Source organism: Amnibacterium flavum (genome assembly GCF_003097495.1).
GTDB lineage: Bacteria > Actinomycetota > Actinomycetes > Actinomycetales > Microbacteriaceae > Naasia > Naasia flava.
Map to the genome: position 1 here is coordinate 1,021,975 of NZ_QEOP01000001.1, position 56,342 is coordinate 1,078,316.

Below are 56,342 nucleotides of genomic sequence, written 5' to 3' on the forward strand. Positions count from 1 at the left end.
GGGCGACGATCGGGTCGTCGGAGTCAGCGTCTCCCGCGAGGGTGTGGATCGATCCGGGGTCCATCTGTCAACCTTAGTTGACAGAAACAAATCGTCAACCATCGTTGACGCTCGGGATCATCGGCGATGCGGTCCTGGGCAGTCCAGTCGGCCCGCGACAACTGTACGCCGATGCTCGAGTGTCCTGCTCCGGGGGCTAGATCACGCCCTTCTTGAACGAGAAACAGGAGTACGGGCGGGGGTCGAGGGTCAGGATCACCGCGTAGGCGGCACGCGCGCGAGCGTAGAAGTCGAACCGCGGCACGACCTCGAATTCGAGATGACTCTCGAAGTCCGCCTGCGCGACGGCCAGGACCTCGTCGTGCGAGTCGAGCACGATCGACGCGTCGTCGCGGACCTCCATGCGCCCGACGGGCTGCTCGACGAAGGTGTCGAGAGGGAACACGGAGAGCACCGCCTGGGCGGCACGCGTCGTGCTGATATCGCCGAGGTTGACGACCGGGTTGCCGCCGCTGTGGGCCGGGAAGTTGCGGTCGACGAGCACGATGTCGTCGCCGTGTCCCATCTCATCGAGGATCTTGAGCAGCTCCCCGTTCAGGATCGGATCGATTCCCTTGAGCATTCCTTCTCCTTCGATAGGCCTGCCTCGATGCTATCGACAGGCCCGGACACAGCAGTGGCCCGCTCCGTCCAGGGGGACGCAGCGGGCCACAGTGCTGGAGAGGGTCAGCTCACGTTGTTCTCGTACGCGACGTCCTTCGTCTCCTTCGTGACGAGCAGGGCGATGAGGGTCAGCACCGCCATCGCACTGAGGTAGACGCCGACCAGCACGGTGCTGCCGCCCGCCGCCTTCCAGAGCGCGACCGCGATGAACGGCGCGACGGCCGCACCCAGGATGCTCGACACGTTGTAGCTGATCGCCGAGCCCGTGTAGCGCACGTTCGTCGGGAACAGCTCGGGTAGCACCGCCGCCATCGGGCCGAAGGTGAGGCCCATGAGCGAGAAGCCGACGATGAGCAGGGCCATCACACCGACGAATCCGCCGCCGAACAGCGGGACGAAGAGCAGACCGAAGACGAAGATGCCGACGGTCGTCCAGATCAGGTGCTTGCGACGCCCGAAGCGCTCGGCGAGCGGACCCGAGACCAGGGTGAAGATGCCGAAGAACACGACACCGACGATCAGCATGATCAGGAACGCGTTGCGCAGGTAGCCGAGACCCGGCACGAAGCCCGCCGCGTCGAACGGTTTGCCCGCCGCCTCCGCCGCGGCCTGAGCGGTCTCGACGGATGATGCGGTCGTGCCGTAGGTCAGCGTGAACGTGGTCATCAGGTAGAAGAGCACGTAGGTCGCGAGCATGATGAACGTGCCCTGGATGAGCGGCCACCAGCTGGTCTTGAAGACGCGCGCGACGGGTGCCTTGAGCACTTCGCCCTGGTCGATGACCTTCTGGAACGCAGGGGTCTCGAGCAGCTTGAATCGCACGTAGATGCCGACGATCACGAGGACGGCGCTCGCGATGAACGGGATGCGCCAGCCCCAGGCCGCGAAGTCCTCGGCCGACATGGTGGTGGCCAGGATCAGGAAGACGCCGTTGGCGAGGATGAACCCGATCGGGGCGCCGAGCTGCGGGAAGGTGCCGTAGATCGCGCGCTTGCCCTTCGGAGCGTTCTCGGTCGCGAGCAGCGCGGCACCGCTCCACTCGCCGCCGAGACCGAGGCCCTGGCAGAAGCGCAGGAGAACGAGCAGCGCCGGGGCGAAGAACTCCCACCCGGGCGTGAGCGCGGTGGGCAGCAGGCCGATCAGGACCGTCGCGATGCCCATCGTGAGCAGGGTCGCGACGAGCGCGCGCTTGCGTCCGATCCGGTCGCCGAAGTGGCCGAACAGGACGGATCCGACGGGGCGGGCGACGAATGCGGCGCCGAACGCGGCGAACGACGACAGGAGCGACGTGGTCGGGTCCGCGTTCGGGAAGAACAGAGCGGGGAAGACCAGCACCGCGGCGGTCGCGTAGACGTAGAAGTCGTAGAACTCGATCGAGGTGCCGATCAGGCTCGCGAGAACGACGCGGGAGCGCGGGTTGCCGACGGGGGACGTTCCGGATGAGGTGACGCTGGCGGTCATGGTTCCTTCAGATGACAGGTGGGATCGTCAGCAGCGGCTGACGGGAGGAGCGCGGGACTTTCGCACAGCAGCCGACTGATGCAACCGGTGGGATCTTCCGCAGGCGATCGGGCTGCATCGCGCTGGGATCGGGCGAGCGCGGTGGTGGTGCGCGGGGCCGGTCGAGGCGAAATGACCGGTCTATCGTACGCCTCTCCCGGGATCATGGGGATCTCCGCCTCCGTCGTCGCCTGCCGCGGCCCCGCTCCCCGTCTGGCAGGATCGAATGCATGGGCAGAGTGGTCGTCGTCGGCAGTCTCAACATCGACTCGGTTGTCGAGGTCGAACGGCACCCCGCCCCCGGTGAGACGGTGCGCGGTGGAGACCTCCAGCAGCTGTTCGGCGGCAAGGGGGCCAATCAGGCCGTCGCCGCCGCGCTCGCCGGAGCCGAGGTCGCCATGATCGGCAGAGTCGGCGACGACGAGATGGGCCGGCGCTACCTCGACCGGCTCACCCGCCTCGGCATCGACGTCACCGGCGTTCGCATCGACACTGGCAGCGTCACCGGTCACGCGGCGATCGCCGTGGATTCGCACGGCGAGAACACGATCATCGTGTCGCCGGGCGCGAACGCCCGCGTATCCACCGACGATCTCGCTCTTCTCGACTCCACAGGTCCCGGCGACGTCGTGCTCCTGCAGCTCGAGATCGACATGACCGCGGTCGGAGAGGCCGTCCGCCGATCCGTGCATCGCGGAGCACGCGTCGTGCTCAACCTGGCGCCGTACTCCGACGTCCCCGCCGAATGGTTGGAGGCGGCCGATCCCGTCGTGGTCAACGAGCACGAGGCCGCGCTGCTGGAGAGAGCCGGGCTCTCCGCGTCATCCCTGCTCACGACGCTCGGCGGTGAGGGATCCCGCTGGGGAGACAACGCCGTCCCCGCCGACCTGGTCGACGATGTCGTCGACACGACGGGCGCTGGCGACAGCTACTGCGGAACGCTCGCCGCGCGGCTCGCCGCGGGCGACGGCCCTGACACCGCGATGCGCGCCGCATCCGCCGCCGCCGGCGCCTCCGTCCGCTGGATGGGAGCCCAGCCGGCCTGATCGGCCGCGTCTGTCCGCCGTCGCGCCGCTCCACGTGCGGTCACGGTGAGGCCGCAGTGACCCGTCGTACGCTCGCCGAGGAGGTGGCGGCCAAGGTGGCGACGACGATGACGGCGGCGCAGCCGACGAGGGTCTGCGGCGTCCCGATGGCATGGGCGAGCGGTCCGACGACGACCTCGCCCACCGGGACGGCGACGAACGAGCCGACCATGTCGTAGGAGTAGACCCGCGACAGCACCTCACGGGGGATGTTGGTCTGCAGCGACTGATCCCACGCGATGGCGAACATCTCGATGGACATACCGCCGAGCGCGAAGGCGACGATCAGGGCGGGGAGGGCGGGGAGCAACCCGAGCGACGCGATCGGCACGGCGGTGACGGCCATCAGGGCGACGCCGATCCCCAGCGCCCTCCGCGGTCGCCATCTCAGGGCGAGCACCGCCCCGAGCGCCAGCCCGACGGTCTGCGCGGCGACCACGAGACCCCAGGCCGACCGTCCGAACGACTCATCGGCGACCACCGGGCCCAGCACCGTCGTCGCGCCGACGAACGCGGCGTTGAGAACGGAGAACTGCGCGACCACGATCCACACCCACCGGCGGCTCGAGAACTCCCGCCATCCCTCCCGCAGGTCGCCGAGCAGCGACGCCGACGTGCCCGCCTGCGCAGTGACGGGCGTTCTCCTCGGCAGGCGCATCCGGGAGAAGAGGACCGCCGCCAGAGCGAAGCCGGCCGCGTCGACGGCCAGGCCCCACCCGGGGCCGACGATCGCGACGAGGCCGGCTCCGGCGGAGGCGCCGACGATGCTCCCGCCGTTGAGTCCGAGCCGGAGCAGCGCGTTCGCCGGGCGAAGCAGTGCGACGGGAACCGTCTCGGGAACGAGGGCGGCCGACGTCGGCAGGCTCACAGCGGCGACGGCCCCGTTCAGCACACTCAGGAGGACGAGCGATCCGATAGTCGCTGTTCCGGTGACGACCAGCGCGGCGATGCCCGCCTGCGTCGCCGCCGCCGCGAGGGAGGTGCCGACCAGGACGACATCGCGGGGCAGCCGATCCGCTATCACCCCGCCCAGCAGGAGGATCGCCACATTGGCCACCGACCGTGCGGCGACCACCAGTCCGAGGTCGGCGGCGGAGCCGGTCAGATCGAGCACGGCGAACGCGAGGGCGATCGGGGCGACGGCGTTGCCGAGGATGCTCGTGGTGCGGGCGGCGAGCAGCCAGCGGAACGCGGAATGAGACAGGGGACCGGCTCCGCTTCGCCGTTCGGGCCGATTCGACGAGGGCTCGGCCCGACTCCTCGTCACGACCGTTTCAGCGGGAACAGTGCCGCGGTCATGGACACCGGCCGTGTGCCCGGTGTTCGCGGCGGCTGGGCGGCGGCGTGGAGCAGAGCAGAGGCCTCGCCGACGTGGTGGACCACGCGCCGCCACGTCGCCGGATCGACCCACAGCTCGGCGTCGGTCGACACCTGCGGGCCGTCCGTGCGCTGACGGACCCGGCGTCTCAACTCCTCGACCAGTGCATCGACGTAGGCGATCCGTTCTTCGGAGGCGCCGGGCCCGACCGGCCGCACCGCGTCGACGTCGAAGTGCTCCGCCGAGGACTCGTGCCGATAGCGCTTCGCCTCACCGCCCCTGAGCCGCACCGTCTCGACGACGCGCACGAGTCCCGCCCGCTCGAGGACGCGCAGATGGTAGCTCGCCGTCGCCTGCGAACAGCCCAGCTCGCGCCCGGCTTCGGCGGCGCTCATGGCGGACCCGGTCAGCAGGGAGAGGAGTCGGAGCCGGATCGGATGGGCGGTCGCCCGGAGCTCGTCGAGGGTGGACATGACGCCATGCTGACACCGCGTCGACGCACCGTCAAAAGTCTCTTTGGGGGTCGCGCCTCATGAGCCGGCCGGGCGATCGCCCGCCCGGCCGAGGCTCACGGTCAGGCGCCGCGGATCTCCCTGATCGCCAGTGCCGTGCGGACGGCCGCTTCCGCCGCCTCCGTGCCCTTGTCCTCCTTCGACCCCGGCAGGCCCGCCCGGTCGAGACCCTGCTGCTCGTCGTCGAGGGTCAGCACACCGAACCCGATGGGCTTACCCGTTTGGATCGCGACCTGCGTGAGGCCCGTCGTCGCGGCGTCCGAGACGAACTCGAAGTGCGGCGTGCCGCCGCGGATGATGACACCGAGCGCCACGACCGCGTCGGCCCCCGCCTCCAACGCCGCCTTGGCGAGCACCGGCAGTTCGAAGCTGCCGGGAGCGGAGATCACGGTGATCGTCGCTCCCGTCGCCTCGAGCGTGCGGCGCGCACCCGCGAGCAGGCCGTCGGCGATCTCGTCGTGCCAGCGGCCGGCGACGATGGTGACGGCCAGTCCGCTCGCGTCGAGGTCGCTGACGTCTCCGCTGGGTGCTCCGTGTCCGCTCATCGGCTCAGTCCTTCCGTGGCTATGCTCTCCGCCGGTCCGCCGACGGCAGCGTGCTCCAGCTGCTCGGCGATGATCTGGTGCCCCATGCGGTCACGCTTCGCCTCGAGATAGCCCTCGTTGAACGGGGTCACACCCACGACGAGCGGCACCCTCTCGGTCACCGTCACCCCGCGCGCCTCGAGCTGGCTGACCTTGTCGGGGTTGTTGGTGAGCAGTCGCACGGAGTCGATGCCGAGGTCCTCGAGGATCGCGGTCGCCGCACCGTAGTCGCGGGCATCAGCCGGCAGACCGAGCGCCAGATTGGCGTCGAGGGTGTCGAGGCCGTCCTCCTGCAGACGGTAGGCGCGCAGCTTGTTGATGAGGCCGATACCGCGCCCCTCGTGGCCGCGCAGATATATGACCGTTCCGCCCTCCCGCTGGATCGTGTCGAGCGCCGCGTCGAGTTGCGGACCGCACTCGCACTTCAGCGATCCGAAGGCCTCACCGGTCAGGCACTCCGAGTGCACGCGGACGAGGCTTCCGGCGGCCGGCTCACCGGCGATGATCGCGATGTGGTCGGCACCGGTCTGGTTGTCGCGGTAGGCGCGCATGCGGAACGGGCCGTGAGTCGTGGGCACGGTCGTCTCGACCTCGAACCGGACGCGGGGCGACTCGGAGACGGGCGACGCGGTTCCGTCGAGGGGGAGGACCCCTGGGTTGTCCTGGATGTAGGCGATGAGCGCCTCGATCGTGGTGACGAGGATCCCGTCGCGCTCGCCGAGTTCGATCAGCCCGGGAAGACGGGTCATCTCTCCGTCGTCGCCCATGACCTCGCCGATCGCCGCGACGGGGGTCAGACCGGCGAGACGCATCAGGTCGACCGCCGCCTCGGTGTGGCCTGCGCGCTCGATCACACCGCCGGGCGCCGCGCGCAGCGGGAGGATGTGACCGGGGCGGATGAGGCTCGCGGGCAGCGACTCCTCGTTCGAGAGGACGCGCAGCGTGTGGGCGCGGTCGGCCGCGCTGATGCCGGTCGACAGCCGGTCCGCGGCATCGACGGTCACGGTGTAGTTCGTGCCGCGCGAGTCCTGGTTGTTGGCGACCATGACCGGCAGCTCGAGCCGGTCGGCGATCTCGTTCGTCATGGGTGCGCAGATGAAGCCCGACGTGTTGCGGATCGTCCAGGTGAGCCACTCCTGGGTGGCGAACTGCGCGGCGAGGATGACGTCACCCTCGTTCTCGCGGGCCTCGTCGTCGGCCACGATGATGGGCTTGCCGGCGCGCAGTTCTGCGAGCACGGCGGGGATACTGGCGAGAGTCATCTCGCACCTCCTTCTGCCACCGCTGCTGCGGTGGATGTTGCGAATGCGGCGAGGCGCTGCACATGGCGCGCCAGGACGTCGGTCTCGATGTTGACGGGGTCGCCCGGTTCGAGCGATCCGAGGGTTGTCGCAGTGAGGGTCTCGGGGATGAGGCTGACCTCGAACCAGGCGTCGGCCGCAGACGGTTCGCTGACCGCCGAGACCGTCAGCGAGACACCCGCGACGGTGATGGATCCCTTGTCGACGACGAGGGGGGCCAGCTCGGCCGGAAGACTGAAGCGGAGCACGCGCCAGGTGCCCTCGTCCGAGCGGGTGAGCAGCTGCGCGGTCCCGTCGACGTGACCCTGGACGATGTGACCGCCGAGTCGGGCACCGGCTTGCATGGCGCGTTCGAGGTTGACCGAGCTCCCGACGCGAACGGCGCCGAGGGCGGAGACCGCGAGGGTCTGCCCCATGACGTCGGCGGCGAACCAGTCGGCTCCCTGATCGATGACGGTGAGGCAGACGCCGCCCACCGAGATGGAGTCGCCGTGGCGGGCGTCGCTCACCGCGACGGGTGCGTGCACGGTGATCCGCGCCGACCCGTCGCCGAGCGTCTCGAGCGAGGTGACCTCGCCGATCTCTTCGATGATTCCGGTGAACATCTCAGGTCATCCGTTCGTGTCTGAAGCGGGCCCATCCGCGTGCGCGGTGGGTCGGGCGATGATGCGGAGGTCGCCGCCGAGGCGATCGACGGAGACGAGGTCGAGGCGTTGTGCCTCGCCCAGCGTGGCGACGCCGAGGTCGTCGAAGGCGAGTCGGGGACCGCCGATGAGGACCGGTGCGAGGTAGAGCAGGTACTCGTCGACCAGTCCCGCTCGCGCGAGTGCGGCGGCGACGGTCGGTCCGCCTTCGACGAAGACGCTGCGGATGCCGCGGTCCCACAGCTCGGCCAGGTGCCCGGCGGGGTCGCGCCCGTCGAACTGGACGAATCCGCGGGGGTGCTCGCGCACCGCCGCGTCGGCGGGGACGTCCCGCCGGCCGAAGACGACGGCGAGCGGCTGCCCGTCGGCGAGGTCGCCGTCGGATCCGCGCGCCGTCAGTCGGGGATCGTCGGCGAGCACGGTGCCCGTTCCCGCGACGATCGCTCCGGCCGCTGCGCGGCGCAGGTGCACGTCGGCGCGCGCCTCGGGTCCGGTGATCCACTGACTCGACCCGTCGGCGGCCGCGATCCGCCCGTCGAGCGAGGAGCCCCACTTGACGGTCACGTACGGCCGGCCGAGGCGGACGGCGGTGGTCCAGCCGTGCAGCAGCTCAGCGGCGCGATCCGCGAGCACGTCGCTGATGACTTCGACTCCGGCGTTTCGGAGACGCTCGGCGCCACCCGCCGCGACGTCGTTCGGATCCGCCATGGCGTAGACGACCCGGGCGACGCCCGCCTCGATGAGCGCGACGCTGCAGGGTCCGGTGTGGCCGGTGTGATTGCAGGGCTCGAGGGTGACGACCGCAGTGGTGCCGCGTGCCTCGCCGCGAGCGAGCCGGGAGAGCGCGTCGACCTCGGCGTGCGCGGTGCCGACTCCGCGGTGCCAGCCCTCGGAGAGGATCCGCCCGTCGGAATCGAGGATGACAGCGCCGACCTGCGGGTTCTCGGCCCACGCCGGGCCGCGAAGGGCGAGTTCGAGCGCGCGGCTCATCGCGGTCTCGAGCGCTGCTGCGTCGACCGGCGATTCGCGGAGCGTGTCGCTCATCTCATCCTCGTGTCCTGGTATCGGACTCCGGGGGGCGCGCGAGGCTCTCTGGCGGCACCGGCATCGCCGATTCCGCCTGTGCGCCTCTCATCCAGACTTTGACTGTCGGTACCGGAATTCCACCGGATCGGCCCGTCGACCTCGTCTCACTCGCGTGAGATGCGGACGGCGGGTTCGCGGACTATCACCGCCGGTTCGGAATTACACCGACCCCGGAGCACATTGCTTGTTCTGTTATAGCGCAACGTCTGGTGAGCCCGCTTATTCCCGGACGCCAGTCCCCGCCCCGACCAGGGGATCCGTGCCGTCGGCGCTCGACGGAGCTGCCGAGGTCAGCGGAGCGCGCCGACCAGATCCAGGAGGCGCGTGATTTCGACGATGCCGAGTGCCTCCGCCTCCGCCGCGTCGTCGGACGGCGGGGTGATGCCGCGTCGATCGAGCCAGACGCCGGTCAGGCCGGCACGCGCGGCCCCGATGGCGTCGGTGCGCAGGCGGTCGCCGATGTAGACGCTGTCGGAGGGGGCGATGTCGAAGACCTCGCAGGCGTGCCGGAAGATCGCCGGATCCGGCTTGGTGACTCCGAGAGCCCCCGACGCGATGACGTGCTCGATGCGGGGAGCGAGTCGGACCGTGTCGATCTTGTCCAACTGGAAGTCGAGGTCGCCGTTCGTGATGATGCCGAATCGCACACCGGGGAACGCCTCCTCGAGGTCGTCCAGGCAGGGGAGCGCGTCGTCGTGGAGGGTCCATGCGGCGCGATACCCCGTGAGATAGCCCTCGAACCAGGCCTCGGCCTCCCGGTCGTCGGCGAGGTCGATCCCGTAGGGCTCGACGAAGTCGCGCGCGCGGGCTCGACGCTGCCCCAGGTAGTCGAGTTCGCCCGAGAGGTAGCGGTGGTAGTGGTGCTCCTCCAGCTCGTGCCAGCGCCCCACCTCCTCGGCGGTGCGCGACTCGCTGGCAGCCGGGTCGAGTGCCGTGAGACTCGCGGCTGCAGCCGCTTCGACGGCCTCCCGATGGCGGAAGAGGGTGTCGTCGAGATCGAACAGGACGAGGCGCGGTTTCACGAGGTCCACTCCGGCCAGCTGGCCAGGGATCGCGCCGTCGCGCCACGATCCGTCCGATCGCGTTCCCCGTGCCAGGCCGGGGGATGGGTTCCGTCCCGAGCGGTCACGTCACTCGGTGCGATGCCGGTGAAGCGGAATCCCGCGCGTCGTGCGACCGCCGCCGAGGCGCGGTTGCCTTCGAGGCACTCCCACTGGACGGTCGGGATTCCGCGGGAGAACAGCCAGTCGATGACGGAGCCGACGGCCTCGGTCATGTATCCGTGGCCGCGATGGGGCCGACCCAGCCAGAAGCCGACATCCGTCAGGGCCGCCCGGTGACCGATGGCGCCGACGAGTCGGCCGCCGGGAGCGGTGCGGATGACCCAGTTCAGGTCGGTCGCGGCCGCCCATCCGCCGGGGACCACCCTCAGCACCCACTGCTCCGCGTCCGTCCTGGCGTACGGAGAGGGCAGGGTCATGAAACGCTCGAACAGCGGGTCGTCGCAGTACTCGGCGATGGCATCGATGTCGGCGTCGGTCGGCTGGTCGAGCACCAGGCGCTCGGTGCGCAGGACGACGGGCTGCACGTCAGCGCTTCGGGCGGCGCAGGAGACCGATCTTGTCGTACACCTCGGCCAGCTTGGCCTCCGCGATCTCGTTGGCGCGGTCGGCGGCGGGTGCCAGGATCCGATCGAGCTCGGCCGGGTCGCCGAGCAGTTCGAGGGTGCGCGCGCGGATGGGGCTGAACACCTCGACGACGACCTCGGCGACGTCCTTCTTGAGGTCGCCGTAGCCACGGCCGGAGTATTCCGATTCGAGGTCGGGGATCGGGGTGCCGCCGAACGCGGACAGGATGGTGAGCAGGTTCGAGACGCCGGGCTTGTTCTCCCGGTCGAAGACGACCTCACGGCCGGTGTCGGTGACGGCCGACTTGATCTTCTTCGCCGTCCTGCTGGGGTCGTCGAGGAGCCACACCACTCCGGCGTCGGATGCAGCGGACTTGCTCATCTTCGAGGTCGGGTTCTGCAGGTCGTAGATGCGCGCCGTCTCGCCCTGGATCATCGCGTTCGGCACCACGAACGTGGGGCCGAACCGGGCGTTGAAGCGCTCCGCGAGGTCACGGGTCAGCTCGATGTGCTGGCGCTGGTCGTCGCCGACCGGCACCACCTTCGTGTCGTAGAGCAGGATGTCGGCGGCCATGAGGATCGGGTAGGCGAAGAGGCCGACGGACGCCGCATCGGTGCCCTGACGGGCCGACTTGTCCTTGAACTGCGTCATCCGGCTCGCCTCGCCGAAGCCCGTGATCGTGTCCAGTACCCAGGCCAGTTCGGCGTGCGCGGGCACGTGCGACTGAACGAAGAGCGTCGACTTCTCGGGGTCGATGCCCGCGGCGATGTACTGGGCGACCGTGCGCCTGATCTGCTGGCGCAGCTCGGCGGGATCCTGCGGTGCGGTCAGAGCGTGGAGGTCGACGACGCAGAAGATCGCGTCGTGGCTCTCCTGCATGTCCCGCCATTGGAGCAGAGCGCCGATGTAGTTGCCGATCTGCAGCGAGTCGGCGCTCGGCTGCATGCCGGAGAAGAGGCGGGGCTTGTCGGCGGATGTCACCCGACGATTCTAGATCGGCGGTCACTGCCGTCGGATCGGGCGCTTCCCCGCTGGCGCTGGTGTTCCGGGCGAGAACGCACGTTCCGGCGTGCACATGCGCCCGGAACGTGCGCACTCGTGAAGGCGTCAGGTCCGCGGCCTCAGGCCCGGCTTCCCGCCAGCGGTGGCGTCAGGGGAGGAGGTAGTCGGCGACAACCGGGGTGTGGTCCGAGAACCGGGTGTCGTAGGTGGCAGCCCGATCGACGGAGTATTCGGCGGCGGTGTCGGCGAGGGCCTTGGTGGCGAGGTGGTAGTCGATCCGCCAGCCGCTGTCGTTGTCGAACGCCTTGCCGCGCCAGGACCACCAGGTGTACGGGCCGTCGACCTCGCCGGCCGCCTTGCGTCCGACATCCACCCAGCCCAGACCGCCGCCCGTATTGTAGTCGTCGGCGCCCTCCGCTCCGACGAAGCGGTCGAAGTAGGCCCGTTCGTCGGGGAGGAATCCGGCGCGCTTGACGTTGCCCTTCCAGTTGCGGATGTCGAGAGTCCGGTGCCCCACGTTGAGGTCGCCGAGCACGATCGCATAGGGGCTGTGCGCTGCGATCTCGGGCAGGCGGCGCTCCATCGCGTCGAGGAAGGCGTACTTGTCGACCTGCTTCTGGGTATCGGCTTCGCCCGAGTGCACGTAGGCGCTGACCACGGTGACGAGGTTGCCGGCAACCTCGTAATCCGCCTCGAGCCAGCGGCCGGAGGTGTCGAACTCGTCGTCGCCGATGGTCACCCGGTGGATGCTGGCCTTGTCGCGGCTCGCGATGGCCACGCCGGCGCGGCCTTTGGCGGTCGCCGCGTCGTGGAGGATGTTCCACTCGGGTCCGAGGAGCTCCTCGACATCCTCCGTGGAGGCACGGACCTCTTGGATGGCCAGGATGTCGACGTCGCGCGCGGACAGCCAGTCGCCCATTCCGCGGCGGTAGGCGGCGCGAATTCCGTTGGCGTTGACAGTGGCGATGCGGAGGCGTGTGGGGGAGGGCACGCGTTCGATCCTAGGTCGGCCCTCCGACAGGCACCGGACGTCGGGATCGGGTCAGGACTTGGCCGCGGCCTTGCTGCCGGTCTTCGTCTCGAGGTCGTCGGCCTTGGCCAGCTCGTCGGTCGTGGGAACGGACTCGCGGCGCTTCGCCTCTTCGCGAGCGTCGCTGCGGATCTGTCGGGCGAGCCTCCACTTGCGGATTCCGCGGGCCCCGCGGTACTCCTCTTTCGCCCGCTCCAGATTCGACTTCGCGACGAGGCGTCGGGCGTCTTCGAGCTGGCGCGCGTGCTCGAGCTCGAGCTCCTCCTCGGACAGCGAGCGGGGGTCGATGCCGGCGTCCTTCATGCCGACCGAGATCCACGAGGCGGCGATGAGCATCGCCTGACAGACGAAGTTGAGGAAGATCATGAGGCCAAGAACCGCGAACCCGGCCAGGAGCGGGTTGCTGCCTGTGCCTCCGATGAGGCCGAGCGTCACGGCCGCCTTGAGTACGCCCAGGGCGGCGGCGCCGATCGCGGCTCCGGCGAAGAGGCGCTTGGGCGGGATGCGGATCGCGGAGAGGATCCGGTAGGCGGCTGCCAGGGTGAGCAGGTCGATGGCGAACACGATGACGTAGCCGATGATGCGAGCGACGATGACGGCGAAGAGGGACTCGTCGTCGATCCCGAGGAGCCCGAAGACGGCGCCGAGGGCGGCGGTGCTGACGACGGAGAGGATCGCGGAGATCAGGATGACGGCGCCGAAGCCGAACGCCAGGCCGAGGTCCTTGGCCTTCTGGATCGCGAAGGGCGCGGCGAGGGTGGGAAGGTCGAAGATGCGGCGGATGGCGTCCCGCATGGAGGCGAGGAATCCGACGGCGGTGAGAAGCAGACCGATGAGCGCGATGGCGGCGGTCCAGGTGAGTCCGTCGGTCGATTCGAGGGTGTCGGGCGAGATGAGGCCGTCCTCGCCGACGATGCCGGGCACCGCGTTGTTGATCGCGTCGAAGATCGCCTGCTGGAGCGTGGGGTTGGCGGCGACGACGAAACCGAGCACCGAGAAGGCGACCCAGATGGCTGCGAAGAGCGCGAAGACCGCCTGGTAGGTCATGCCGGCGGCGAGAAGCGCCCCGCCGTTGGCACCGTAGTGCAGGAAGACGCGGACGGGGCGCAGGGCGAGGATCTTGGCGATCAGCGCCGCGAAACCCGTCTTCGGCTCCTCGGGAGTCGCTTTGGCACCGACCGCGGGGGTCTCGTATTCGTCGTCCTTCACCGCTTGCGCATCAGGAGACTTGGCCACGCTCCAACCCTAGTGAGCCCGCTGTGAGCACCCTGGCCCCAACCTGAACGCGAGCTCACTCTCCGCGCCCCGCCCTCTCCCTCAGCAGGCGAAATGCCCCGTCTCCCCTCGCTCAGCAGGCGAAAGTGTGTCCAGCAGTTGGAATTCGGGCTATCCGGCCTGCTGAGCGCCTTTTCACCTGCTGAGCGAGAGGGCGGCTTGGATAGTGGTGAGAATGAGATTCCAGTCATAGATGACCTGGGCGTAGCTGAAATGGAGAACCGTGTAGCCCCCCTGGGTGAGTAAGGCGGTGCGACGCCGATCCTTCGTGAATGCCTCCCGCTGCGCGTGCGTTTCACGTCCATCGAGCTCGATGACCAGTCGCTCGCCGATGAGCAGATCCACTCGACCGATCTCGCCGACGACCACTTGAGGAACGGCGCGGATTCCCGACTGAAGCAGGCGGAATCGGGCGATGGACTCGATACCCTCCTCGCTTCGCTCGTCGAGTGAAGAGAGCAGGGTTGTCCGATGAGGAGGAAGGGTGGCCGTCATCTTCTCGATCGTTCTCGTGCTGAGGACCCGTCGATGAAGAAGCGAGTCGAGAACCGCAACGGAGTAGTGGGCCGGTTGGCATTCGAGAAGGTGACCGAGCGCTCGTTCAATGGTGCTCGCGCCAGTCGACCACTCCTGGTGCGTGAGTTTGGACCCCCAGTGCGCTGTGACGTCCTCGCCCTTGCCGTCTTCGCGGGACCGCGCGAGCCGTCGACCGGAAGACGAGGCCGGCATCGCGATGTGCAGTCCGGAGTCCGGTGGGCACCATGATCCGTAGAGCCGGAGGGCTGAGACGCACCCGATTCGTCCGCCCGCTCGCATGGCACGGATCATCTGCGCATCGGTCCCGGGCTCGGCGTACCACCCGCGATGCACCTGCCACAGGCGCTCTTCGCGGACGGCCCGGGCGATGTCTGCAGCTCCAAAGCCGCGGGAGCGCAGTTCGGCGGTCGAAAGAAGCGGGCGGCTGAGCAACCGGGTCATACCGAGACGATGGCCGGGCAAGGGCCATCGTTGCGGTCGCTTGCGGCCGCCTGTAGAGAAGTCCGGCACTCAGACGACTCTGCAGGACACGAGCCGCGCTTTCGCTCAGCAGGTTGAAACACGCTCAGCAGGTGAAATCTGACCGATTCCACCTGCTGACGGCATTTCTGCCTGCTGAGCGAGAGGAACGGGCCGATTTCACCTGCTGAGCGAAAGGGCTGAGGGAGAGGTCAGGCGTGGCCGCGGAGGACTGCTTGCTTGACTTCCTGGATGGCCTTCGTGACCTCGATGCCGCGGGGGCAGGCCTCGGAGCAGTTGAATGTGGTGCGGCAGCGCCACACGCCTTCTTTGTCGTTGAGGATGTCGAGGCGCACCTTGGCGGCCTCGTCGCGGTCGTCGAAGATGAAGCGGTGCGCGTTGACGATCGCGGCCGGCCCGAAGTACTGGCCGTCGGTCCAGAACACCGGGCACGACGAGGTGCACGCCGCGCAGAGGATGCACTTGGTCGTGTCGTCGAAGCGCTCGCGGGCGGCGACGCTCTGGGTGCGCTCGCGCACCGGGTTGCCGCTGGCCTGCAGGAACGGCTGGATCTGACGGTACGACTCGAAGAACGGCTCCATGTCGACGATCAGGTCCTTCTCGAGCGGAAGGCCCTTGATCGCCTCGACGTAGATGGGCTGCGTCGGGTCGAGATCCTTGATCAGGGTCTTGCAGGCGAGACGGTTGCGGCCGTTGATGCGCATCGCATCCGAACCGCAGATGCCGTGCGCGCACGAACGGCGGAATGTCAGCGAGCCGTCCTGCTCCCACTTGATCTTGTGCAGCGCATCGAGGATGCGGTCCGTGGGGAGGACGCGGACATCGAAGTCCTGCCAGCGCGGCTCCTCATCGATCTCGGGGATGAACCGGCGGATGATGAGGGTGACGACGAACGACCCGGGAGGGCCTGCTTCGAGGTCGGAGATGCTCGACTGGGTGGGAGCCTCGACGGCGTCGACGATGAGTGTCGACATCAGTACTTCCTCTCCATCGGCTGGTAGTTGGTCACCACGACGGGCTTCCAGCCGAGTTCGATGTGGTCGTCCGCGTGGGACGAGTGCGGGTCGCCGGTCAGGTAGGCCATGGTGTGCTGCATGTAGCCGTCGTCATCGCGCTTCGGGAAGTCGTCTCGCATGTGACCGCCCCGGCTCTCGTGTCGGTTGCGTGCCGAGTAGACGACGACCTCGGCGAGGTCGAGCAGGAAGCCCAGCTCGATGGCCTCGAGCAGGTCGGTGTTGAACCGCTTGCCCTTGTCCTGGACGGCGATGTTGCGGTAGCGCTCACGCAGCCCGACGATGATCTCCATCATCTCACCGAGGGATTCCTCGGTGCGGAACACCTGGGCCTTCTTGTCCATCTCGTCCTGCAGCTCCTTGCGGATGGCTGCGATGCGCTCGGTGCCCTTCGACGCCTGGAGGGTCTCGACGAGTTCGCGGATCTCCTTCGCGGGGTCGTCGGGCAGGGGCACGAACTCGGCGGTCCTCGCGTATTCGACGGCGTAGTTTCCGGCGCGCTTGCCGAACACGTTGATGTCGAGCAGCGAGTTGGTGCCGAGACGGTTCGACCCGTGCACCGAGACGCAGGCGCATTCACCGGCGGCGTAGAGGCCGGGAACGACCGTGTCGTTGTCGGCGAGCACCTCGGCGCGGATGTTGGTCGGGATGCCGCCCATCGCGTAGTGCGCGGTCGGCATGACGGGCACCGGCTCGACGACGGGGTCGACGCCCAGGTAGGTGCGCGCGAACTCGGTGATGTCGGGCAGCTTGGTCTCGAGCACCTCGGCACCCAGGTGGGTGCAGTCGAGGAGCACGTAGTCCTTGAGGGGACCGGCGCCACGACCCTCCGCGACCTCCTGGACCATGCAGCGGGAGACGATGTCGCGCGGTGCGAGGTCCTTGATGGTCGGGGCGTAGCGCTCCATGAAGCGCTCGCCGTCGCCGTTGCGCAGGATCGCGCCCTCGCCTCGGGCGCCCTCGGTGAGAAGGATGCCGAGCCCTGCGAGTCCCGTCGGGTGGAACTGGAAGAACTCCATGTCCTCGAGGGGGAGGCCCTTGCGCCAGATGATGCCGACGCCGTCACCGGTGAGGGTGTGCGCGTTCGAGGTCGTTTTGTAGATCTTGCCGAAACCGCCAGTGGCGAAGATGAAGGCCTTCGCCTGGAACACGTGCAGCTCGCCCGTGGCCAGCTCGTAGGCGACGACCGCGGTGGGCCGCTTGACCTTCTTGCCGTTCTCCGTGACCTCGGTCATCGTGAGGTCGAGCACGTAGAACTCGTTGAAGAAGTTGATGCCGTGCTTGACGCAGTTCTGGTAGAGCGTCTGCAGGATCATGTGGCCTGTGCGGTCGGCCGCATAGCAGGCGCGACGCACCGGCGTCTTGCCGTGCTCGGCCGTGTGACCGCCGAAGCGGCGCTGGTCGATCTTGCCGTCGGGCGTGCGGTTGAACGGCAGGCCCATGTTCTCGAGGTCGATGACCGCGTCGATCGCCTCTTTCGCGAGGATCTCCGCCGCGTCCTGGTCGACGAGGTAGTCGCCGCCCTTGACGGTGTCGAAGGTGTGCCACTCCCAGCTGTCCTCTTCGACGTTGGCGAGGGCCGCAGCCATGCCGCCCTGGGCCGCACCCGTGTGCGAACGCGTCGGGTACAGCTTCGAGATAACGGCGGTGTTGGCCTTGGGCCCCGCCTCGATCGCCGCGCGCATGCCGGCGCCGCCGGCGCCCACGATGACGATGTCGAACTGGTGGTAGTGAATGCCGTCGACCACGCGGCCGGTGCCCTGCTCGGCGAAGGACGCAGGGTCCTCCGCGTTGCGGACATCGCCCGCCGTGGTGCCGCGCTCGTCCGTCAGACGGGGGAAGAGCCCCGTCTTCTTCTCCGCGCTCACGAGCGAGCCGCGCAGAAGGTGGGGAGCAGATCGGCGGGGGCGCCGGAAGGACAGGGGTCGAACGTGAAGATCACAAGGGTTCCGAGCACGAGGAGGACGATGGTCGAGCCGACCAGCAGGGTCTTGAAGATGTAATGCGGCGTGAACAGGCGACGCAGACGCGTGCCGCCGATCGGGACCGTCGTGTAGTCGTTGATGATCGTGCGCATGCCGTTGGAGCCGTGGATGAGCGCGAGCCACAGCAGTGCGAAGTCGTACCACTGCCAGAACGGACTCGCCCACTTGCCGGCCACGAAGCCGAAGTCGAGGGCCGAGACGCCCTCACCCGCGTAGAGGTTGACGAAGAGGTGGCCGAAGATCAGCACGACCAGCAGCACGCCGGAGGCGCGCATGTAGAGCCAGCCCCACTTCTCCCAGTTGACGCCACGACGCGGCGCGGGCTTGACCCGCGGGGATTCGATGCTCACCGACATGCTCATTCACCTCCGAAGACGTGCATGAGGTGGCGCGGTGCAAAGCCGAGCATGAGCACGGCCCAGAGCGCGATGACGATCCAGAACATCAGCCGCTGGTTGCGGGTGCCGACGCTCCAGAAGTCGATCAGGATGATCCGGATGCCGTTGAGCGCGTGGAAACCGATGGCAGCCACGAGGCCCAGTTCGCCGAGACCCATGATCGGGTTCTTGTAGGTGTTGATGACCGCGTTGTACGCCTCGGGACTCACGCGCACGAGTGCGGTGTCGAGGATGTGCACCAGCAGGAAGAAGTAGATGGCCACGCCGGTGATGCGGTGAAGCACCCACGACCACATTCCTTCGCCGCCGCGATACACCGTTCCAGCAGGTCGCTTGGGAAGCGAGAACCGACCCGCAGTGCGCGTGGGACGGAGCTTGCGGGCCGGTGCAGGTGCGGGGAGATCGGTGCTCTTCAGCGACACGACGAATTCCCACCTTCCCTGGTCGGGTATGACTTCCACCAGTGTAAGCCGCCGCGGGAGGTGCTCAGGCCACCTCGGGGCTTCCGGCGCCGGCTGTCAGGGAACGCGCGGTTCGGACGGCGTCGTAATGGCCGATGAGCTCGCGGCAGACCGTCTCCCATGACCGGCCCAGCACCCGGCGGCGTCCGGCCTCGCCGAGACGGGCCCGATCGAGCGCGTCGGAGGTGAGCGGTTCCACCGCCCCGCGGAGCCCCCCGGGCAGCGCGGGATCGAAGAGGGCGCCGTCGACCCCCGTGTCGACGAGATCGATCGGACCGCCCGCCGCCGGTGCCACGACGGGAAGACCCGATGCGTGGGCCTCCTGGATCGTCTGCCCGAACGTCTCCTCCGTCCCGGTGTGCACGAAGACGTCGAGTGCGGCGTAGGCATCGGCGAGCGCCGTACCGCCGAGTCGGCCGAGCCAGGTCACCGGCATCCCGCGCAGCGCCCGCTGGACCGAGGCCGTCGCGGGCCCATCGCCCACGATGGCGAATCGGACCCCGGGCAGTCCGCGGAGCTCGCGCAGTCGTTCGACCTGCTTCTCGGGTGCGATCCGGCCGATGTACCCGACGACGGTCTCACCGCTGGGTGCCAGCTGGTCCCGGAGCGCCCGCACCGCGGGGCTGTCCCGGTTGCGCGGGTGGTAGCGCTCGAGGTCGACCCCGCGACCCCACCTGGCCAGCCGGGGGATGCCGGCGGCCCTGCAGTCGGTGAGCGCCGCGCTGCTCGGGACGAGGGTCAGGTCTGCGTTCTCGTGCACCCGGCGGACGAGCTGCCAGGCGAGAGACGAGGTCACGCCCAGCCGGTTGCGGCGGGCGAATCCGGCGACGTCGGTCTGGTAGATCGCCACCGACGGCGTCCCTCTCTTTCGTGCCGCCGACAGTGCATGCCCGCCGAGCAGGAACGGGCTCGCCGCGTGCACCACATCGGGCGCGAATTCGTCGAGCACCCGCTGGACGGACGGGCTCGGGAGGCCGACCGGGAACTGCCGGTAGGCGACGGCTGGCATCCTGTGCACGCGGAACCCGGCGTACTCGGATGGCGCTCCGGCTCCGGGGCTGAGTACAACTGCCTCGTGCCCGCCCGCGGCGAGGTGCTCGAGAACCCGGGCGACGCTCGTGGTCACCCCGTTGACGGTGGGCAGGAAGCTCTCGCTCACGACGGCGACCCTCATGCGCCGCACGTTACGGACGCCGGTCGCCGCCCCGGCATCCTGCACGCGTCGCGCAGATGAAGGGAGGGGGAATGAATAGGGGGCGCGCGTCACACCCCCGGATAGTCTCTTGGCATGACTGACTCCGGAATCTCCTGGCGTGGCCGCGGCACCGAACCCGAGGCGGTCGACCGCTTCTACAGCGTGATCCCCGCCGGCGGCATCGGATCGCGGCTCTGGCCGCTGTCCCGGGCCAGCGCCCCGAAGTTCCTGCACGACCTGACCGGCTCCGGTCAGACGATCCTCCGCGACACCTGGAACAGGCTCGCCCCCATCTCGGGCACCGACCGCATCATGGTCGTCACGGGTCGCGCCCATCGCGCCGCGGTCGAGGCGCAGCTGCCCGAGCTGAGCGACGCGAACATCGTCCTCGAGAGCGAGGGCAAGGACTCCTCCGCCGCCATCGGCCTCGCCGCGGCGATCCTCGAGAAGCGCGAGCCGGGCGTCATCATCGGATCCTTCGCCGCCGACCACGTCGTGGGCGACAACCGACGCTTCCGTCAGGCCGTCATCGAGGCCGTGGCGCTCGCGGATGCGGGCTACATCGCGACGATCGGCATGCAGCCGACGGAGCCGGCGATCGCTTTCGGCTACATCCACTGCGGCGGCCCCGTCACGATCGCGGGTGCACCGAGCGCGCTGAGCGTCACCGGGTTCGTTGAGAAGCCGAGCCTCGAGATCGCGAAGGAGTACGTCGACTCGGGCAGCTACCTGTGGAACGCGGGAATGTTCATCGCCCGCGCGGACCGCCTGCTCGAGCAGCTCGGCAAGACTCAGCCCCGACTGCTCGCCGGGCTTCGCGAGATCGCGGACGCCTGGGACGGCCCCGATCGCGGCGCGGTCGTCGACCGGGTCTGGCCCGGCCTGACCAAGATCGCCATCGACTACTCGGTCGCCGAGCCCTCCGCCAAGGAGGGCGTGCTCGCCGTCGTCCCCGCCGACTTCCCCTGGGACGACGTCGGAGACTTCGCCTCGCTCGCCAAGCTCCAGTCGGGCGGCCGCAAGAACGAGCTCGCCATCCTCGGTGAGCACACCCGCGTACTCGCCGACTCGTCGAGCGGCATCGTCGTCAGCGAGACCGGGCGCCTCATCACGCTCATCGGAGTAGAGGGGATCGTCGTCGTCGACACCCCGGACGCGCTTCTGGTCACCACCTCGGAGCACGCTCAGCGGGTGAAGTCCGTGGTCGACGCCCTGAAGCTCTCGGGCCGCACCGACGTCCTCTGACCCGTCCCGGGGCGCGGCGGCGAGATAGCCGCTGGTCTCGGCCGGAGGGGGTGGGCGGGCAGCGGTAGCGTTTCCCGGTGCCCATTCCCTTCATCCTCGATACCGACACCGCGCAGGACGACTGCGTCGCCATGCTCGTCGGGCTGCTCGACCCCGAATCCGACCTGCGCGCCGTGACGATGGTCGCCGGCAACGTCGGCTTCGATCGCCAGGTCCACAACGCCTGGCTGACCATGAACGCCGCAGCCCGGTTGGCCGATGTGCCGATCCACCTCGGCTCGCGCCGCCCGCTCATGCGCGAGTGGGTCTCGGCGGAGAACGTGCACGGCGACGGGTCGGGCGGTCTCGACCTCGACCTGACCGGCCTCGAGACCTCCGACGAGCACGCCGTCGACGCGCTCATCCGCCTCACCGCCGAGTCGCCCGGCGAGCTGACCATCGTCTGCATCGGCCCGCTGACCAACATCGCGATGGCCGTGGTGAAGGACCCGCGGTTCGTCGCGAACACCCGTGCGCTCTACATCATGGGGGGGTCGAACAACGGGCGGGGCAACATCACGGCCGCCGCCGAGTACAACTTCTACGTCGATCCCGAAGCCGCACGCGTCGTGTTCGAGGCCGGCTTCGACATCACCGTCGTCCCCTGGGCGCCGCTCACCCTGCGCGACGCCGTCTTCACGCGTGAGCGCCTCGCCGAGCTGGACGCGCTCGGCACCCCGCTGTCCGCTTTCTTCCGTCGGGTCTGCGAGGGCACCCTCGCGTTCGACGAGTCCGTCGGCATCCCCGGATCCACCCACCCCGACTCGCTCACGGCGAGCATCCTGCTCCACCCCGAGCTGATCCTCGAGGCCGCCGACTACAACGTCCAGATCGAGACCTCGTCCGACCTCACCCGGGGCTACTCGGCCATGTCGTGGGGAGTGCACGATCTCGCGGCGAACGCGCGGGTGATCGAACGGATCGACGCCGAGGGGTTCTACGCCTACCTCCGGAGTCTGCTGGCGCTCCCGACCGCGCCGGAGCGCCCGTTCGTCGGACTCTGATCGCGACGGTTTCCCGCAGATTTCGGTCTGATCGCGGATTGGTAACTATCTCGTTCCGACCGGGTTCCAACCCCTGACTGGGGACTTGCCGAGAGGTAACGTGACCGTCGAACGTGTGCCCGGCCGCTTCAGGCCGCGGCGTGTCTACGGAGGTATACCCCTTGAGAGCAACCACTACCGCGCGCGGCCTCGCAGGCTTCGCACTCGTCGGTGCCAGCGCCCTGATCCTCGCGGGCTGTGCAGCCCCGCCCGAGGAGGACGCAGGGACCGACGCCGGCAGCGACTTCCTCGCCTGCGCCGTCTCCGATGAGGGCAGCTGGAACGACAAGAGCTTCAACGAGGCGGCCTACGACGGCCTCACGAAGGCCAAGGACGACCTGGGCATCGAGACCAACGACGCCGAGTCCGACGACACCGAGGACTTCGTCCCCAACCTGACCCAGATGGTCGACGCCGGTTGCGACGTCACCTTCGCGGTCGGCTTCAACTTCAGCGACGGCTCGCTCGAGCAGATCGCCGGCGAGAACCCCGATTCGCACTTCGTCTGGATCGACGGCTACGACCTCGGCACCGGCAACGTCAAGCCCATCCAGTACTCGATGGACCAGAGCAGCTACCTCGCCGGCTACCTGGCCGCCGCGTACAGCACCACCAAGGTCGTCGGCACCTACGGCGGACTCGACATCGACGCGGTCAACGTGTTCATGGAGGGCTTCTACTACGGCGCCAAGGCCTACGAGACCGAGACCGGCACCCCGGTGACCGTCCTCGGCGCCCCCGTCGACGGCCCCGGTCAGTACACCGACCCGGCCACGAGCTTCCAGGACGCAGCCGGCGCGCTCTCCATCACGGAGGGCCAGCTCGCCCAGGGCGCGGATGTCATCTTCCCCGTCGCGGGCGGCCTGTTCGCCTCGACGGCTGAGGCCATCCAGAAGTCCGGCAAGAACGCGGTCTTCCTCGGCGTCGACAAGGACGTGGCCGTGACCTCTCCCGAGTACGCCGACCTGGTCCTCACCTCGGTCGAGAAGCGCATGACCACCGCCGTCTTCGACGTCATCAGCGAGCTCGCTGACGGCGGCGAGTTCACGGTCGACCCGTACATCGGGACGCTCGAGAACGACGGCACCGCGCTGAGCGACTTCGGCTCGTTCGACTCGAAGGTCTCCAACGAGATCAAGGCGAAGCTCGAGGAGATCAAGGCCGGCATCATCGACGGCAGCATCGTCCCGGTTCCCGCCAGCTGACGATCCGCACCGCGTAAGAGGGCTGGGGCTGCTTCGGCAGTCCCAGCCCTCTTCATTTCCGTCGTATCCGCCCTCCGGCGGTAGTGCAGGATAGGTATCCGATGAAACTCGAACTGCGTGGCATCACGAAGCGCTTCGGCTCCCTCGTGGCCAACGACTCCATCAGCCTCACCGTCCAACCGGGCGAGGTCCACGCGCTGCTCGGCGAGAACGGCGCGGGCAAGTCGACCCTGATGAACGTGCTCTACGGGCTGTACCAGCCCGACGAGGGCCAGATCCTGCTCGACGACGAGGCTGTCGTCTTCGCGGGCCCCGGCGACGCGATGCAGGCGGGCATCGGCATGGTCCACCAGCACTTCATGCTGATCCCGGTGTTCACCGTCGCCGAGAACGTGATGCTCGGCCACGAGCCCACCCACGCGGGCGGCGTCCTCGACCTCGCGAAGGCCCGCGAGCTCGTCCGCGAGATCTCATCCCGCTTCGGGTTCGAGATCTCTCCCGACGCGCTCGTCAGCGACCTGCCGGTCGGCGCCCAGCAGCGCGTCGAGATCATCAAGGCCCTCTCGCGCGATGCGAAGGTGCTGGTCCTCGACGAGCCCACCGCCGTGCTGACGCCGCAGGAGACCGACGAGCTCATGGTCATCATGAAGCAGCTCGCCGCGTCCGGCACCTCGATCGTGTTCATCACCCACAAGCTGCGCGAGGTGCAGGCCGTCGCCGACACGATCACGGTCATCCGTCTCGGCAAGGTCGTCGGCGAAGCCGAGCCGACCGCATCGTCCGCCGAGCTCGCATCGCTCATGGTCGGCCGCGACGTCGACCTCACCGTCGACAAGCCGCCGCTGCACGCGGGCGCCGACGCGCTCGTCGTCACCGAGCTCACTCACTTCGACGACCACGGGCAGAAGCTGCTCGACGACGTCTCCTTCACGGTCCGCGCCGGCGAGATCCTCGCCATCGCGGGCGTTCAGGGCAACGGGCAGACCGAGCTCACCGAGGCGATCCTCGGCCTGCGTCACCGGGTCTACGGCTCGGTCAAACTGGGCGGTCGCGAGCTCGTCGGATCCTCGGTCCGCGACATCCTCGATGCCGGCGTCGGCTACGTGCCCGAGGACCGCAAGAAGGACGGACTCGTCGGCGAGTTCAGCGTGGCCGAGAACCTCATGCTCGACCGCAGCTTCGCCGGACCCTTCACCAAGGGGCTCGGCGTCGACTTCGCCCACCGCGACGAGTTCGCCCGCGAGGCGATCGGCGAGTTCGACATCCGCACACCCGGCGGATCGACCCCCGCCGGCCGACTCTCCGGTGGAAACCAGCAGAAGGTCGTGCTGGCGCGCGAGCTCTCGCGCGATCTGCAGCTCTTCATCGCATCGCAGCCCACCCGCGGCGTCGACGTCGGGTCAATCGAGTTCATCCACGAACGCATCGTCGCGGTCCGCGATTCGGGCATCCCCGTGCTCATCGTCTCGACCGAGCTCGACGAGATCACCGCCTTGGCCGACAGGATCGCCGTCATGTACCGAGGTCGCATCGTCGACATCGTCCCCTCCGACACTCCCCGTTCGACGCTCGGCCAGCTGATGGCGGGGGTCGTCGCGTGAGCACCGACCAGAGCGTCAACGCGCTGCCGCCCCAGCCGAGGGCGAACCAGCTCCTTCAGGCGGTGCTCGGCGGCGGATTCGTCCGCACGCTGCTCGCCATCGTGCTCGCGTTTGCGGTGGCGTCGCTCCTCATCATCTTCACGAACGAGGACGTCATCACAGCGTCGGGGTACCTGTTCGGACGGCCCGGCGACTTCTTCAGCGCAGCCGGCTCCGCCGTCGGCGACGCCTACGCGGCACTGTTCCGCGGATCCATCTACAACTACAACGCGGACACCGTGGTGGCCGCGTTCCGGCCGCTGACCGAGACGCTGAGGTTCGCCGGGCCCCTCATCGCCGGCGGCCTCGGCGTGGCGCTCAGCTTCCGCGTCGGCATGTTCAACATCGGTGCGCAGGGCCAGATCCTGGTGGGCGCCGCGTTCGCATCGTTCGCCAGCTCGATGATCCACCTGCCCTACGGCATCCACCTCATCGTCGCCGTGCTCTTCGGCCTCGTCGGATCCGCTCTCTGGGCCGCGATCGTCGGTGTGCTCAAGGCGTTCACCGGTGCGCACGAGGTGATCGTCACGATCATGCTCAACTACATCGCGATCAGCCTCGTCACCTACCTGATGCGCACGCCCCTCCTCCACGACATGGAGGGCAGCAACAACCCGATGACGATCCCGCCCGACCCGACGGCGGTGCTCCCGAGGATCCTCGGCGAGGGCTTCGCTCTGCACCTCGGCTTCGTCTTCGCGATCATCGCGGTGGTCGTCTACTGGTGGCTGATGGAGCGTTCGACCACAGGATTCCGTCTGCGCATGGTCGGCATCAACCCCGATGCAGCGCGCACCGCGGGCATCGACGTCCGCAAGATCTACATCCTCGCGATGACGCTGTCCGGCCTCTTCGTCGGCCTCGCCGCCGTCAACCAGGCGCTCGGACGCGAAGGCAGCTTCACCCCCAGCGTCGACGGCGGAATCGGCTTCGACGCGATCACCGTCGCGCTGCTCGGCGGATCGAGAGCTCTCGGGGTGCTCGGCGCCGGCATCCTGTTCGGCGCCCTCAAGGCCGGCGGGCCCGCCATGCAGGTCGCGGACGTCGCGCCCGAGGTGCTCGGTGTCGTCCAGGCGCTCATCGTGCTCTTCATCGCGGCGCCCCCGCTCATCCGCACCATCTTCCACCTCCCCGGTCGCCCCAAGCGGGCACCCCGGAAGGTCAAGGCCACCAAGCAGCTCGAGGAGGCGTCATGACGGCTCTCGCTCCCGTCCACGAGACGGTCGCGGCACCGCCGCGCAACTGGAAGACGCCGATCGTGCTCTCGGTGCTCGCCGCCGTCACGTTCGTGGTCTTCGGCCTGCTCGGCAACGCGCAGGAGGTCACCTTCCGGTGGTCCGAGGCCGACGACACCATCTCGCTGGCCTCTCTGGTCGTCGCGTCGCAGCCGCTGTGCCTCGTGCTCGGCGTCCTCACCCTCCTCGGCGCGGGCTTCGCCTACTACCGCGCCTACCGCCGCGAGAAGGTGCCGCTCTGGGTGTCCATCGGCGTGGGCGCCCTGTTCATCATCGGGCTGTTCGCGAACGTGGGTGCGGGCGCGACCGTCCCCGTCGTGTTCATCCTGACGGGCGCGATCGGCCTCTCGACCGCCGTCATCTTCGGCTCGCTCGCCGGTGTCGTCGGTGAGCGCGTCGGGGTCGCGAACATCGCGATCGAAGGCCAGCTGCTCGCCGGAGCGTTCGTCGCCGCCGTCGTCGCGAGCGTCACCGACAGCCTGTTCCTCGGCCTCATCGCCGCCATGATCGGTGGTGCTCTCGTCTCGATGGTCCTCGCGGTGTTCTCGCTGAGGTACGTCGTCGACCAGATCGTCGTCGGCGTCGTGCTCAACGTGCTCGTCGTCGGCATCACGAACTTCTTCTACTCGGCGGTCCTCTCCGACAACAGCGAGGAGTTCAACTTCCCGGGGACTCTGCCGTCGCTGCCGATCCCGCTGCTGTCGTCGATCCCCGTCATCGGGCCGGTCTTCTTCGATCAGCGCATCACCACCTACGTGATGTTCCTGCTCATCCCGACGGTGTGGTTCGTGCTGTTCAAGACCAAGTGGGGCCTGCGCATCCGAGCAGTCGGAGAGCACCCGCTCGCCGCCGACACGGTCGGCATCAACGTCAACAACACCCGGTTCTGGACCGTCACCGTCGCCGGCCTGATCGCCGGTTTCGGCGGCGCCGCGCTGACGATCGGATCGGTCGGCGCATTCGTGCGCGAGATGAGCGCCGGTCAGGGCTTCATCGCCCTCGCCGCCGTCATCCTCGGTCGCTGGAACCCGTGGCTCGCCGCGGTCGCCGCACTGCTGTTCGGCTTTTCGCGCAACTTCCGCATCTGGGCCGGGCAGATCGGCTCCCCGATCCCGCCCGACCTCATCGCCATGACCCCGTACCTCGTGACGCTCATCGCCGTGTCCGTGCTCGTCGGCAAGGCCGTCGCGCCCGCCGCGGTCGGCAAGCCCTACATCAAGGAGTGAACGTGGCCGCTGAGATCGACTGGGACGTGCTGCACGCGAGCGCAGTGGACGCCATGCGCCGCTCGTACTCCCCGTACTCGAACTTCCCCGTCGGGGCCGCCGCGCTCGTCGACGACGGCCGTATCATCAGCGGCTGCAACGTGGAGAACGCGTCGTACGGTGTCGGGCTGTGCGCCGAGTGCACGCTCGTCTCGACGCTCATCATGACCGGCGGGGGCAAGCTCGTGGCCTTCGCCTGCGTCGACGGCGACGAGAATGCGCTCATGCCGTGCGGTCGCTGCCGCCAGCTGCTCTACGAGCACTCGGCTGAGGAGATGGTGCTCGCGACCGTGAGCGGCATCAAGACGATCGACGAGGTCCTCCCCGACGCGTTCGGGCCGCGCACCCTCGTCGCCTACCAGACGACCCACGTGCACGAGGCCCCCGAGGGCCAGTCCGACTGACACGAAGGTCCGAGAGGACACGCGCGGCCGCAGCGGGGAGCGACGGATCGCCGTCGATACCGTTGACGGCATGACGTCGCGCCGATCCGCATTCCTCCCTCTGGCCGCGGTCGTCGCGGTGCTCGCCTTGGCGGGTTGCTCGAACCCCGCACCGGCTCCCACGACGGCCGCTCCCACGACTCCGGCGACGAGCCCCACCCCGACACCCACCGGAAGCGCGGACCCCGTCGATCCGGACGCGCCCGCCGGCCAGTGCGCCGACAGCGCGATCTCGGTCGCCGTCGCCGAGGGCGACGCGGGCGCGGGCAACCTCTACTACCAGGTCGTCTTCACCAACACGGGCACCACGGCCTGCGAGCTCCGCGGGTACCCCGGGGTCTCCGTCGTCGGCGACGGGAACGGCACCCAGATCGGCGCCGCCGCCGCCGAGCTGCAGGGCGGCCCTGAGGTGGCGACCTACACGGTCGAACCCGGCGGCACGATCGGTGCCTCGCTCACCGCCGTCAACGTCGCGGGCGGCGGAGGACCGCTGGGGGACGCCTGCCAGGCGACCACCGGCGACGGCTGGCGGGTGTACCCGCCGCACTCGTTCGAGGCCGTCTTCGTCGAGGCGCCCGGTGTCGCCGCCTGCGCGAACGCGGCGACGCCGTGGCTGACGATCGCTCCGCTCAGCGCCGAGTAGCGGGCCGTCATCCGCGGCCGCTGACTACGCTGGACGGGTGACTGAAGCCTTCGACGCCGTCGACATCATCATCGCCAAGCGCGACGGACACGAGCTCTCGACCGGGCAGATCGACTGGCTGGTCGACGCCTTCACCCGCGGCTACGTCGCCGACGAGCAGATGTCCGCATTCGCCATGGCCGTGCTCCTCAACGGCATGACCAGATCCGAGATCCGCGATCTCACCCTGGCGATGATCGACAGTGGCGAGCGGCTCGACTTCTCGGGCCTCGGCAAACCCACGACCGACAAGCACTCGACGGGCGGCGTCGGCGACAAGATCACGCTTCCGCTCGCCCCGCTCGTCGCGGCGTACGGCGTCGCCGTACCGCAGCTGTCGGGTCGGGGTCTCGGGCATACCGGCGGGACGCTCGACAAGCTGGAATCGATCCGCGGCTGGAGGGCCGACGTCTCGCCGGCCGAGATGATCGCGCAGCTCCGTGATGTGGGCGCCGTCATCTGCGCGGCGGGAAGCGGACTCGCCCCGGCCGACAAGAAGCTCTACGCGCTGCGCGACACCACGGGAACCGTCGAGGCCATCCCGCTCATCGCCTCGTCGATCATGTCGAAGAAGATCGCGGAGGGAACCTCTGCGCTCGTGCTCGATGTGAAGTTCGGGGAGGGCGCGTTCATGAAGGACTTGGAGCGCGCTCGAGAACTGGCGCGCACGATGGTCGACCTCGGTCGCGATGCCGGAGTGACGACCGCAGCCCTGCTCACCGACATGTCGGTGCCGCTGGGTCGGACGATCGGCAACGCGCTCGAGGTGCGCGAATCCCTCGAGGTCCTCGCGGGAGGCGGCCCCTCCGATGTCGTCGAGCTCACCGTCGCGCTCGCGCGGGAGATGCTGGCGGCCGTCGGGATCGCCGACGTCGACCCGGCGGAGGCCCTCGCCGACGGCCGCGCGATGGACGTCTGGCGCCGCATGATCAGCGCGCAGGGCGGGGATCCCTCCGCCGCGCTGCCCACGGCATCGTTCAGCCACACCGTCACCGCGGCGCGTTCCGGGATCCTCACCCGTCAGCAGGCGCTTCCGTTCGGCATCGCCGCATGGCGCCTGGGGGCGGGGCGTGCGCGACAGGGCGACGCCGTATCCGCCGGAGCGGGGATCGAGCTGCACGCCAAACCGGGCGACGAGGTCGTCGCCGGCGCTCCGCTGTTCACCCTCCACGCCGATGAGGAGGCGCGTTTCGCCCGCGCGCTCGAGTCCGTCGAGGGCGCGTGGGAGATCGGCGACACGGCTCCGGGCGAACGCCGACTCATCGTCGAGACCATCCGCTGACGCCGGCGCCGCGGACGCTGCGGCGAATGGGACAACGCCGCGAGCCGAAAGGCGTCGACCATTCCACAAGACGCGCCGCAGCGCGCCGCATCCCGCCGATACCGGCACTCATGGGAGCGCATTCAGGCCATAGATTGGGAGCATGAGCGCAGGCGAGAAGTTTCTGATCGCGGGTGGCCGAGTCGACATCGCCGATCTGCCCAAAGTGAGCCTCCACGATCATCTCGACGGCGGTCTGCGTCCCGAGACGATCGTCGAACTGGCCGAGGAGGCGGGCGTCGAGCTGCCCGCTCCCGATGCGGCATCGCTCGGGGAGTGGTTCCGCGACAGCGCGGACTCCGGCTCACTGGAGAGCTATCTCGACACCTTCGCCGTCACCATCTCGGTCATGCAGACGCGTCAGGCGCTCAGCAGAGTCGCACGCGAGTTCGTCGTCGACCTCGCGACCGACGGTGTGATCTACGGCGAGGTCCGCTGGGCGCCCGAGCAGCATCTCGAACGGGGTCTGTCGCTCGACGACGCGGTCGAGGCGGTTCAGGAGGGGATCGAGCAGGGGATCGAGGATGCGCGCCGCACGACCGGGCACGACATCCGCGTGAGCCAGATCCTCAGCGCCATGCGCCAGGCCGACCGCAGCCTCGAGATCGCCGAGCTCGCGGTCCGGTGGCGCGGCCGCGGGGTCGTCGCATTCGACATCGCCGGACCCGAGGAGGGGTTCCCGCCCTCCCGAATGCTCGACGCGTTCGACTACCTGGCCGAGGAATGGTTCCCCGTCACGGTCCACGCCGGCGAAGACGGCGGGATCGAGAGCATCCGCGGTGCTCTCCTCGACGGTCGAGCCCTGCGGATCGGTCACGGCGTGGGCATCGCCCATGACATCGACTTCGAGGGCGAGGACGACGAGACCCAGTTCGTGAGCCTCGGCACGATCTCGCAGTGGGTCAAGGACCGGGAGGTCGCGCTCGAGCTCGCCCCGTCGTCGAACCTGCAGACCGGCGCGATCTCGCACTGGGGCGAGGATCTGGCCGACCATCCTTTCGATCTGCTCTACCAGCTCGGCTTCCGCGTCACCGTCAACACCGACAACCGCCTGATGAGCGGCACGAGCATCACCCAGGAGCTCTCGCTCCTCCGCGACGCGTTCGGCTACGACCTCTCCGACTTCGAGGTGTTCCAGCTCAATGCGGCGGCGGCGAGCTTCCTGAGCGTCGAAGACCGCGAGGATCTCGCGGACCGGATCAGCGACGGGTTCGACGCCGCCGGTCGGTGAGTCACCCTCATGTCCTCGATAGGCTGGCAGCAATGAAGATCGTGGCCATCTGCGGCGCCGGAATCGGCACCTCCGGAATCCTCAAGGTCAGCGCGGAACGGGCCCTGCAGCGTCTCGGCTACGAGGCGGAGGTCACCGCGAGCGACGTCTCGAGCATCGGCGCCGAGGGCGACGACGCGCAGATCATCCTGACCTCGCCGGAGCACGTCGCCGCGATCGGCCGCACGTTCGCCGATGTCATCGTCATCGACAACATCCTCGACCAGGAGGAGATCGCCGCGAAGCTCGAGGCGGCTCTCAACTAGCCCGACCGGTCAGCCGAGCAGCTCGCCGACGCTCTCGGTGAGGCGAGCGAGTGTGGCCTCGCCTCTGCTGCGGCGATCCGTCACGTCGCCGTCGACGACGGACACGTCGATGTACACCTTGAGCTTCGGCTCGGTGCCGCTCGGACGCACGATGACCCGGCCGCCCTCCTCGGTTCGCATCCGCAGCACGTCGCTCGCGGGAAGCGTCGCCGACCCCGCGCTGAGGTCGTCGATGCCCGTCACCGCGATGCCGCCCAGGGCGGTCGGCGGGGCGGCGCGCAGGCGACTCATGATCTCGCCGATCCGGGACAGATCGTCCACCCGGAGCGAGTGCTGCGCCGAGCCGAACCAGCCGAAGTCGCGGACGAACGCATCACGGTACTGCTGGAGCGTCACGCCCGTGCGGCGCAGCTCGATGAAGAAGCCGAGAGCGACCAACGCGGCGGAGATCCCGTCCTTGTCGCGCACCTTCTGCGGGTCGACGAGATAGCCGAGAGCCTCCTCGAAACCGAACACCAGCCCGGGTACGCGGGAGATCCACTTGAAACCGGTGAGGGTGTCGGAGTAGCCGAGCCCGTAGTGCGCGGCGACCGCGGCGAGGCCCGGCGTCGACACGATGGACGCCGCGAGCGACCCCGTGCGCCCCTCGGCGACGGCGCGCTCGGCGATGGTGCGGGCGAGCAGCAGGCCGACCTCGTTGCCGCTCAGCTGCTCCCACGCTCCCGTCCTCGAATGCCGGACGGCGATGGCGAGCCTGTCGGCGTCGGGGTCGTTCGCGACGACGAGCACCGCACCGGTCTCGCTGGCGGTCCGGATCGCGAGATCGAGAGCGCCTGCCTCTTCGGGATTGGGGAAGGCGACGGTCGGGAAGTCGGGGTCGGGCTCGAGCTGTTCGGTGACGAGCGCAGGTTCGGGGGCGTTCGCGGCGCGCAGCACCCGCGACATGGTCTCCCAACCGACCCCGTGCATGGGCGTGTAAACCCACGGCAGATCGGCGTCGGGCAGGAGGGCGGCGCTCGCTGTCGCAGCGACGTAGGCGTCGAGCACCGCGTCGTCCGCGACGGAGTACTCGGTCGACATCGCCAGGGGAGCGGCGGAATCGGCGACGACGGCGGCGATCTGCGCGAACACCTCCGCGTCGGCGGGGGGAACGATCTGGGACCCCTCATCGGCCCCGCCGAGGTAGAGCTTGTAGCCGTTGTCGCGCGCCGGATTGTGCGAGGCGGTGATCATGACGCCCGCGCTCGCGCTCAGATGCCGGACCGCGAACGCGAGCACCGGCGTGGGCAGCTGCCGAGGGAGGAGTACCGCGGAGATCCCGGCGCCGGCCAGGACCTCGGCCGTGTCACGGGCGAAGATCGCGGAGTTCTTGCGTCCGTCGTATCCGATGACGACGCTCGGACTGCTCTCGCGGGAGAGCAGGAACCGGGCCAGGCCCGCGGTCGTCTGCCGCACGACCACGCGGTTCATCCGGTTGGGCCCCGCGCCGAGTTCACCGCGGAGACCGGCGGTGCCGAAGGCCAGCCGGGAACCGAACCGGTCCCTCAGCTCGGCTCGCGCGGGAACACGGGCAGCGCCCCGAGAGCGGGCGCGTCGGAGCAGGTCGAGGAGTTCGACCGCCGTCTCGGGATCGGGGTCGATCGTGGCCCATGCGGTCGCGGCGGCGAGGAGCCGGGCGTCGGTGGGAGCCGACGAGCTCACAGTCGCGCGACGATCTGCGAGAGGAGCACCCCGAGCCGCTGCTCCGCCGACTTGCCGGCGGCGATGACCTCCTCATGGCTGAGGGGCTCGTCGGAGATGCCGGCGGCGAGGTTGGTGATCAGGGAGAGCCCGAGGATCTCCATACCGGCCTCCCGGGCCGCGATCGCCTCGAGCGCCGTCGACATGCCCACGATGTGGCCGCCGATCGTCTCCGCGTAGCGGACCTCGGCGGGCGTCTCGTAGTGGGGTCCGCGGAACTGGACGTAGACGCCCTCTTCGAAAGCGGGGTCGACCTCGCGAGCAACGGCGCGCAGACGCGACGAGTAGAGGTCGGTGAGGTCGACGAATGTTGCGCCCTCGAGGGGGGACGAGGCCGTCAGGTTGATGTGATCCGTGATCAGGGCGGGGGTGCCGGGAGTCCAGTGCCGCTTGATTCCGCCGGCGCCGTTCGTCAGGACCATGATCCGGGCGCCGGCTGCGGCGGCCGTGCGAACGCTGTGCACGACACGGCGGACCCCCTTGTCCTCGTAGAAGTGGGTGCGTGCACCGATGACGAGGGCGTGGCGGCCGTTCTCGAGCCGGATGGATCGGAGGGTTCCCGAGTGGCCGGGGACGCCCGAGGTGCTGAAGCCCTCGATCTCGGAGGCCGGAACCTCCGCCACGGTCTCGCCGAGCAGGTCGGCGGCCTTGCCCCACCCGCTGCCGAGCGTGAGAGCGATGTCGTGCCGTTCGACGCCCGTCGCCGAGGCGAGCTGGGCCGCGGCCCTGCGGGCCACATCGAACGGGGAGACCGAGGGGTCGTCGAGCGATCTGGGAGCCGAGTTCGTCATCCCGTCAGCCTACTTATTGCGAACCAGGCGCCCGCATCGGGTCCGATGCCCGGATCCCGGGCAGGAATGGGGAAGAATGAGGGGAATGGTCTACGTTTTCGAACGCAAGCAGCGGATCGGCGTGCTCGGCGGTGGCCCCGGCGGATACGAGGCGGCCCTCGCGGGAGCCCAACTGGGTGCGGAGGTCACGCTGATCGAGCGTGCCGGCATCGGAGGATCCGCGGTCCTCACCGACGTCGTCCCCTCGAAGACCCTCATCGCGACAGCCGAGGCGGCCACCGCGATCAGCGAGTCCGAAGAGCTCGGCGTCCAGTACTTCAGTCGTACCGAGAGCGGCCGGGCCGTGCACCCCGAGGTCGCCGTCAACCTCGCCGCCGTCAACAAGCGGCTGACCGGCCTCGCACGTCAGCAGTCCGAGGACATGCGCTCGAGCCTCAAGAAGGCCGGCGTCCGCATCGTCACCGGTGAGGGCCGACTCGAGGGGCCGAACAAGCTGGTCGCCTCGACCGGCGCGGGCAAGGGTGCCCGCGACTTCGACGAGATCGAGGTCGACACCATCGTCGTATCGGTGGGGGCGAGCCCGCGGGTGCTGCCCTCGGCGATGCCCGACGGCAAGCGCATCATGACCTGGACCCAGCTCTACACGCTCGACGAGGTGCCCGAGCACCTCATCGTCGTCGGATCGGGTGTCACCGGTGCCGAGTTCGCGTCGGCCTACTCCGCGCTCGGTGCGAAGGTCACTCTGATCTCCAGCCGCGATCAGGTTCTGCCCGGCGAGGACGCCGACGCGGCAGCCGTGATCGAGGAGGTCTTCAAGCGCGGCGGCATGACCGTTCTGTCCAAGAGCCGAGCCGACCGCGTCGAGGTCGTCGACGACGGCGTCCGCGCGACACTGTCGGACGGCCGGATCGTAGAGGGCAGCCACTGCCTGATGGCGGTCGGCAGCATCCCGAACACCGGCGGCATCGGGCTCGAGCAGGCGGGTCTGCAGCTCACCGAGACCGGGCACATCCGCGTGAATCGCGTCGCCCGCACCTCGGTCCCGTCGATCTACGCCGCCGGCGACTGCAGCACGTCGCTGCCTCTCGCCTCCGTCGCGTCGATGCAGGGCCGCACCGCCGTCTTCCACGCGATGGGCGACGCCGTCACGCCGGTCGAGCTGCGCAATGTGGCGAGCAACGTGTTCACCCAGCCCGAGATCGCGACGGTCGGCTGGTCGCAGAAGCAGATCGAAGAGGGCATCGCCCAGGGCGAGATCTACAAGCTGAATCTCGAGAGCAACCCGCGGGCCAAGATGCAGGGCGTCCGCGACGGCTTCGTCAAGCTCTTCGCCCGCACCGGGTCCGGCACCGTCATCGGCGGCGTGATCGTCGCCCCGCGTGCCTCCGAGCTGATCCTGCCGATCACGATGGCGGTCGAGCACCGCCTGACCGTCGACCAGCTCGCCCGCGCCTTCAGCGTCTACCCGTCGCTCTCCGGAGCGATCACCGACGCCGCCCGCGCGATGCACATCGTCGTCTGACGTCGCGGACGCCGCTCAGGCGTTCCGGCCTCATCTGACCGCGACGGGTCATGGATCAGGAGAGGTCCGCCCTACCGCTCAGTCCCTCGGCCAAGCGCGGCGCGCGGGTCAGTCGACGATGTCGAGGAGGACGGTACCCGAGGAGACCGTCTTGCCGACAGCGGTGCTGATGTTGGCGATCGTGCCGTCGCGGTGGGCGGTGAGAGGCTGCTCCATCTTCATCGCCTCGAGGACGACGACCAGGTCGCCCTTGACGACCTGGTCGCCCTCGGCGACCGCGAGCTTGACGATGGTGGCCTGCATGGGCGCCTTCACCGACGCGCCGGTCGCGGTGATCACCGCGGTGCCGGCCGAGCTGCGCCGACGCGGGGCAGCGGGGCGCGCCGCCGTCGCGGCCGCAGCGAACAGGCGGCCGGGCAGACTGACCTCGAGACGCTTGCCGCCGACCTCGACGACCACCTCGCGGCGGGGAGGCTCAGCGGGGGTGTCCTCGTCTGCGACGATCGAGCCGCTCCACGGCTCGATGCCGTTCGTGAACTCGGTCTCGATCCAGCGCGTGTAGATCGAGAACGATTCGCCGTCGGCCGGTGCGAACGCGGGGTCGCGCACGATCGCCCGGTGGAAGGGGAGGACCGTGGGGAGACCGGCGACCTCGAACTCGTCGAGCGCGCGGCGCGAACGCTCGAGCGCGTCGGCCCTGTCCGATCCGGTCACGATGAGCTTCGCGAGGAGGGAGTCGAACGCTCCCGAGACCTCGTCTCCCGCGCGGACGCCCGAGTCGACCCGTACACCGGGTCCACCGGGTGCGGAGAAGACGTGCACGGGGCCGGGGGAGGGGAAGAAGTTGCGGCCCGGGTCCTCGCCGTTGATGCGGAACTCGATCGAGTGGCCGCGGGCGATGGGGTCGTCGTAGTCGATCGCGCCGCCCGCCGCGATGCGGAACTGCTCGCGGACGAGGTCGACGCCGGTGACCTCCTCGGTCACGGGGTGCTCGACCTGCAGACGCGTGTTGACCTCGAGGAACGAGATCGTGCCGTCCTTCGCGACGAGGAACTCGCAGGTGCCGGCTCCGACGTAACCGACCTCGGCGAGGATCGCCTTCGACGACGAGTAGAGCTGGGCGACCTGTTCGTCGCTGAGGAAGGGCGCGGGTGCCTCCTCGACGAGCTTCTGGTGGCGACGCTGCAGGGAGCAGTCGCGGGTCGAGATGACGACGACATTGCCGTACTCGTCGGCCAGGCACTGGGTCTCGACGTGTCGAGGCTGGTCGAGGTACTTCTCGACGAAGCACTCGCCGCGGCCGAAGGCGGCGATCGCCTCGCGGGTCGCCGAGTCGAACAGTTCGGGCACCTCTTCGCGAGTGCGCGCGACCTTGAGCCCGCGCCCTCCGCCGCCGTACGCGGCCTTGATGGCGACGGGCAGGCCGTGCGCGTCGACGAAGTCGAGGACCTCGCTCGCATCCTTGACGGGTTCGAGGGTGCCGGGGGCCAGCGGTGCACCCACCCGTTCGGCGACGTGACGCGCGGTCACCTTGTCGCCCAGCTGCTCGATGGCGCTCGGGGGCGGGCCGATCCAGGTGAGACCGGCGTCGATGACGGCGCGAGCGAAGTCCGCGTTCTCGGCGAGGAACCCGTAGCCCGGGTGGACCGCGTCGGCGCCCGAACGACGGGCGACCGAGAGGATCTTCTCGATGGAGAGGTAGGTCTCGGCGCTCGTCGCCCCTTCGAGGGCGTAGGCCTCGTCGGCCAGGCTCGTGTGGAGGGCGCCCCGGTCCTGATCGGCGTACACCGCGACCGAGAGGAGTCCCGAGTCCTTCGCGGCTCGGATGACGCGAACCGCGATCTCGCCCCGATTCGCGACGAGGACCTTGGTCAGCGGGCGCAGAACGGGGCTCGACATGCTGACTAGCCTACGGACGCCGGGCGGGGCCCAGTTGGTGGGTTGCGACAAAGATCGGTGTCGCAACGTGGGGGTGCCCACAACGCGAGGGGGATTAGTAGGCGCCTTCGACCAGTCCGGCTCGGTTCCACAGCTGGTGCATCGGCAGTCCGAAACTGCCGAGCAGGCGCCGGAGGGTGGGAAGGGACAGCCCGATGACGGTGGACGGATCGCCGTCGATCCGGTCGATGAAAGGCCCGCCGAGGCTGTCGATCGTGAAGGCGCCCGCCACCTCGAGGGGCTCGCCCGATCGCAGATACGCCTCGATCTCGTCATCGCCGAGATCGGGCACGAAGGAGACGGTCGCGGACGCGACGTGCCCGACTCCCGCACCGCGCGCGGGCGCATCGGTGCGGTTGTCGATGAGCCAGTGCCCCGAGAAGAGGGTGCCGGTCCGACCGCGCTGCCGATGCCAGCGCTCGCGCGCCACTTCGACGGTGTGAGGTTTGCCGTAGACGACTCCGTCGAGCTCGAACGCGGAGTCGCCGCCGAGCACGAACCCGTCGAGGTCGGCCGCTGCGCCGCCCGCGACGGCCTCCGCTTTCGCCTTCGCGAGGAGAAGCACCATCTCGGAGGGGGAGAGCGGTGCGTCGCGCTCGCTCTCGGCGCGTGCGACCGCCGCATCCTCGTCGACCGACGACGGAAGCGCGACGGGCTCGATCCCCGCGGCGCGCAGCAGCGCCAGGCGAGCAGGGGAGGTCGAGGCCAGGTACAGCGTGGTCATGCCTGACACCCTGCCACGACGCCGGGGGAACGCGTGGCCGGGCACGGCGCCGAGTCGGGCGTGCCCCCCGCCGCCTGTGTCATGCTCGACGCGATGTCTGCTGCAGTGACCGGTCCGAGCGACGCCGACGACGAGCTCGTCCAGCTCGATGTGACGGGCGTCGCCCACGGCGGGGTCTTCGTCGCCCGCCATGAGGGCCGAGTGGTCTTCGTGAGCGACACGATGCCGGGTGAGCACGTGCTGGCCCGCGTCACCGATCGCGGACACGACAGGTTCTGGCGGGCCGAGACCGTCGAGATCCTGCTCCCCTCCGCCGACCGTCGCGAGCACTTCTGGCCCGAGGCGGCCGTCGACCGCGATCCGGCTGCGCGCCCCGGCGGAGCCGAGTTCGGCCACATCGCACCCCGGCGTCAGCGAGACCTCAAGCGCGACGTGCTCGTCGACAGTCTCCGTCGATTCGGCGGCATCGAGGATGCCGAGACGATCGTGCCCGCGGTCACCGAACTGCCGGGCTCGCCCGACGGCGCCGGCTGGCGGACCCGGGTCCGGCTCCAGGTCGACGCCGACGGCCTCGTCGGCCCGTACGCCGCACGCTCGCACCACGTCGTCGAAGTCCGCGACATCCCGCTCGCCGTCGAGGCCCTCCGCGAGGCCGCGCCGCTCGGTATCCCGCACCCGGGCGCGAGCGCGATCGACATGGTCGCCTCGTCCACCGGTCAGGTCCACGTCACCGTGGGGGAGGGGAGGCCGAGCTCCGACGGCACCCTCACCGAGGTCGTCGGCGACCGTGAGTTCCGGCTCGCCCGTCACGGCTTCTGGCAGGTGCACCCCGCTGCCGCCGCCACCCTGACCCGCGCGGTCCAGGAGGCCATCGACGGCCAGGTCTTCGATCCGGCGGCCGCCAATCTCGATCTCTACGGCGGTGTCGGACTGCTCGCGGCTGCCGTCGGCGACCGGTTCGGTCCCGCGACCCGCATCACGTCGGTCGAGTCGGACGGCACCGCGACCGCGTTCGCGGCCCGCAACCTCGGTGACTGGAGCGGGGCCGCGGCCGAGACCGCGCGAGTCGACCGATATGTCGCCGATCTCGAGCGCCGCTCGGGCCGCGCCGACCGCGAACGCATCTCCCGCTCAACCGTCGTGCTCGATCCGCCCCGGTCCGGCGCGGGTAAAGCCGTCATGCGAACGCTCGGGCGACTGGCCCCGGCGCAGCTCGTCTACGTCGCCTGCGATCCCGTCGCGCTCGCGCGGGACATCGGCTTCGCGCGCGAAGCGGGGTACCGCCTGACAGCCCTCACAGCATTCGACCTCTTCCCGAGCACGCACCACGTCGAAGCGGTCGCAACCCTCGTCCGCTGACTCTCGGTCGAGCAGGCGCGGGATTACGCGGAACGGACGACCGTTCTGTCCCCCCGGCGCGCCGTGGCCCGGTTATCGGCGGATTCGACCGAATAATGGACGCACCGTGAAAGGGGGGCGTGCACCCGGGGTACGTTTGGCCCCCATCGCCCCTACGATTAAGGACAGGACCAGGGGATGAGTTCGGGGGAGAACAGATTCACCGTGATCGAGACGATGGAACCGCATATCAGCACACATGAAGCCGCGTTCGCGCCGCATGAGACGCCGACCGCTCTTGTGCGTGTCGCCGCCGTCGACGACCACGAGTCGGTGCGACTGGGGCTTCGCGCCGCGTGCATCGACGCGGGCTACGAGTTCGTCGAAGAGGCGGCGAACGTCGACGCGCTCGTCGCCGCACTCGCCGGCCGCGAGGTCGACGTGGTCGTTCTCGACCTGTCGCTCGGCGACGGGTCGGTCGTCACCGAGAACGTCAAGAAGATCCAGGCCACCGGTGCCGGTGTCCTCGTCCACAGCATCGCCGACCGTGTCGGCAGCGTTCGCGAGGCGCTCGCCGCCGGGGCAGCGGGCGTCATCCCGAAGTCGGCGGCGACCCAGACGGTCATGGCCGCCATCAAGTCCGTCGCCGGCGGCGAGGTGCTCAACAACCTCGAGTGGGCGAGCGCGATCGACGCCGACGCCGACTTCGCGAAGGCGCAGCTCGGACGCCGCGAACGCGATGTGCTCCACCTGTACGCCTCGGGGCTGCCGCTCAAGATGGTCGCGCAGCAGCTCGGTATCGCCGCATCGACGGCGCGCGAGTATCTCGACCGCATCCGCGTGAAGTACGTCGAGGTCGGACGTCCGGCACCCACCAAGGTCGATCTGCTGCGTCGCGCGGTCGAGGACGGCATCCTGCCCGGTCTCGATCCCGATGCCGTCGATGAGCGCTGAGGCGCCGACACAGAACGTTCCGGGGCTGCGCCGTCCGGCCAACCCCATCACCTCGAGTCAGGTCGAGGTCCTCGCGTCGACCGCGGGGAGCGTGCTCGGGATCGTCTTCGCGATCCAGACGCTGCCCGCGCTCATCAGCCAGTTCCCCTACATGATGTCGGCGGCGGGCCTGTCGATCGTCGTCGCGATCTTCGGTTCGCTGGCCCTCGCGAGCCTCGCCGCGATCTTCCGGCAGTGGACGAAGCCGATCTTCGGCCTCGTCGCCGGCGTCTACCTCGCGGCGCTCATCGCGTGGCCGTTCGTCGTCGAGACGATCGACCTCGACGACTACGCCTGGATCTTCTACCTCTGCAACGTCGCGACCGGGTGCGCGATCGTGTCAGCGGGGGAGAGGTGGGGCTGGGCGCTCGCCTACACCGTCGTGACGCCCGCCCTGCTGGGCTGGCTGCGCACGATGCCGAGCGGAGGGGGCGTCAGTGATGTGGTCGCCAGTCTCGACGGCCTCTACTGCTTCCTCATCGGGCTCGTCATGCTCGTCGTCATCGTCTCCCTCAGGCACGCGGCTCAGGCCGTCGACCAGGCTCAGGCGCTCGCGCTCGAGAGCTATTCGACGGCTGTGCGCAACCATGCGACCGAGAGCGAGCGCGTCAGGGTCGACGCACTGGTGCACGACAACGTCCTCATCACCCTCCTCTCAGCCGCTCGCGCTCGGTCGGCCGAGACCAAGGCTCTCGCGGCTCGGATGGCGCGGAGCGCGATCACCCACCTGAGCGACGCGCAGACGACCTTCCCCGCCGCGCTCGCCGACGTGGGCATCGAGGAGCTCGCCGGGCGGCTCCGGATCGCCGTCGCGGAGCAGCCGCGCGCGTTCGACGTGCACATCAGGGTCGTCGGCAGCACCGAGGTGCCCGCCGAGGTGGCCGATGCGCTCGTCGAGGCCGCGATGCAGGCCATGGTGAACAGCGTCAACCACGCCGATGGGGGCCAGGGAACGCCGGTGACCCGGTCGCTGCACGTCCACGCGAGCGCCGCCAAGCAGCGCATCGCGATCCGTGTCGTCGACGACGGGGTGGGCTTCGATCCCGCACGCGTCCCGATCGAGCGGCTCGGAGTGCGCACCTCGATCATCGAGCGCGTCGCCAATGTCGGAGGGAAGGCGGCCATCACATCGGCGCCCGGACGCGGCACCGCCGTCACTCTCGAATGGCCGACGCCCGAGGGCAGCGATGTCGTCGCGTTCGACGAGCCGTCCGCCGTGCTGAGCATGGTCGAGAACGGACCCGACTGGTCATGAGAACCACATCGCGGACCACCATCCTCGCCGTCGGGGCGCTGTTCTCGGCGTACCACATCGTGCTCGGGACCTTCGCGCTCAGCGGTTCGCGCGACCCCGTCGCCGTCGTGGTCGCCATGGTCCTCTACGCGATCGCGACCGCCCTCAGCCTGTGGCCGCTCAGCCCCACGCCGATGTCCACACCGCTCGCGGCGTTCAACGTCGGGGTCTCCGCCGCGGCGTGCTTCCTCGTCACCAGCGGGCTCGATCCGCAGGCGCCGTCCGGCTACTCCACCTGGCACGTCGCCGCGGTCGGCACACTCATGACCATCACAGCGGTCCGTCGGCAGTACGTGTTCGGCTGGATCGGCATCGCCGTGCTCGTGCTCCAATCCGTTCTCTGGGGCGGTTTCGCCAAGGCCGCCGACATGGGCGTCATCGGCAGCATCGTCTGGGTCACGATGGCCAACATGCTCGCCTACGCCCTCGCCAAAGCCGCCCGCGATGCGCGTCAGTTCACGCTCGCCGAACGCGAGGCCGTCGACTGGCAGGCGGCGCAGGAGGCGCACCTCTACGAGCGGCAGTTCCGTCTCGTGCAGACCAGCAAGATGGCCGAGGCCATGCTCCAGCGGATCGCCCTCACCGGCGGCAACATCAGCGAGGAGGACAGGGCCGAGTGCTTCATCCTCGAGGGCGCGCTCCGAGACGAGATCCGCGGGCGAACCCTGCTCAACGACGCGGTGCGGGAGCAGATCACCGCTGCCCGACGGCGCGGTGCGAGCGTCCAGCTGCTCGACGAGGGCGGTGTCGACGAGCTCGACGATGCCGACCTGCAGCGTGTCCTCGGCGAGGTGGCGGCAGCCCTGGCCTCGACCGATGCGGATCGGATCGTCATCCGCACCGTTCCCGCCGAATCGGAGAACGCCGTCACCATCGTGGGAATCCGCACCGCCGACGACGGAGCCGCGAGCGCCCTGTCCGACGAGGGCGACGACGACGAGCTCGCTCTGTGGCTCGAGATTCCGCGTAAGAGGGTCTCCGTCGACGCGTCGTGACTCCCGGGGTCTGTACCCCGGAACCACAACATCGTCCCCCGCTCGGGGGACCGTACCCCTATATACAGGTCGGTGTAGAGCTGCGTTGGTTGATTTTGTGCGGATTTTGGGGCGATTTGTACCCCGGGTGTCCCCCCAAATGCCGACTTTTAGGGGGTAGTGGGGTACTGCACTATAGATCTTGCTAGGTGTCTCTCTAAGCAGACATCACCGGGCACTCGCTGACTAGGGTAAGCAAGCGAGTGATCTGGGGGCGAGTTGGGGTGAAATTCGGGTTGTTACCTCAGCTCGGGGTTTATACGAGGGCCGGTTCAGGGGTGGACCGGCCCTCATTCCCTTTTAACCGGCAGGTTCGCGCACGGTCGGGTCGATGAGTGCCCCCTTCATTTCGCTTCGCTCAATGGGCGGGGATTTGCCCCGCGCAACAAAACGAGCGTTCCCGAGAGAGCGGGCGTCGGTGGAGAGCGGTCAGCCCCAGCGCTTCGACTGGTCCCATGAGCGGAGTGAGCGCTGGGACTTCGCCCAGGCGTTCGGCTCGACGGTGGCTGCCGGTTCGGCTGCGGGACGCTCGTCGGCGGCCGCGGTGAGCACTGCCACGACGGCTGCGAGCTCTTCGTCGGTCGGGTTGCCCGACACGACCCGTACGGCGTTCTCGTCGGTCACAGCGGGATGTTCCCGTGCTTCTTCGGCGGAAGGCTCGACCTCTTGGTCCGTAGGGCGCGCAACGCCTTGACGACGACGACACGTGTCTGCGCGGGCTCGATCACGCCGTCCAGCTCGCCGCGCTCCGCGGCGAGGAACGGGCTGGCCACGTTGTAGGTGTATTCGTTCGCGAGGCGGGTCCGGACCTCGGCCACGTCCTCGCCGGCCTCCTCGGCCCGCTTGATCTCGCCGCGGTAGAGGATGTTGACCGCGCCCTGACCGCCCATGACGGCGATCTCGGCGGTGGGCCAGGCGTAGTTGAGGTCGGCGCCCAGCTGCTTGGAGCCCATCACGATGTAGGCCCCGCCGTACGCCTTGCGGGTGATGACCGTCACGAGCGGAACGGTGGCCTCGGCGTAGGCGTACAGGAGCTTCGCGCCGCGGCGGATGACGCCGGTCCACTCCTGGTCGGTGCCGGGCAGGTAGCCGGGCACGTCGACGAGGGTGAGGATCGGGATCGAGAACGCGTCGCAGAACCGCACGAAGCGCGCGGCCTTCTCGCCGGCGTCGATGTTGAGCGTGCCCGCCATCGCACTCGGCTGATTGGCGATGATGCCGACCGAGCGGCCCTCGACCCGGCCGAAGCCGACGACGATGTTGGGCGCGTAGAGCGGCTGGGTCTCGAGGAAGTCGCCGCCGTCGACGATGTGCTCGATGACGGTGTGCACGTCGTAGGGCTGGTTCGGGCTGTCGGGGATGAGCGTGTTCAGGCGACGGTCGGCATCGGTGATCTCGAGCTCGGCCTCGGCCTCGTAGACGGGCGCATCCGACATGTTGTTGTCGGGGAGGAACGCGAGCAGGGTGCGCGCGTAGTCGAGGGCGTCATCCTCGTCGCTGGCCAGGTAATGCGCGACGCCCGACCGGGTGTTGTGGGTGAGCGCGCCGCCGAGCTCCTCCATGCCGACGTCCTCGCCGGTGACGGTCTTGATCACGTCGGGGCCGGTGACGAACATCTGGCTGGTCTTGTCGACCATGATCACGAAGTCGGTGAGTGCGGGGGAGTAGACCGCACCGCCGGCGGCGGGACCCATGACGATCGAGATCTGCGGGATGACGCCCGACGACGCGGTGTTGCGGCGGAAGATCTCGCCATATTTGCCGAGGGCGACGACACCCTCCTGGATGCGCGCGCCGCCCGAGTCGAGGATGCCGATGATCGGCACACCCATCTTGAGGGCGTGATCCATGACCTTGATGATCTTCTCGCCGGCGACCTCGCCGAGCGAACCGCCGAAGACGGTGAAGTCCTGCGAGTAGACGGCCACCTGGCGTCCGTGGATGGTGCCGAGACCGGTGACGACGGCGTCGCCGTACGGACGCTTGTTCTCCATGCCGAACGCGTGGGTGCGGTGGCGCACGTACTCGTCGAGCTCGACGAACGAGCCGTGGTCGAGGAGCTGCTCGATGCGTTCGCGGGCGGTCTTCTTGCCCTTGGCGTGCTGCTTCTCCACGGCAGCGGCGCCGCTGGCGGTCACCGCCTCGTGGAAGCGGTTGCGCAGATCCTGCAGCTTGCCTGCGGTCGTGTACATGTCGGGGGCCGAGGGGCGTTCGTCGCTCACCGGTTCACCATACCTTTCAGGCAGTAGGGGCTCCCGTTGACCTTTCCGACAAAACCGGGCGCCGTTCTCCGGCGAACCGGGGGATGCCCCGCCGTGTCAGGCCGACCGGCGGCGCAGGTGGAGTCGGCGCAGCAGACCCCACCAGGTCACCCGGAGCATCGCCTCGGCGACGATCGAGCGGCTCATCTTCGATACTCCGCTGATCCGCTCCCGGAACTCGATCGGCACCTCGGTCACCCGGGCGTCCGAGTCGACGGCGCGCAGGGTCATGTCGATCTGGAAGCAGTAGCCGCGCGAGTGGACGTCATTGAGGTGCAGGGCGCCGAGCAGCTCGGCGCGGTAGGCTCTGAACCCCGACGTCGAGTCGCGGGTCGGGATGCCGAGGGCGACGCGAGCGTACGTGTTGCCGCCCCGGCTCAGCGCCTGGCGTGCTGTCGACCAGTCGACGACGCGGCCGCCCGGCACCCAGCGCGACCCGATCGCGAGGTCGGCACCGCCGAGGGTGACGGCGTCGAGGAGGTCGCCGAGCTGTTCCGCGGGGTGGGATCCGTCGGCGTCCATCTCGATGAGCACGTCGTAGCCACGGCCGAGGGCCCACTCGAATCCGCTGAGGTAGGCCCGACCCAGACCGTCCTTCGTCTGCCGGTGCAGCACCGATACGCGTTCGGAGGCGGTGGCGATGCGGTCGGCGAGGTCGCCGGTGCCGTCGGGCGAGCCATCGTCGACGACGAGGATGTCGAGGCGGGGATCCGCCGCGAGGACCAGATCGACCACCGTCTGCAGCGTCTCCACCTCGTTGTAGGTGGGGAGGACGACGACGGCGCGGAGAAGGTCGGGGGCAGCCTCGTCTGGCACCCCGCAATACTAGGGCCGCGCGCGACGAGGCCTGGGATACCGTGACCGCATGGAGCTTCCCCGTTCACGCGCCGCATCTAACCGCCTCGAGTGGCTGGCGAGCGCGGCGTCCACCAACGACGAGCTGACCTCGCGGGCGGTCGGACCCGCGGCGGCCGAATGGCCCGGGGGATCGGTGATCGCGACGGACACCCAGACGGCGGGCCGCGGTCGGCTGGGCCGCGTCTGGACCGCACCGGCCGGTACGTCGCTCGCGGCGTCGGTGCTCGTCCGGCCCGACATGCCCGTCGCGGCCTTCGGATGGCTTCCGTTGATCGCGGGCGCCGCGATGACCCGCGCCCTGCGCGCGCTCGGGGCCGATGCCGAGCTCAAATGGCCGAACGACGTGCTCATCGGGGGACGTAAGGTGTGCGGCATCCTGTCGGAACTGCTCCCCGACCTGACCGGCGCAGTGGTCGGCGCCGGCGTGAACATCTCGATCAGCGCCGACGACCTCCCCGTCGACACCGCCACGTCACTGATCGTCGAAGGGGTGGACGCCGACATCGACTCGGTGCTGGGCGGGTTCCTCGAAGACTTCCTCGCAGGCGTCGCGTCGCTGGCCGCAGCCGGAGGCGACGCCGATGCCGGCGGCATCCGGTCCGACGTCGCCGCCACCTGCGGGACCATCGGTCGCGCGGTCCGCGTGATCATGCCGGACGGCGAAGAGGTGCTCGGCGAGGCGACCGGCATCGACTCGTCGGGTCGGCTCGAGGTGGCCCGTGGCGACGCGCGGATTCCTCTCGCCGTCTCCGCCGGGGATGTGACGCACCTGCGGTATTAATGAGTCATGGCGGCGGGGGCGAGGCGGGAGAGGTCTGCTGCCGCGGGTTCCAAGCGGACGTTCGACCCGAGCTCCATCTCACGTAATGCCGGGGGCGAGCAGTTGGTGGCGCGGCTCCATTCCTCGGCCCGGCGACTGCTCCTCCCCGCGATCCTCGTCATCGTCGTCTGCGCCGCGACCGGGTATCTCACCGGGAACCTGCCCGAGACCTGGCAGAACATCGCCCTCCCGGTGGTGGCGGTCGTGATCGTGATCCTCGGAGGTGTCGCCCCGTTCATCGCCTGGGCGAGCCGTGTCCACGTGATCACCACCCGTCGAGTCATCTCCCGGTCGGGGGTGTTCACCCGCACGCGTTCCGAAGTGCTGCACCACCGCAGCAACCGGCTCTCGCTCCGACAGGGACCGCTGCAAGCGCTGTTCGGCAGCGGCGACATCACCGTCTCGGTCTCCTTCCCCGAAGGTCGGGAGTTCCGGATCCGGGACATCCCACAGGTCGACCTCGTGCACGCCGCCCTCGAGGACCTCGCGGAGAACGCCTCCGTCGTCCCGCCCTCGACCCGCGCTTCCGAGGCGACGCGCCGCGCTTTCGACCCCTGAGGTCAGCGGGTCGCGTCTGCCCTGTCAGCGCTTCGACGCGGACCGTCGCGGGTGGTAGACCCAGTGCCGGTACAGGGTGAACCGCAGGAGCGAACCCAGCAGCAGCCCGATCACGTTCGAGGAGATGTTGTCCGCCAGCAGGCTCGTGTAGCCGAGCACGTAGTGCGACACCCACAGGCAGAGCAGGCCGACGCCCATGCCGGCGAGGCTGACGACGACGAACTCGAACGCCTCCACCGCGCTGTCGCTGCGCCGGTGCGGGCCGAACGTCCAGTAGCGGTTGCCGATCCAGTTCGCGACGATCGCGAGCGTCGTCGACGCGACCTTCGCCAGGATCGGACCCTCGTGCAGGATGCTCGGGGCCAGGATGGTCGCGCGCAGCAGGTTGAAGACGCCGAAGTCGATGACGAACCCGACGCCGCCGACGAGGGCGAACTTCCACAGCTGATCGAACAGCGCGACCGCCGAGGTGCGCAGACGCCCTCGGGGCACGGCCTCCTCGGTCGCCACGGCTGCTCCTGTCGGGAAGGGTTCGGGGTGCTCGCTCATGCGGGAGGATGGACGAGCGGTTTCGATCGCGATCCGGGGAAGTCTAAGTCAGTCCGGGCATGGGGCATCGAGAAGGGAATCGACGTGAGAGTCGGAGTCATCGGCGGAGGTCAGCTCGCACGGATGATGATCCCTGCAGCGGTCGAGCTGGGGATCGACATCGCCGTGCTCGGCGAGGCGGACGATGTGTCGGCGCGTCAGGCGGTCACGCAGGTCGGCGACTACCGCGACCTCGACACCGTCCTGGCATTCGCGGCCACCGTCGACGTCGTCACCTTCGATCACGAGCACGTCCCTCAGCCGCTCCTCCGCGAGCTCGAGGCCCGAGGCGTCGCGGTGCGGCCCGGAGCCGACGCCCTTCTCTACGCGCAGGACAAGCTCCTGATGCGCGAGCGCCTCACCGCCCTGGGGCTACCGGTCCCCGACTGGCAGCGCGTCACCACAGCCGAGCAGATCGATCGCTTCGTCGCCGACCACGGAGGACGCGCGGTTCTCAAGACCCCTCGCGGCGGGTACGACGGCAAGGGGGTCCGCATCGTGCACGGCAGCGCCGACGCCCAGGACTGGTTCGACGACTTCGACGCCCTGCTCATCGAGGAGGCCGTCGATTTCACTCGCGAGCTGGCGCAGCTCGTCGCCCGCAATCCCTCCGGCGAGACCGTTCTGTGGCCGGTCGTCGAGACGGTGCAGCAGAACGGAGTGTGCGCTGAAGTGATCGCGCCGGCGCCCCGTTCCGCCGGCCGTGTCTCCGACGTAGCCGCCGAGATCGCGCTCGCCGTCGCCGGCGGGCTCGGCGTGACGGGCGTTCTCGCCGTCGAACTCTTCGAGACGGCGGATGGTCGGGTGCTCGTGAACGAACTCGCGATGCGTCCGCACAACTCGGGTCACTGGACGATCGACGGGTCGACGACGAGTCAGTTCGAGCAGCACCTGCGCGCCGTGCTCGATCTGCCGCTCGGGCTCACGGGGTCGCGCGACGCGTGGAGCGTGATGGTCAACATCCTGGGCGGCCCGCAGGACGGCACCCTTCCCGATCGTTATCCCGCCGCGTTCGCCGCGCAGCCGGGGGTGAAGTTCCACAGCTACGGGAAGACCCCTCGGCCCGGTCGCAAGGTGGGGCACGTGACGGCGGGCGGGGACGACCTCGACGATGTCGCCTACCGTGCGCGGGCGGCGGCGGCGCAGTTCGACTGACGCGCCACCACGCAGCCGGTTCCCCGCCATCTCCCGTTCACGTGTGAGCATTGATCAGGTGATGAGCCGACCGATCGAAGGTGCGGAACGGGACCGTCTGTCCTGGGTCGACGCCGGTCGCGGCGTGAGCATGCTGCTCGTCACCGTGTTCCACGTCACCTTCGTGATGGACGGGGCCTTCGGTCCGCGGGTCGGCATCTGGCCCGCCATCGACGACGCACTCGTCCCGCTGCGGATGCCGCTGTTCTTCTTCATCTCCGGTCTGCTGGCCGCGCAGGCGGTGAGGAAGCCCCTCGACCGCACCCGCCGACGCACGTCGGGTCTCGTCTACCTGTACCTGCTGTGGTCCGCGATCCAGGTCGTGCACCTCTTCTATTCGCTCCCGGGTCGAGGCGCCTCAGCCCCCGACATCTACGACGTCGTCGCCAGCTTCCTCTTCCCGACAGGCCTCTGGTATTTCTGGGCGCTCGTCGTCTTCTTCCTCGTCAGTCGGCTCCTGGTCGTCGTCCTGCGGGACCGATCGATCTGGGCGCTGCCCGCCATCGCGGCCCTCGCGGTCGTGTCACCGCTCGTCGACCAGGCCACGGACGGGATCATCAACTCCGAGTTCGGTGCCGTCTTCTTCGGTGCCGCCTGCGCGAACTTCGTCTGGTTCTACCTCGGGCTTCACGTCCGGCACGGTGCGTTGGACTTCGTCGCGCACGCCACCTGGCGGAAGGCGCTGGCCGCGAGCGTCGGCTACGTCGTGCTCTATCTCGTCGTTGCAGCACTCGGCCTGGCGACGGAACTGCGCTGGCTGCTCTCGGCCGTCGTGCTCTACGCGGCTCTGCAGCTGCTCGGCCTCCCGAGCTATCGCGGTCGGATCGGTCGCTCACTCGCGGCGGTCGGCCGGCGCACGCTTCCCGTCTACGCCTCGCAGTGGATCGCGCTGCACCTGCTGGCGAAGCTCATCGTCGAGTACCCCTCCCTGGCCCCGCTCGGCCCGCACGCGGTGGTCGCGAGCATCGCCACGCCGGTATTCGCCCTCGCGATCGTGGCGCTCACCTGGTGGATCGGGGGACTCGTCCTGCGCAGCCCGCTGAGCTGGCTGTTCGACCCTCCGCAGTGGCTGGTCCGGCCGCGGGGAGCACGCAGCCGGAGAGATGACGTCTCCAGGCACACCGAGGAGGGCGCGCCGAAGGGGCGTTCATAAACGGACCGCCTACCATTGCGGTCATGTCCGACGAGAGTCTGGTCGCGCCGTCGCGCGTCGAAGAAGCAGTGGTGTTCCCTGCCGCGCTCGGTGAGTCCGACGACCTCGGCCCGGTGGTGGGCGTGGTCATGGGTTCCGACTCCGACTGGCCGGTCATGCGTGCCGCCGCCGTCGCGCTGCGGGAGTTCGGCGTGCCCATCGAGGTCGAGGTGGTCAGCGCCCACCGCACACCCGACAAGATGATCAGCTACGGCCGTGAAGCGGCGGCCCGCGGACTCCGAGTCATCGTCGCGGGAGCGGGCGGGGCGGCGCATCTGCCCGGAATGCTCGCCAGCGTCACGACTCTGCCCGTCATCGGTGTACCCGTGCCGCTCTCCACACTCGACGGCCTCGACTCGCTCCTCTCGATCGTGCAGATGCCCGGCGGCGTCCCCGTCGCGACGGTCTCCATCGGCGGCGCGAAGAACGCCGGCCTCCTCGCGGTTCGCATCCTCGCCGCCGGCGATCCCACCCTCACCGGCAAGCTCGAGGCGTACATGCAGACGCTCGCCCAGCAGGTGGAGCAGAAGAACGCTGCCCTCCAGGCGGGACTCGACTCGACAGAGGGCTTGTGAGCGGCGCGTCCGGGTACGTGACCGCGCCGCGGTCGGGGAGCGCCCGCACCTCCGGCACGCACCCGACCCTCGGAGCCGGCAGCACACTGCGCCGCCCCAGTCCCGTCACCCAGAGCGTGATGACGCGACGTGCGTGGTTCCTCGTCGTGCTCAACCTGCTGATCCCGGGATCGGCCCAGGCCCTCGCCGGCAGTCGCAAGCTCGGTCGGTTCGGTCTCCGCGCGACCCTCTCGCTGTGGCTGCTCGTCGGCATCGCCGTCGTCGTGTACCTGCTCTGGCCGGTGGTCGTCTTCAGCGTCGCCACCAACCCGATCGGCCTGTGGGTGGCGCAGGTGCTCCTCGTCGCCTACGCGATCCTCTGGATCGTCCTGACATTCGACACGCTCCGCCTCGTGAAGCTGGTGCGCATCAAGGGCTCGATGCGTCCGGCGGTCGCCGCGTTCTCGATCGTCACCCTGGTGGTGCTGACCGGCACCGCCGCTTACGGGGCCGTCGTTGCCGGCACGACCCGCGACACCATCGGCAACGTGTTCGCCTCGGCGCCTCCCGAGCCGCCCATCAACGGTCGCTACAACATCCTGCTGCTCGGCGGAGATGCGGGCCCCGACCGCGACGGGCTCCGACCCGACAGCGTCTCCGTGATCAGCATCGAGGACGCGACCGGCAAGGTCAGCATGTTCGGGCTTCCTCGCGACCTCACCAGCATCCCGTTCTCGGCGGACTCGCCGATGCTCGCGAACTACCCCAACGGCTACGGGTACAACGACACCTGCGACGTCGACGTGTGCATGCTCAACTCGATCTACACCGAGGTCGAGCTGAAGAGCCCCGACCTCTACCCCAACGCCGTCGCAGAGGGCAGCGAACCGGGAATCGAGGCGATGCGCGACGCGGTCGAGGGTGCGCTCGGAATCCAGATCCAGTACTACGTCCTCATCGACATGTACGGCTTCGAGCAGCTGATCAACGCGCTCGGAGGGATCACGATCGATGTCAAGGAGCGCCTGCCCATCGGCGGCAGCGAGGACCTCTCCGATGTCGGCGCCTGGATCGAACCCGGCGTTCAGCACATGGACGGCAACACCGCCCTCTGGTACGCCCGCTCACGGCACGGGACCAGCGACTACGACCGCATGTCGCGGCAGCGCGAGGTGCAGGAGGCGATGATCCAGCAGATGGATCCCTCCAACGTGCTGGCCAGGTTCCAGGACGTGGCGGCCGCGGGTTCCGAGGTGGTCAAGACCGATATCCCTCAAGGCACGCTCGGACGCTTCGTCGAACTGGCGCTCCTCGCGAAGGGGCAGCCGATCACGAACGTCGACTTCGTTCCGCCGCTGATCGACCCCGAGGCCCCCGATTACTCGCTGATCCAGCAGATGACGGCCGACGCGATGGCGCTCACTCCGGCGGAGGGGGACTGACAGCACGGGCTCGCGCGGCGTCGCGGCACGGATCGCGGCAGCATCGGTTGCGGCAGCGACGATCGGGCTGCTCGCGGGATGCGTCATCGAACCGCCCGGCAACGGACTCGTTCCCACGTCGGGTGCGCCGGTCGAGCGGAGCACGCAGGATGCCGAGAGCGCGGGGCGCGCCGAGACCTTCGCGCCTCCGGTGGAGTGGACTGACGAGGAACTGATCGGCGCTTGCAAGGCGGCCGACGACGGTCTCGACGAGACCCGCTCATGGGACGACTATTCGTCCGATCCCGAGGTCGTCAACACGGGCGACATGTGGACCGTGACGATCTCAGCGCTCGACGGCAGCGATTCACTCATCTGCGAGGTCACGGGCACTCCCGAGTCGTCGACGGTCAGCTTCCGCTGACCGAGCCGGCTCGCGTGCCGCCGATCAGAGGTCGGCGTGCAGCTGCCAGACCCGCTCCGCCGAGTCGCGCCAGCTGAACGCCTTCGCGCGGTCGAGCCCGGTGATCGCCAGGCGCTCCAGCGCGGTCGCATCGCCGACGGTCGCGGCGATCGCCTCGGCGAGACGCTCGGGGTACGACTCGGACGGGAAGCGTTCGACCACGACTCCGGCATCGCCGACGACCTCGAGCAGGGCGGGCGCATCCGAGTGGATCAGGGGCGTGCCGAAATGAAGCGCCTCGATCGCGCTGAGACCGAAACCCTCGTGCAGGCTGGGGGCGATGTAGACCGTCGCGCGATCGATGACCACCGCCAGCTCGTGGTCGGGCAGGCTGTCGATGTGTCGGATCGCGCCGGTCGGCGCTCCGGATTCGACGATCGCCTGGTCGACGGTGCGCTCACCCCAGGCCGGCGGGCCGACGAAGATGACGGGCAGGTCGTGGAAGTCGGGCAGCGCCGCAGCCGCGAACAGGGCGTCGACCGCCTTGCGCGGTTCGAGGGTGCCGACCGTGAGCACATAGGACGAGGGCAGCGCGAGTCGCTCGGCGATCTCGTCGGCATTGTCGGGCAGTGTCAGATTCGAACTGACCGCACCGCCGATCACGCGAAGCCGATCGCCGAGGCCGAGCCGGTCGGCGAGCTCGTCGGCCACGGCGTGTGTCGGGACGACGATCGCGTCGGCGTGACGACGGGCGCGGCCCGCCATCTGCAGCACCCATTTCGACTGGACGCTCGAGGACTGCGGGTACAGCCAGGGCGCCGCGTCGTGGATGGTCACCACGGTCTGCTCGCCCGGGCTGCTGGCCCGATCGTGCCGGGTCAGGGGGGCGAGCAGCGACGGGGAATGGACCATGCCGCCGAGCGGCCGGGTGGTGAAGCCGTGCTGCCACGCGGCTCGCACTTCGCGGCGGGGGAGCGCCAGCTTGTGCAGTCCGCTCAGACCGGGGAGCAGCTCCTCGAGCCTCTCGTACTCGGCCGCGGTGGCCGCCGCGACGATGCCTTCGATGTTGCAATCGCGGGGAGCGTGCTCGATGAGCGCGCGCGTGAGTTCCTCGCTGTATCTCGCGATGCCACGCGGAGATGCCTCGAGGATGTTCTCGAGCACGACGCGCAGAGTCACCATCGAGAGGAGCCTACCGGCGGGGTCTTGGCAAGCCCCTGCGACGAGCGGATGATCCTGTCGCGACCGGAGGATGATCCCTCCGCGGCGATGGCAGTATGTCGTGCCCTTGAACGTGCCGCGGCCTGTCTCCGGCATAGAAATGCCGTACCACAAGGAAAGGCCGATATCCGAATTGAGTACAAATGAGTTTGGGTGTCTGTTAAGTTATTCAAGAGTAGGGCGTCGGCGTCAGAGAAGCGGCCCGCAGGCGTCGATCCGGTACAGCACCGTCGACCCCTCGGTGAGGACGGGGACGAGGGTGGCCGACGCGACGGCGCGGTCGATTCCCGCGTAGAGGGCGGCCTGCGGATCGGTGCCGCCCCACAGCTTCTCGGGATCGGCGATCACGTAGCGGACGCGGAGGTTATCGAGCGCTTCGCAGACGTCGGGCGAGGTGCCCGCCTCGTCGAGCCGGGTGGCGACGATGTCGCGGTCAGCGCCCCACACTCCGACGAGATGGGGGAAGACGGGTTCGCGATGTCCGATGGCCCAGACGAGGGAAGAGCCGTCCCACGGGTTGCTCAGCACGCGCTGATCCGCGGGAACGATGCTGGCAACCTGCTCGAGCAGCGCGATCTCGTCGGCGTCGATGAGCGTGCCCGCCTTCTCGCTCTGCGGCAGGGCGAACGTGCGGCCGATCTGCTCGCTCATGACCGACAGAGTCGGGCCGAACCAGGAGAGCAGCACGGTCGCGGCAAGAGCGGCCGCCGCGATCCGGGGACCGTGCCGGATCCCGCGCCGTAGCCACTCGAGGGTCAGCACGATGAGCGGGATGCTCAGCAGAGGGAGCACCGAGATGAGCCGGTACTTGTCCTTGTACCAGGCCGCGGTGAGGATTTTCGCGAGGTCGTCGTTGGATCCGGCGGCCAGGCAATACAGCACCCCCATGACGAGCACGCCGAGTACAACGGGCAGCGCGCGGCGACTGCGGAACGCCAGCACTGCTCCGGCGAGCACAGCGGCAGCGAGAAGGATCGCGGGAGGCAGCGGGAGATCTCCCGGGGCCGACAGCGGCGCCGCGGTCAACACCTGGATGGCCGACGCGAGCAGATCCTGGTGCGCGGTCGCGGGCCCGCCGGTCAGCCGATTCGAGATGGGGTCGTTGACGAGGTCGTAGGCGCGCACGAGGATCACCCCCGCCGCCGCAACAGCGATGACAACGGCCGCGATGGGGATCGCCACGACGGCCATCGCCGAACGCCGGCGTCCCGCCCGCCGCAGACCCTGGCTCGCGAGCACGATGACCAGCACCGCGAGCGGCACCGCCAGTGCCACGAAGGTGATGAGAGTCCGCGGATGTGCGAACACCGCGGCGACCACCCACACCAGCAGGAGTGAGGCGGGGTAGACACTGCGCCGGAACGCCGGGAGCACGCCGCGCGCGAACGCGACCCGGTTGAGCGGCACCGCGAACCAGAGGAGCGCGAGGCCGGCGGGCAGCAGCGCGGTGGCGAGGCCCGTCGGGTACAGCGTGCCCCAGCTGAGCAGCAGGTAGGGGAAGGCGGCGAAGCAGGTCGACAGGGCGACCGGGATGAGAAGACGCCAGCCGGGCAGAGCATGCCGGCCGACCACCGCACGGGTGAGCAGCACCACTCCCGGAGTCCACAGCGCGCCCGCCACTGCGATCCACACCGCTCCCGTCGCGGTCGCGACAGGTACGAGCGCGATCTGGGAGGTCAAGGCAACCAGCGAATGCCAGGCGGCGGGATAGAAGTCGATCGAGGCGCTGTCGGGGTTCGTCAGCCGGTACAGCTCGAGGGATGACGCCCGTCCGGTGTCGAGGATCGAGGCGGCCGCGTTCAGGTGGAAGACCGCGTCATAGGTCTGACTGATCGCGCCCACCGGGGTGTCCCGGTAGGCGATCACGCCGACGACGATGAGGGCCACCAGGGCGCCCGCGCTCAGAACGAGGGCGTCATGAGAGGAACCGCGTGCCCAGGCGGGAGGCGTCCTCTTGCGCATCAACAGCCGGGTCGCGATCGCAGCCACGAGGGCCAGCACCAGCACGGACCACCAGCCGAACCACACCCCGACGAACTCGCTCAGCACTCCGACGACGCCGACCGTCGCAATGGTCAGCGGAGCGGCCAGCGCGACCAGTGCGATGCCTCGAATACTCGCAGCCCCCGCGATCAGCAGGCCCGGCGTGACGAGCACCACGACGGCGACGAAGGTCGACCAGACCACGGAGGGATCGAGCAGAGTCATCGGCTTCCGGAAATGCGTGGCGGGACGGGTCACCCACGCTACCCGATGCGTCGGTGCCGCCGCGGATCGCCGCGACAGCAGCGCGCGAGTCCGTATGCAACTCTCCGCGTATCGGGTCAGGTCAACCCGCCAATCGGCAAAGGCTCTTGTCAGGACCCTGCAACTGCCACGCGACCAGCTTTCATCCGAGCGCTAGTCGCCCGCGACCAGAAAGACCTGGATGCCGTAGACGAAGATGGCTGTGCCCTGACCCGGGCCGTTGTTCGATTCGACCGTGAGAGAGACGACTTCGGCCGTGGCGGCTGTCGCACTCGCCACTTGAGTCTGTCCCTCGGCGGT

Annotated in this window: 55 protein-coding genes and 1 riboswitch (2 of these 56 only partly in view); of the genes, 24 read left to right on the forward strand and 31 right to left on the reverse strand. The window is 69.1% G+C overall.

Translation table 11 applies throughout. The features are described from left to right. The 3 genes from DDQ50_RS04830 to DDQ50_RS04840 all read right to left on the reverse strand — a co-directional run. Positions 1-64 carry the start of a hypothetical protein gene (locus DDQ50_RS04830; protein ID WP_116755534.1) on the reverse strand. 152 nt of this gene lie to the left of the window's left edge, so only the first 64 of its 216 coding nucleotides appear in the window; it begins with the start codon at positions 62-64; its stop codon lies off the left edge, out of view. 132 nt (positions 65-196) lie between these two features. After that, the gene (locus DDQ50_RS04835; protein WP_116755535.1) at positions 197-622 is read right to left on the reverse strand and encodes an RbsD/FucU family protein; all 426 of its coding nucleotides are present in this window, start codon (positions 620-622) and stop codon (positions 197-199) included. 104 nt (positions 623-726) lie between these two features. Beyond that, the gene (locus tag DDQ50_RS04840) at positions 727-2,124 is read right to left on the reverse strand and encodes an MFS transporter (RefSeq protein WP_116755536.1); all 1,398 of its coding nucleotides are present in this window, start codon (positions 2,122-2,124) and stop codon (positions 727-729) included. Positions 2,125-2,393: 269 nt separating this feature from the next. On the opposite strand from DDQ50_RS04840, the gene DDQ50_RS04845 reads away from it, so the two are divergent. Next, a complete protein-coding gene (locus DDQ50_RS04845) occupies positions 2,394-3,209 on the forward strand; it encodes a ribokinase (RefSeq protein WP_116755537.1) in 816 nt (271 codons plus the stop codon). Between the two features lie 40 nt (positions 3,210-3,249). On the opposite strand, the gene DDQ50_RS04850 is transcribed toward DDQ50_RS04845, so the two are convergent. From DDQ50_RS04850 to DDQ50_RS04930, 17 genes are all read right to left on the reverse strand, one after another. Next, the gene (locus tag DDQ50_RS04850) at positions 3,250-4,515 is read right to left on the reverse strand and encodes an MFS transporter (RefSeq protein WP_116755538.1); all 1,266 of its coding nucleotides are present in this window, start codon (positions 4,513-4,515) and stop codon (positions 3,250-3,252) included. Further along, entirely contained in the window at positions 4,512-5,039 is a 528-nt protein-coding gene (locus DDQ50_RS04855) for an ArsR/SmtB family transcription factor (protein ID WP_116755539.1), read from the reverse strand. Before DDQ50_RS04855 ends, DDQ50_RS04850 begins: the two co-directional genes overlap by 4 nt. Positions 5,040-5,140: 101 nt before the next feature. Continuing rightward, positions 5,141-5,623 carry a 6,7-dimethyl-8-ribityllumazine synthase gene (gene ribH / locus DDQ50_RS04860; protein ID WP_116755540.1) on the reverse strand — a complete coding sequence of 161 codons (483 nt, stop codon included), beginning with the start codon at positions 5,621-5,623 and terminating at the stop codon, positions 5,141-5,143. Further along, complete coding sequence (gene ribA / locus DDQ50_RS04865; protein ID WP_116755541.1) at positions 5,620-6,924, reverse strand: GTP cyclohydrolase II; 1,305 nt, start codon at positions 6,922-6,924, stop codon at positions 5,620-5,622. The genes ribH and ribA overlap by 4 nt, the downstream gene beginning before the upstream one ends. Next, a complete protein-coding gene (locus tag DDQ50_RS04870; protein WP_116755542.1) occupies positions 6,921-7,568 on the reverse strand; it encodes a riboflavin synthase in 648 nt (215 codons plus the stop codon). Before DDQ50_RS04870 ends, ribA begins: the two co-directional genes overlap by 4 nt. A gap of 6 nt (positions 7,569-7,574) precedes the next feature. Then, positions 7,575-8,651: a bifunctional diaminohydroxyphosphoribosylaminopyrimidine deaminase/5-amino-6-(5-phosphoribosylamino)uracil reductase RibD gene (ribD, locus tag DDQ50_RS04875; protein WP_165829692.1), complete on the reverse strand. Its 1,077-nt coding sequence runs from the start codon at positions 8,649-8,651 to the stop codon at positions 7,575-7,577. Positions 8,652-8,726: 75 nt separating this feature from the next. Beyond that, positions 8,727-8,875, reverse strand: a riboswitch (FMN riboswitch). Between the two features lie 108 nt (positions 8,876-8,983). Further along, a complete protein-coding gene (locus tag DDQ50_RS04880; protein ID WP_165829693.1) occupies positions 8,984-9,724 on the reverse strand; it encodes an HAD family hydrolase in 741 nt (246 codons plus the stop codon). After that, positions 9,712-10,281 carry a GNAT family N-acetyltransferase gene (locus DDQ50_RS04885; protein WP_165829694.1) on the reverse strand — a complete coding sequence of 190 codons (570 nt, stop codon included), beginning with the start codon at positions 10,279-10,281 and terminating at the stop codon, positions 9,712-9,714. The genes DDQ50_RS04880 and DDQ50_RS04885 overlap by 13 nt, the downstream gene beginning before the upstream one ends. Before the next feature lies 1 nt (position 10,282). Continuing rightward, the gene (gene trpS, locus DDQ50_RS04890) at positions 10,283-11,302 is read right to left on the reverse strand and encodes a tryptophan--tRNA ligase (protein ID WP_276308377.1); all 1,020 of its coding nucleotides are present in this window, start codon (positions 11,300-11,302) and stop codon (positions 10,283-10,285) included. Positions 11,303-11,471: 169 nt separating this feature from the next. Beyond that, positions 11,472-12,314, reverse strand: coding sequence for an exodeoxyribonuclease III (locus DDQ50_RS04895; protein WP_116755545.1), 843 nt, complete (start codon positions 12,312-12,314; stop codon positions 11,472-11,474). 51 nt (positions 12,315-12,365) lie between these two features. Then, positions 12,366-13,589, reverse strand: coding sequence for a YihY/virulence factor BrkB family protein (locus DDQ50_RS04900; protein WP_240614235.1), 1,224 nt, complete (start codon positions 13,587-13,589; stop codon positions 12,366-12,368). A 174-nt stretch (positions 13,590-13,763) separates the two neighbouring features. Further along, complete coding sequence (locus tag DDQ50_RS17200; RefSeq protein WP_165829695.1) at positions 13,764-14,123, reverse strand: endonuclease domain-containing protein; 360 nt, start codon at positions 14,121-14,123, stop codon at positions 13,764-13,766. A gap of 713 nt (positions 14,124-14,836) precedes the next feature. After that, complete coding sequence (locus DDQ50_RS04910) at positions 14,837-15,619, reverse strand: succinate dehydrogenase iron-sulfur subunit (protein WP_116755548.1); 783 nt, start codon at positions 15,617-15,619, stop codon at positions 14,837-14,839. Next, positions 15,619-17,406 (reverse strand): succinate dehydrogenase flavoprotein subunit, encoded by a 1,788-nt coding sequence (gene sdhA / locus DDQ50_RS04915; RefSeq protein WP_116756101.1) that lies wholly within the window; start codon positions 17,404-17,406, stop codon positions 15,619-15,621. The genes DDQ50_RS04910 and sdhA overlap by 1 nt, the downstream gene beginning before the upstream one ends. A gap of 116 nt (positions 17,407-17,522) precedes the next feature. Further along, positions 17,523-17,999, reverse strand: a complete 477-nt coding sequence (locus DDQ50_RS04920; protein WP_240614236.1) for a succinate dehydrogenase hydrophobic membrane anchor subunit — start codon at positions 17,997-17,999, stop codon at positions 17,523-17,525. Positions 18,000-18,001: 2 nt separating this feature from the next. After that, on the reverse strand, positions 18,002-18,457 hold the full coding sequence (sdhC, locus tag DDQ50_RS04925) for a succinate dehydrogenase, cytochrome b556 subunit (protein WP_116756102.1): 456 nt from the start codon (positions 18,455-18,457) through the stop codon (positions 18,002-18,004). 70 nt (positions 18,458-18,527) lie between these two features. Next, complete coding sequence (locus DDQ50_RS04930; RefSeq protein ID WP_116756103.1) at positions 18,528-19,676, reverse strand: glycosyltransferase family 4 protein; 1,149 nt, start codon at positions 19,674-19,676, stop codon at positions 18,528-18,530. A 114-nt stretch (positions 19,677-19,790) separates the two neighbouring features. Here DDQ50_RS04930 and DDQ50_RS04935 point away from each other — a divergent pair, with 114 nt between their 5' ends. The 11 genes from DDQ50_RS04935 (at position 19,791) to DDQ50_RS04985 (ending at position 31,351) form a co-directional block, all read left to right on the forward strand. Beyond that, on the forward strand, positions 19,791-20,942 hold the full coding sequence (locus DDQ50_RS04935) for a mannose-1-phosphate guanylyltransferase (RefSeq protein ID WP_116755550.1): 1,152 nt from the start codon (positions 19,791-19,793) through the stop codon (positions 20,940-20,942). 77 nt (positions 20,943-21,019) lie between these two features. Continuing rightward, positions 21,020-21,985: a nucleoside hydrolase gene (locus DDQ50_RS04940; RefSeq protein WP_116755551.1), complete on the forward strand. Its 966-nt coding sequence runs from the start codon at positions 21,020-21,022 to the stop codon at positions 21,983-21,985. 161 nt (positions 21,986-22,146) lie between these two features. Beyond that, positions 22,147-23,229 carry a BMP family lipoprotein gene (locus DDQ50_RS04945; protein ID WP_165829697.1) on the forward strand — a complete coding sequence of 361 codons (1,083 nt, stop codon included), beginning with the start codon at positions 22,147-22,149 and terminating at the stop codon, positions 23,227-23,229. A gap of 101 nt (positions 23,230-23,330) precedes the next feature. Next, the gene (locus DDQ50_RS04950) at positions 23,331-24,830 is read left to right on the forward strand and encodes an ABC transporter ATP-binding protein (RefSeq protein ID WP_116755553.1); all 1,500 of its coding nucleotides are present in this window, start codon (positions 23,331-23,333) and stop codon (positions 24,828-24,830) included. After that, complete coding sequence (locus DDQ50_RS04955) at positions 24,827-26,065, forward strand: ABC transporter permease (RefSeq protein ID WP_116755554.1); 1,239 nt, start codon at positions 24,827-24,829, stop codon at positions 26,063-26,065. The genes DDQ50_RS04950 and DDQ50_RS04955 overlap by 4 nt, the downstream gene beginning before the upstream one ends. Further along, positions 26,062-27,330, forward strand: a complete 1,269-nt coding sequence (locus DDQ50_RS04960) for an ABC transporter permease (protein WP_116755555.1) — start codon at positions 26,062-26,064, stop codon at positions 27,328-27,330. The genes DDQ50_RS04955 and DDQ50_RS04960 overlap by 4 nt, the downstream gene beginning before the upstream one ends. 2 nt (positions 27,331-27,332) lie before the next feature. Further along, complete coding sequence (locus DDQ50_RS04965) at positions 27,333-27,773, forward strand: cytidine deaminase (RefSeq protein WP_377940287.1); 441 nt, start codon at positions 27,333-27,335, stop codon at positions 27,771-27,773. A 70-nt stretch (positions 27,774-27,843) separates the two neighbouring features. Next, on the forward strand, positions 27,844-28,455 hold the full coding sequence (locus DDQ50_RS04970) for a DUF4232 domain-containing protein (protein ID WP_116755557.1): 612 nt from the start codon (positions 27,844-27,846) through the stop codon (positions 28,453-28,455). 37 nt (positions 28,456-28,492) lie between these two features. After that, complete coding sequence (locus DDQ50_RS04975; RefSeq protein WP_116755558.1) at positions 28,493-29,776, forward strand: thymidine phosphorylase; 1,284 nt, start codon at positions 28,493-28,495, stop codon at positions 29,774-29,776. A gap of 142 nt (positions 29,777-29,918) precedes the next feature. After that, on the forward strand, positions 29,919-31,046 hold the full coding sequence (locus DDQ50_RS04980; protein ID WP_116755559.1) for an adenosine deaminase: 1,128 nt from the start codon (positions 29,919-29,921) through the stop codon (positions 31,044-31,046). 32 nt (positions 31,047-31,078) lie between these two features. Next, positions 31,079-31,351, forward strand: coding sequence for a PTS sugar transporter subunit IIB (locus DDQ50_RS04985; protein ID WP_116755560.1), 273 nt, complete (start codon positions 31,079-31,081; stop codon positions 31,349-31,351). Positions 31,352-31,360: 9 nt separating this feature from the next. Here the strand turns inward: DDQ50_RS04985 and DDQ50_RS04990 are convergent, their stop codons facing one another. Together DDQ50_RS04990 and DDQ50_RS04995 are read right to left on the reverse strand one after the other, a co-directional pair. Further along, complete coding sequence (locus tag DDQ50_RS04990) at positions 31,361-33,052, reverse strand: phospho-sugar mutase (protein ID WP_116755561.1); 1,692 nt, start codon at positions 33,050-33,052, stop codon at positions 31,361-31,363. Beyond that, positions 33,049-33,882, reverse strand: a complete 834-nt coding sequence (locus DDQ50_RS04995; protein WP_116755562.1) for a purine-nucleoside phosphorylase — start codon at positions 33,880-33,882, stop codon at positions 33,049-33,051. Before DDQ50_RS04995 ends, DDQ50_RS04990 begins: the two co-directional genes overlap by 4 nt. An 85-nt stretch (positions 33,883-33,967) precedes the next feature. On the opposite strand from DDQ50_RS04995, the gene DDQ50_RS05000 reads away from it, so the two are divergent. Further along, a complete protein-coding gene (locus tag DDQ50_RS05000) occupies positions 33,968-35,404 on the forward strand; it encodes an NAD(P)H-quinone dehydrogenase (protein WP_116755563.1) in 1,437 nt (478 codons plus the stop codon). A 108-nt stretch (positions 35,405-35,512) separates the two neighbouring features. On the opposite strand, the gene DDQ50_RS05005 is transcribed toward DDQ50_RS05000, so the two are convergent. Together DDQ50_RS05005 and DDQ50_RS05010 are read right to left on the reverse strand one after the other, a co-directional pair. Continuing rightward, complete coding sequence (locus tag DDQ50_RS05005; protein ID WP_377940288.1) at positions 35,513-37,303, reverse strand: acetyl/propionyl/methylcrotonyl-CoA carboxylase subunit alpha; 1,791 nt, start codon at positions 37,301-37,303, stop codon at positions 35,513-35,515. A 94-nt stretch (positions 37,304-37,397) separates the two neighbouring features. Beyond that, a complete protein-coding gene (locus DDQ50_RS05010) occupies positions 37,398-38,066 on the reverse strand; it encodes a Maf family protein (RefSeq protein WP_116755564.1) in 669 nt (222 codons plus the stop codon). A gap of 93 nt (positions 38,067-38,159) precedes the next feature. Between DDQ50_RS05010 and DDQ50_RS05015 the strand changes: the two genes are divergently transcribed. The 4 genes from DDQ50_RS05015 to DDQ50_RS05030 all read left to right on the forward strand — a co-directional run bounded on the left by DDQ50_RS05015 (position 38,160) and on the right by DDQ50_RS05030 (position 42,686). Continuing rightward, positions 38,160-39,425, forward strand: a complete 1,266-nt coding sequence (locus DDQ50_RS05015; protein WP_116756105.1) for a class I SAM-dependent RNA methyltransferase — start codon at positions 38,160-38,162, stop codon at positions 39,423-39,425. A 216-nt stretch (positions 39,426-39,641) separates the two neighbouring features. After that, positions 39,642-40,358, forward strand: a complete 717-nt coding sequence (locus DDQ50_RS05020; RefSeq protein ID WP_116756106.1) for a response regulator transcription factor — start codon at positions 39,642-39,644, stop codon at positions 40,356-40,358. Continuing rightward, complete coding sequence (locus tag DDQ50_RS05025) at positions 40,348-41,652, forward strand: sensor histidine kinase (protein WP_116755565.1); 1,305 nt, start codon at positions 40,348-40,350, stop codon at positions 41,650-41,652. The genes DDQ50_RS05020 and DDQ50_RS05025 overlap by 11 nt, the downstream gene beginning before the upstream one ends. Further along, positions 41,649-42,686 (forward strand): hypothetical protein, encoded by a 1,038-nt coding sequence (locus DDQ50_RS05030; RefSeq protein ID WP_116755566.1) that lies wholly within the window; start codon positions 41,649-41,651, stop codon positions 42,684-42,686. Before DDQ50_RS05025 ends, DDQ50_RS05030 begins: the two co-directional genes overlap by 4 nt. 468 nt (positions 42,687-43,154) lie before the next feature. Here the strand turns inward: DDQ50_RS05030 and DDQ50_RS05035 are convergent, their stop codons facing one another. The 3 genes from DDQ50_RS05035 to DDQ50_RS05045 all read right to left on the reverse strand — a co-directional run bounded on the left by DDQ50_RS05035 (position 43,155) and on the right by DDQ50_RS05045 (position 45,802). Then, positions 43,155-43,349: an acyl-CoA carboxylase epsilon subunit gene (locus DDQ50_RS05035; RefSeq protein WP_116755567.1), complete on the reverse strand. Its 195-nt coding sequence runs from the start codon at positions 43,347-43,349 to the stop codon at positions 43,155-43,157. After that, positions 43,346-44,917, reverse strand: coding sequence for an acyl-CoA carboxylase subunit beta (locus tag DDQ50_RS05040; RefSeq protein ID WP_116755568.1), 1,572 nt, complete (start codon positions 44,915-44,917; stop codon positions 43,346-43,348). The genes DDQ50_RS05035 and DDQ50_RS05040 overlap by 4 nt, the downstream gene beginning before the upstream one ends. A 126-nt stretch (positions 44,918-45,043) precedes the next feature. Next, positions 45,044-45,802 (reverse strand): polyprenol monophosphomannose synthase, encoded by a 759-nt coding sequence (locus DDQ50_RS05045; protein WP_116755569.1) that lies wholly within the window; start codon positions 45,800-45,802, stop codon positions 45,044-45,046. Between the two features lie 49 nt (positions 45,803-45,851). On the opposite strand from DDQ50_RS05045, the gene DDQ50_RS05050 reads away from it, so the two are divergent. After that, on the forward strand, positions 45,852-46,625 hold the full coding sequence (locus DDQ50_RS05050; RefSeq protein WP_116755570.1) for a biotin--[acetyl-CoA-carboxylase] ligase: 774 nt from the start codon (positions 45,852-45,854) through the stop codon (positions 46,623-46,625). A gap of 105 nt (positions 46,626-46,730) precedes the next feature. Next, on the forward strand, positions 46,731-47,222 hold the full coding sequence (locus DDQ50_RS05055; protein ID WP_165829698.1) for a PH domain-containing protein: 492 nt from the start codon (positions 46,731-46,733) through the stop codon (positions 47,220-47,222). A gap of 24 nt (positions 47,223-47,246) precedes the next feature. On the opposite strand, the gene DDQ50_RS05060 is transcribed toward DDQ50_RS05055, so the two are convergent. Next, on the reverse strand, positions 47,247-47,771 hold the full coding sequence (locus DDQ50_RS05060) for a GtrA family protein (protein ID WP_116755572.1): 525 nt from the start codon (positions 47,769-47,771) through the stop codon (positions 47,247-47,249). A 78-nt stretch (positions 47,772-47,849) separates the two neighbouring features. Here DDQ50_RS05060 and DDQ50_RS05065 point away from each other — a divergent pair, with 78 nt between their 5' ends. From DDQ50_RS05065 to DDQ50_RS17205, 5 genes are all read left to right on the forward strand, one after another. Beyond that, complete coding sequence (locus DDQ50_RS05065) at positions 47,850-48,965, forward strand: 5-(carboxyamino)imidazole ribonucleotide synthase (RefSeq protein WP_116756107.1); 1,116 nt, start codon at positions 47,850-47,852, stop codon at positions 48,963-48,965. Positions 48,966-49,026: 61 nt separating this feature from the next. Then, positions 49,027-50,157, forward strand: coding sequence for an acyltransferase family protein (locus tag DDQ50_RS05070; protein ID WP_165829699.1), 1,131 nt, complete (start codon positions 49,027-49,029; stop codon positions 50,155-50,157). A 128-nt stretch (positions 50,158-50,285) separates the two neighbouring features. Then, positions 50,286-50,771 (forward strand): 5-(carboxyamino)imidazole ribonucleotide mutase, encoded by a 486-nt coding sequence (gene purE, locus DDQ50_RS05075; protein ID WP_240614289.1) that lies wholly within the window; start codon positions 50,286-50,288, stop codon positions 50,769-50,771. After that, the gene (locus DDQ50_RS05080; RefSeq protein WP_338065115.1) at positions 50,768-52,192 is read left to right on the forward strand and encodes an LCP family glycopolymer transferase; all 1,425 of its coding nucleotides are present in this window, start codon (positions 50,768-50,770) and stop codon (positions 52,190-52,192) included. The genes purE and DDQ50_RS05080 overlap by 4 nt, the downstream gene beginning before the upstream one ends. A 190-nt stretch (positions 52,193-52,382) precedes the next feature. Next, on the forward strand, positions 52,383-52,595 hold the full coding sequence (locus DDQ50_RS17205; protein WP_165829700.1) for a hypothetical protein: 213 nt from the start codon (positions 52,383-52,385) through the stop codon (positions 52,593-52,595). Between the two features lie 24 nt (positions 52,596-52,619). On the opposite strand, the gene DDQ50_RS05090 is transcribed toward DDQ50_RS17205, so the two are convergent. The 3 genes from DDQ50_RS05090 to DDQ50_RS05100 form a co-directional block, all read right to left on the reverse strand. Beyond that, positions 52,620-53,756 (reverse strand): glycosyltransferase family 4 protein, encoded by a 1,137-nt coding sequence (locus tag DDQ50_RS05090; protein ID WP_116755576.1) that lies wholly within the window; start codon positions 53,754-53,756, stop codon positions 52,620-52,622. A gap of 228 nt (positions 53,757-53,984) precedes the next feature. Continuing rightward, positions 53,985-56,036: a DUF6541 family protein gene (locus tag DDQ50_RS05095; protein ID WP_133245903.1), complete on the reverse strand. Its 2,052-nt coding sequence runs from the start codon at positions 56,034-56,036 to the stop codon at positions 53,985-53,987. A 159-nt stretch (positions 56,037-56,195) separates the two neighbouring features. Then, positions 56,196-56,342, reverse strand: partial view of a hypothetical protein gene (locus tag DDQ50_RS05100; protein ID WP_133245904.1) — the end only. Its footprint extends 810 nt past the window's final position; only the last 147 of its 957 coding nucleotides appear in the window; its start codon lies beyond the right edge, outside the window; its stop codon occupies positions 56,196-56,198.

What these genes read in the sequence shown, in the direction of transcription:
- DDQ50_RS04835 (WP_116755535.1), bottom strand. Translation starts at nt 622, where the DNA reads ATGCTCAAGGGAATCGATCCGATCCTGAACGGGGAGCTGCTCAAGATC.
- DDQ50_RS05090 (WP_116755576.1), bottom strand. Translation starts at nt 53,756, where the DNA reads ATGGTGACTCTGCGCGTCGTGCTCGAGAACATCCTCGAGGCATCTCCG.
- DDQ50_RS04920 (WP_240614236.1), bottom strand. Translation starts at nt 17,999, where the DNA reads ATGTCGGTGAGCATCGAATCCCCGCGGGTCAAGCCCGCGCCGCGTCGT.
- DDQ50_RS04980 (WP_116755559.1), top strand. Translation starts at nt 29,919, where the DNA reads ATGAGCGCAGGCGAGAAGTTTCTGATCGCGGGTGGCCGAGTCGACATC.
- DDQ50_RS05000 (WP_116755563.1), top strand. Translation starts at nt 33,968, where the DNA reads ATGGTCTACGTTTTCGAACGCAAGCAGCGGATCGGCGTGCTCGGCGGT.
- DDQ50_RS05015 (WP_116756105.1), top strand. Translation starts at nt 38,160, where the DNA reads ATGTCTGCTGCAGTGACCGGTCCGAGCGACGCCGACGACGAGCTCGTC.
- DDQ50_RS05005 (WP_377940288.1), bottom strand. Translation starts at nt 37,303, where the DNA reads ATGTCGAGCCCCGTTCTGCGCCCGCTGACCAAGGTCCTCGTCGCGAAT.
- ribH (WP_116755540.1), bottom strand. Translation starts at nt 5,623, where the DNA reads ATGAGCGGACACGGAGCACCCAGCGGAGACGTCAGCGACCTCGACGCG.
- DDQ50_RS05025 (WP_116755565.1), top strand. Translation starts at nt 40,348, where the DNA reads ATGAGCGCTGAGGCGCCGACACAGAACGTTCCGGGGCTGCGCCGTCCG.
- DDQ50_RS05060 (WP_116755572.1), bottom strand. Translation starts at nt 47,771, where the DNA reads ATGAGCGAGCACCCCGAACCCTTCCCGACAGGAGCAGCCGTGGCGACC.
- purE (WP_240614289.1), top strand. Translation starts at nt 50,286, where the DNA reads ATGGGTTCCGACTCCGACTGGCCGGTCATGCGTGCCGCCGCCGTCGCG.
- DDQ50_RS04970 (WP_116755557.1), top strand. Translation starts at nt 27,844, where the DNA reads ATGACGTCGCGCCGATCCGCATTCCTCCCTCTGGCCGCGGTCGTCGCG.
- ribD (WP_165829692.1), bottom strand. Translation starts at nt 8,651, where the DNA reads ATGAGCGACACGCTCCGCGAATCGCCGGTCGACGCAGCAGCGCTCGAG.
- DDQ50_RS17200 (WP_165829695.1), bottom strand. Translation starts at nt 14,123, where the DNA reads ATGACGGCCACCCTTCCTCCTCATCGGACAACCCTGCTCTCTTCACTC.
- DDQ50_RS05070 (WP_165829699.1), top strand. Translation starts at nt 49,027, where the DNA reads ATGAGCCGACCGATCGAAGGTGCGGAACGGGACCGTCTGTCCTGGGTC.
- DDQ50_RS04960 (WP_116755555.1), top strand. Translation starts at nt 26,062, where the DNA reads ATGACGGCTCTCGCTCCCGTCCACGAGACGGTCGCGGCACCGCCGCGC.
- DDQ50_RS04870 (WP_116755542.1), bottom strand. Translation starts at nt 7,568, where the DNA reads ATGTTCACCGGAATCATCGAAGAGATCGGCGAGGTCACCTCGCTCGAG.
- DDQ50_RS04995 (WP_116755562.1), bottom strand. Translation starts at nt 33,882, where the DNA reads ATGACGAACTCGGCTCCCAGATCGCTCGACGACCCCTCGGTCTCCCCG.
- DDQ50_RS04910 (WP_116755548.1), bottom strand. Translation starts at nt 15,619, where the DNA reads ATGTCGACACTCATCGTCGACGCCGTCGAGGCTCCCACCCAGTCGAGC.
- DDQ50_RS05010 (WP_116755564.1), bottom strand. Translation starts at nt 38,066, where the DNA reads ATGACCACGCTGTACCTGGCCTCGACCTCCCCTGCTCGCCTGGCGCTG.
- DDQ50_RS05030 (WP_116755566.1), top strand. Translation starts at nt 41,649, where the DNA reads ATGAGAACCACATCGCGGACCACCATCCTCGCCGTCGGGGCGCTGTTC.
- DDQ50_RS04930 (WP_116756103.1), bottom strand. Translation starts at nt 19,676, where the DNA reads ATGAGGGTCGCCGTCGTGAGCGAGAGCTTCCTGCCCACCGTCAACGGG.
- DDQ50_RS04855 (WP_116755539.1), bottom strand. Translation starts at nt 5,039, where the DNA reads ATGTCCACCCTCGACGAGCTCCGGGCGACCGCCCATCCGATCCGGCTC.
- DDQ50_RS05050 (WP_116755570.1), top strand. Translation starts at nt 45,852, where the DNA reads ATGGAGCTTCCCCGTTCACGCGCCGCATCTAACCGCCTCGAGTGGCTG.
- DDQ50_RS04950 (WP_116755553.1), top strand. Translation starts at nt 23,331, where the DNA reads ATGAAACTCGAACTGCGTGGCATCACGAAGCGCTTCGGCTCCCTCGTG.
- DDQ50_RS04985 (WP_116755560.1), top strand. Translation starts at nt 31,079, where the DNA reads ATGAAGATCGTGGCCATCTGCGGCGCCGGAATCGGCACCTCCGGAATC.
- DDQ50_RS05040 (WP_116755568.1), bottom strand. Translation starts at nt 44,917, where the DNA reads ATGTACACGACCGCAGGCAAGCTGCAGGATCTGCGCAACCGCTTCCAC.
- DDQ50_RS05020 (WP_116756106.1), top strand. Translation starts at nt 39,642, where the DNA reads ATGGAACCGCATATCAGCACACATGAAGCCGCGTTCGCGCCGCATGAG.
- DDQ50_RS04935 (WP_116755550.1), top strand. Translation starts at nt 19,791, where the DNA reads ATGACTGACTCCGGAATCTCCTGGCGTGGCCGCGGCACCGAACCCGAG.
- DDQ50_RS04845 (WP_116755537.1), top strand. Translation starts at nt 2,394, where the DNA reads ATGGGCAGAGTGGTCGTCGTCGGCAGTCTCAACATCGACTCGGTTGTC.
- ribA (WP_116755541.1), bottom strand. Translation starts at nt 6,924, where the DNA reads ATGACTCTCGCCAGTATCCCCGCCGTGCTCGCAGAACTGCGCGCCGGC.
- DDQ50_RS04840 (WP_116755536.1), bottom strand. Translation starts at nt 2,124, where the DNA reads ATGACCGCCAGCGTCACCTCATCCGGAACGTCCCCCGTCGGCAACCCG.